Raw genomic sequence first — 51,894 nt, forward strand, 5'->3', positions numbered from 1 at the left:
CCCCCCCACAGCAGCACCTTCCCTCGGCAGAAACGCATTCCCTCGACACTGCAGCCGGCCCTCGCCGCCAGGCCCTCGACACTTCCCGCGACCCCCAACACCGCTCCGGCCCTGGACCCCGGTTCCGTGTCCTCCGAGCGAACCGGATCCCGCCCCAAACGAGCACCGGGGCGGGATCCGTTTTGTCGGGAGTGCGACGACGAAAGCGGTGCGAACGCCCGTTCCGCAGTGCCCGACCTCCACCCGGCTTGCCCGCTCTCCCACGGGTTCGAGAGGCTGATCCCGTATCCGCGCCGCCGCGGGCGGCGCAGAAGGGAACACCGATGTCCGATCCGCGCCCCAACGCCCGCCCCGAACGCGTCTCGCTCGGCACCGCCGAGCCCGAGTACGACCTCTGGCAGCCGCTCGACCCCGACCAGGCCGGCGTCTTCACCGGCCTCTCGGCCGACGAGCAGTCCTACCGCGACCGCGCCCGCGCGTTCGTGCAGGACGAAGTGCGGCCCATCATCGACGACTACTGGAACCGCGCCGACTACCCGGTGCACCTCATTCCCCGGCTCGGCGAGCTCGACCTGCTGCGCGACGGCATCGACGTCCCCGGCTTCCCCGAACAGAGCCTGCTCGCCGCGTGCCTCGTCACCATGGAGCTGAGCCGCGGCGACGGATCCATCGGCACCGTCGGCGGCGTCCAGGGCGGGCTGGCGCTGCGTTCCATCGCGATGCACGGTTCCGAGGAGCAGTGCGCGAAGTACCTCGAGCCGATGGCCCGCGGAACCCTGCCCGGCTCGTTCGCCCTGACCGAGCCTACCCACGGGTCGGACTCCGTCAGCCTCGAGACCCGCGCCGTCTCCGACGGCGACGACTTCGTGATCAGCGGCCACAAGAAGTGGATCGGCAACGGCAGCATCGGTGGCGTCACCATCACGTGGGCGCGCGGCGACGACGGCCAGGTGCAGGGCTTCATCGTGCCGCAGGACACTCCCGGCTACCGCGCCACCACCATCGAGGGCAAGCTGTCGCTGCGCGCGATCTGGCAGGCCCTCATCGAGTACGACGGCGTGCGCGTCGGCCCCGAGCTCAAGCTGCCCGGTGCCCGCTCGTTCCGCGACACCTCGAGCGTGCTGCAGGCCACCCGACTCGGCGTCGCCTGGGCCGGGCTCGGCCACGCGACCGCCGTCTACGAGACCGCCGTCGCCTATGCCAAACAGCGCGTGCAGTTCGGGCGCCCGCTCGCCGCGTCGTCCATCGTGCAGAACCGTCTCGCTGAGATGCTCAGTCAGCTCACCGCGCTGCAGACGCTGCTCGTGCAGCTCACCCGCGTCGAGGCGGCTGGCGAACTCACCGGACCCAGCGCCTCGCTCGGCAAGTACACGTCGACCCGCACAGCGCGTGCCATGGCGGCGAACGCCCGCGACCTGCTCGGCGGCAACGGGATCCTGCTGCAGAACCGCGCCGCGCGGCACTTCGCCGATATCGAGGCGCTGCACACCTACGAGGGCACGGAGACGGTGCAGGCGCTGATCCTCGGCCGCGAGATCACGGGCCTGTCCGCCTTCGCCTAGCCTCGCGAGAACCGGGGTTCCGGGCGGTGCGAGCCTGCGGATCGCGCGCCTGGCCGGGCCTGGCGGGAGCATTCGAGTCCGGACCCCGATGCGCCAGCATCAGGGCCCGGACTCGAATGCGGATGGATCGGCGCGCGAGCGCAGGCTCGCACCGCCCGGAACCCCGGTGCCTACGCGTCCTCGCCGGTGCCCGGGATCTCGACCGCCGCGGTGAGCGGGCGTCCCTCGCGGGTGAGGCGGCGCTTGGTGAGCTGCCACATGCCCGCGAGCACCACGAACCAGATCGGGGTGAAGAGCAGCGGCAGGCGCGTGTCGTCGGCGAGGGCGAGCGTCACGAGGATGAACGCGAAGAACGCGAGCACGACCCACGGCACGACGCGGGCGAGCGGTGTCTTGAACTTCGACGAGGCGTGCCGGTCGGGATGCTTGCGCAGGTAGCAGATGAAGCTGATCGCGATCATGCTCCAGATGAACAGGATGAACGTCGACGCGACCGAGGTGACGAACGTGAACGCTTCGATGACGCTGTCGCCGAGCAGCAGGATCGGCACGGACGAGAAGACGAACACGGCCGAGAAGAACACGGCCCGGCGGGGGACGCCGCGGTTGTCGGTGAGCGCGAACGCACCGGGTGCATGGCCGTCGTGCGCGAGCGCGTGCATCATTCGCGTGCCCGAGTAGAAGCCGGAGTTCGCGCTCGATGCCGCCGAGGTCAGCACGACGAGGTTGATCGCGAACGCCGCGGCGCCGAAGCCGGCGTAAGCGAAGGTCGTGACGAACGGGCTCTTCTCGGGGTCGAGCTTGTCCCACGGGGTGATCGCCATGATCACGGTGAGCGCGCCGATGTAGAAGATGAGCACGCGGACCACGATCGAGTTGATGGCGCGCGGCAGGTTGCGGTGCGGATCCTTCGTCTCGGCGGCCGCGGTGCCGACGAGCTCGACGCCGATGAACGAGAAGATGCCGAGCTGGAAGCCGAGCAGGAAGCCGCTCGCGCCGAACGGGAACATGCCGCCGTGGTCCCAGAGGTGCGCGAGTGACGAACTGGTGCCGGTGTCGGGGTTCTGGAAGCCGGTGACGAGCAGGATCACGCCGGTGACGATGAGCGCGAGGATCGCGACGATCTTGATGATCGAGAACCAGAACTCGAACTCGCCGAAGAAGCGCACGGGCTGCAGGTTGAGGATCGTGAGGACGATGGCGGTGACGAGCGCGGGCACCCAGTTGGGGATGTCGGCGTTGATGTACGCGACGTAGCTCGTGATCGCGATGATGTCGGCGACGCAGATGACGACCCACGTGATCCAGTAAGTCCAGGAGACGAAGTACCCGGCCCAGGGACCGATGAGGTCCTTGGCGATGTCGCCGAAGGTCTTGTAGTTGAGGTTCGAGAGCAGCAGTTCGCCGAGGGCGCGCATGAGGAAGAACATCATGCAGCCGATCACGGCATAGATGAAGAGCACCGACGGGCCGGTGAGGCTGATGACCTTGCCCGAGCCGAGGAACAGGCCGGTGCCGATGGCGCCGCCGATGGCGATGAGCTGCAGGTGGCGGTTGGTGAGACCGCGTTGCAGGTTCTCGTGGCCGGCGCTCGTGGTGGTGGTCTCCGACATTCGGTCACTCCTCCGTGATCGTGGGGACTCGGCCGTGCCCGGGGTGGGGGCCGGCGCCGGATCCGTTGGTACACGGATACCGGAAGTGGGCCCGAGTGTACTCGGGGCCGGGGACATCGCAGCAGCGACGGGCGAGGCGAGTTGAAATCGTTGCGATTCCGCCTCGCCTCGCCCGTCGCTGCTCGGGCCTTGGGCTAGTGCTCCTCGTCGAGCGGGTGCGTCACGGTCGGCACGGATGCGGTGAGCGGCCGTCCCTCGCGCAGCAGTTTCCGCTTGCGCAGCTGCCACAGGACGGCGAGCAGCGCGAACCAGAACGGCATCGCGAGGAACGGCAGGCGCGTGTCCTCGCCGTAGAGGAGCGTGCCGGCGATGAACGCGAAGAAGGCGAGCACCATCCAGGGGGCGATGCGCGACAGCGGCATCTTGAACTTCGAGGCCTCGTGGCGCTCGGGGAAGCGGCGGCGGTAGATGATGTAGCTCACGACGATGGATCCCCAGGTGAAGAGGATGAGGGTCGCGCACATCGACGAGACGTAGGTGAACGCCGCCACGACGCCGTCGCCGGCGAACAGCAGGGGGATCGCTGCGAACAGGAACACGGCGGTGAAGAACACCGAGCGGCGCGGGACGCCGCGCGCGTCGGTGAGCGAGAAGCTCTTCGGCGCGTGCCCGTCCTTCGAGAGCCCGAACAGCATGCGCGTTCCGGAATACAGTCCGGAGTTCGCGCTCGACGCTGCCGAGGTGAGCACGACGAGCTGGATCGCAGCGGCGGCGATGCCGAAGCCCGCGAGCGCGAAGGTCGAGACGAACGGGCTCTTCGCTGGGTCGATCTCGTCCCAGGGGGTGACGCTCATGATGACCGCGAGGGCGCCCACGTAGAAGATGAGGATGCGGACGACGATCGAGTTGATCGCCTTCGGCAGGGTCTTGCGCGGGTTCTGAGTCTCGGCGGCGGCGGTGCCGACGAGCTCGACGCCGATGAACGAGAAGATGCCCATCTGGAAGCCGAGGACGAAGCCGCTGGCGCCCATGGGGAACATGCCGCCGCGATCCCAGAGGTGGGTGAACGACGCCTGGGTGCCCTCGGGCGAGGTGAAGTTCGTGAGCACGAGCACGACGCCGGTACCGATGAGCGCGAGGATCGCGACGATCTTGATGATCGCGAACCAGAACTCGGTCTCGCCGAAGTACTTGACGGGCTGCAGATTGAGCACGAGGAGCGCCGCTGCGGCGATGAGCGCGGGGAGCCAGTTCGGGATCTCGGGGTTGAACCACTGCACGTACGCGGTGATGGCGATGATGTCGGCGACGCACGCGATCACCCAGGAGAACCAGTAGTTCCAGGAGACGAAGAACCCGGCCCAGGGGCCGATGAGGTCCTTCGCGATGTCACCGAACGTCTGGTAGTGCAGGTTCGAGAGCAGCAGCTCGCCGAGGGCGCGCATGATGAAGAACACGAAGAAGCCGATCACCATGTAGACGAAGATGATCGAGGGCCCCGAGACGCTGATCAGCTTGCCAGAGCCGAGGAACAGTCCGGTGCCGATCGCACCCCCGATCGCCATGAGCTGCAGGTGGCGGTTCTTGAGACCGCGCTGCATCTCCTGAGGAGGCGGGTTCGAGGTGGTGGCGGACATGGTGGACACTCCTTTGTGATGGGGTGGGAAGAACGGTCGAATGGTGGACCGTCCCTCCGGAGGTCCACCGGAGGGGTCAGTGAGCCACGACGCGGAAGGTGTCGAGCGCGGGGTCGTTCGCGCCGCGCACATAGCCGGTCGGCGTGGCAGCGGTGCCGCGCAGGAACGCTACCGCATCCGCGCTGAGCACCTCGCCCGGGAGCACGTTCGGCACGCCGGGCGGGTAGGCCGCGAGCGAGTCGGCGGAGACGCGTCCGACGGCCCCGGCGGCGTCGACGATCTCGACGTCGGCGAAGAACGCCTCGTCGAGGCCCATGGCCCGCTCGCAGCTCGGCGGCAGCGAGATGGGGCGCTCCGGCTCGATCTCGGCCTCGGGCAGCGCCTGCAGTGCGGTCCAGAAGCGATCGACGTCGAGGGGCGAGGTCGCGCCGACGAGCAGCAGCAGTGCCGACGGGGTCGAGAGTTCGCAGTAGATCCGGTGGTCGCGGAGCAACTGGAAGTGGGCGTCGCCGCCCGTGATACCGGCGCCGCGCGTGTCGATGGCGACCTTGAACGGGTCGTTCGCGATCGCATCCGGGCTCGCGAGGATGTCGGGCGTGGCGTCGCGGAAACGGCGATCCGCCTTCACCAGCGCGCGCACGGCCTCGGCCGATGCGATGGCCTCGGCGACCCGCTCGGGGTGGGTGACGATGTGTCGGCGCGCCTCGTCGAGCGAGGCGAGCAGCAGCGCGCTCGTGCTGGTCGACTGGTAGGAGCGCACGACGCGGTCGACGAGCGATTCGAGGGCCTCGGCGTAGGGGCCGTGGCCGAGCTGGATCATGGCCGACTGGGTGAGCGAGCCGACGGCCTTGTGCGTGCTCGAGACGACGAGGTCGGCGCCGAGGCGCGCGGCGTTCGTCGGCAGGCCGGGGTGCAGGCCGAAGTGGGAGCCCCAGGCCTCGTCGACGACGAGCGGGACGCCGCGGCGGTGGGCGACGTCGGCGATCGCCGCGATGTCGGCGACGGCGCCGAAGTAGCTGGGGGAGACGATGTAGACGGCGGCGCTCGCGGGGTTGGCGGCCAGCGCCTCCTCGACCTGCTGCGCGGTGACGCCGTGGTTGCAGCCGAGGCCGGCGTCGACGGCTCCGTGCACGAAGTGGGGGGTGAGCCCGACGTGGGTGATCCCGTCGATCACGCTGGAGTGGACGCTGCGCTGCACGACGAGCTCGGTGCCGAGGCCGCGTACGACGGTCGTGGCGACGTGGTTGCCGCCGGAGGCCCCGGTCGTGATGAACCAGGTGCGCGAGGCGCCCCAGGCTTCGGCGGCGAGCTCCTGCGCCTCCATGATGGGGGTGCGGCGGCCGGGGGTGACGAGCTGCCAGGTCTGCTGGTCGACGCCGCTGAACAGCATGGGGAAGTCCATGCGGAGCGCCTGCTCGCCCACGATGGACGCGACGCCGGGGGCGTTCTCGGCCCGCGCCTGGTGGCCGGGCACGTGGATCCGCTGCCAGTCGATCTCGGAGAGGCTGCGGAGCGCATCGACGTAGGGGGCTCGCGACTGCCGTTCGGCGAACGACGGATCGACCGATGCCTCTGCGGGGGCGGGGACGGTCGTGTCTGCGCCGGCATCGGCGGGGGAGGTCGTGAGCATGATCTCGACCGTAGCCTCGCCGGCATCTGCGATGGAATATCAAGTATTCGCCCGCAGTGTCATATTCTGTATGACATGCTGAGCCTGCAACAGATCCGGGTGCTGCTCGCGATCCGCGAGCACGGCAGCCTGACCCGCGCAGCCGAGGCGCTGCACTACGGCGTGCCGACCGTTGCGCACCACCTCGACGCGCTCGAGGCGCACCTCGGGCTCCGCGTGGTCGAACGGCGGCGCGCCGGCACGGTGCTCACGCCGCTGGGGGTCGAGTTCGCCGAGGAGGTCGAGCGCGCGGTCGTCCACCTCGATCGCGCCGAACGGATGGTCGCCGACCGGCGCGAATCGGGCGTCTCGATCCTGCGGGTCGGCACGTTCGCCTCGGTCGGATCCCGCCTGCTGCCTGCCGCGATCGCGCGCATGCAGCAGCGGCACTCGGTGCGGGTGGAAGCGGTCGAAGCCGAGCCGACCGACGTCGTACGCATGCTGCGCAGCGGCGAGGTGCACGCGGGGCTCATCTACGACTTCTCGGACGAGCCGGCGTTCATCTCGCCCGACCTGCGGCTCGAGCCGCTGCTGAGCGAGCCCTATCGCGTCATGGTCGGCCGGTCGAGCCCGTGGGCCGAACGCGCGGTGCTCGACTTCGCGGAGCTCGCACAGGTGCCGTGGGTGTGCAGCCGCAGCAACGATGAGGCGCCCGACCGCGTGCTGCGCCGCACCTGCCGCGCGGTGGGGCACGACGTGCGGGAGCTCATGCGCACGGACGATCTCTACATGATCCACGGGCTCGTGGCCGAGGGACTGGGCCTGGCGCTCGCCACCGCGGCCGCCGTTGACGCGGACTTCGACGTGGTGCTGCGCCCTTCGGTGCAGGATCTCGGCGAGCGCCGCGTCTCGTACGTGACCCGCAGCGAGCACCCGCCGGCGGCGACCGACTGGCTGGGGGTCGAGCTCAAGCGCGTCGCGGCGCGCCGCGAGCACCCGGCCGGTCGGATCGCGTAGCGCTCCTCCGACGGCCGCCGGCTCAGTCCGCGCGGATGCCGACCCGGGCGGCCGCGTCGCGCATGGCGTCCTGCGCCTGCGCGGCGGTGATCTGGCCGGTGAGCCAGCGCCCCGAGAGCCCCTCGACGAGCGCGGTGAGCAGCAGCGCGATGGGTTCCGGGTCGGCGCCCTGGGGCCCGAGCGATTCGCGCACCAGCTCGACGACACGCTGTTGCCAGTCGGCGGTGGATCGCGCTACGGCGCGGGCCTGCCCGGCGTCGAAGACGGCGCTCGCGCGCAGTTCGTTCCAGGCCACCGAGCCGTCGCGGATCCCCTCGTCGTCGCCGAACTCGGAGGTGAGCAGGGCGATCAGCCGCGCGGGGGCGGGCTGTTCGCCGGGGGCCTCGGCGCGGATCGCCGCGCTCTCGTTGACGTGGTCGAGCGCGGCTTCGAGCAGTCCGTCGCGGTCGCCGAAGTGGTAGGCGAGCAGGCCGATCGAGACGCCGGCCTCGCGGGCGACCTCCTGCATGCGGAAGCCGCGGAGCCCTGAGCGCGCGATGACCCGCTCGCAGGCGGAGAGGATCCGTTCGCGGGTGTCCTCGGCCATGATGCGCTCCCTCCGGTGCCCGGGACTTGACACGTTAGCAGCAGGAACTGAAAATGAATTCAGGACGCCCGGTGCGATGCGCGGTGCGATCCGTCCGCACGTTCCTCCGCGGTGCCACCGCGGGAACCGACCGCAGAAACGAGGAAGTCATGCCGGCACCGTCGGACACGTTCGCCCTGCTCGAGGCCAGTATCGAGCAGGTGCTCGAAGCGCTCGCATCCGGGCGGATCACGAGCGTCGAGCTCACCGCCCGCTACCTGAACCGCATCGGCGCCTTCGACCGCGACGGCGCGCGGCTGAACGCCGTCCCGCTGCTGAACCCCGAGGTGTTCGCGCAGGCGGCCGAGTCCGACCGCCGACGCCGCGACGGTGAGGCGCGCCCGCTCGAGGGCGTCCCTTTCACCGTCAAGGACTCCTACATGGTCAAGGGCCTCACGGTCGCCTCGGGATCCCCGGCGTTCAAGGACCTCGTCGCCCAGTGGGACGCGTTCTCGGTCGCCAAGCTGCGGGAAGCGGGCGCCGTGCTGATCGGCAAGACGAACATGCCCCCGATGGCCGACGGCGGCATGCAGCGCGGCGTGTACGGCCGCGCCGAGAGCCCCTACAACCCGGACTTCCTCGCGGCCGCCTACGCCTCCGGGTCGTCCAACGGCTCGGGCGTCTCGACCGCCGCCAACATGGCCGTGTTCGGCATGGGCGAGGAGACCGTCTCGTCGGGTCGCAGCCCCGCCTCCAACAACGGCCTGTGCGCCTACACCCCGTCGTGGGGCGTGCTGTCGATCCGCGGCAACTGGCCGCTGTTCCCGGCGCGCGACGTCGTCGTGCCGCACACCCGATCCATGCCCGACATGCTGCGCCTGCTCGACGTGCTCGTGCAGGACGACGACGTGACCCGCGGCGACTTCTGGCGCAACCAGCAGGTCGTCGAGCTGCCGAAGCCCAGTGCGCACCGACCGGCGTCCTACCTCGACGTGCAGGATCCCGACGCGCTGCGCGGCAAGCGCTTCGCGGTGCCCCGCATGTACCTGGGCGAGGATCCGAACTTCCCGATCGAGGTCCGCGCATCGGTGCTCGAGCGCTTCGCGGTCGCACGCCGGCGCCTCGAGGAGCTCGGCGCGATCGTCGAGACCACCGATTTCCCGCTCATCGAGCGCTACGAGGGCGACCGCCCCGGCCAGGAGAACGTCGGCGAGCTCGGCGCGCTGCCCGAGGGCTGGATGGACACCGAGTTCAACCACTTCCTCGCCTTCGGCTGGGACGACTTCCTGCGCGCTAACGGGGATCCCGCGATCCCGTCGCTCGCGACGGTCGATCCCGACCGGATCTTCCCGCAGCCGGCCGGATCGATGCCCGACCGGTACGAGGAGGTCGAGGACTACGAGAACCGCTACCGCGTGACCGTCGGGCTCGCGAAGGAGGGCATCTCGGATCCGCGCGAGCGGGCCGACTTCGCTGACGGACTGCGCGCCCTGGTGCGGCTGCGCGAGGACCTGTTCGAGAACTGGCTGACCGAGCGCGGTTTCGACGCCGTGATCTTCCCGGCGAACGCCGACGTCGCCGCGTGGAACGCCGACATCGACCAGGACGCGGCCGACCGCGCCTGGGCGAACGGCGTGTTCTTCTCGAACGGCAACTACGCGCTGCGCCACCTCGGCATCCCCTCGGTCACGGTGCCGATGGGGCAGATGAGCGACATCGGCATGCCCATCGGCCTGACCTTCGCGGGACGCGCGTACAGCGACCCCGTGCTGCTCGGCTACGCCGCCGCGTTCGAGGCGGCCGGGTCGATGCGCCCGGTGCCGGCGTTCGCGCCGGAGCTGCCCGCGGATCGGATCCCTGCGCGCGACGGCCTCGACGCCGGCGCCTCGGCGCCCGAAGTGACGGTCGAGCTCGCGCTCGATCCCGAGCTCTACCACGAGGGTGCGCAACTGCTGCTGGTCTCGGGCGAGGTGCAGGGCGCGACATCGATCGAGGCGACCGTCAACGGCCAGCCCGTGACCGTCGAGGTCTCGGGGGAGCGCTGGGCCGCCACCGCCGTGCTCCCGGCTGTCGTGCCGGTTCCCGAGATCGGAGGCAACCCGCGGGCCTCGCGCGCGCTGGTCGTCGCCGTCGCGCACGGTTCCGCGGGCGACGCGGCGGCATACGCGGAGGTGTAGTCCTCTCGGCGCAGAGGGTACAAAAAACGGCACCGCCTTCGGGCGGTGCCGTTTTTGCTGCACCCGAATGCGGCGGGAGGAGTCGAGCGCGAGAAATTCGCCAACATCGGATGTTTATTAGGTGAGCCTTATCTAGATATGATGAATCGCTCGCCACCGTCGGCCGAGCGAATCTGATCTCGAAGGAACCGGACGAATGGTGAAGCTCCCAGGTGGACGAGCGCGGCTGGAACGCCGCGAAGAACGGCGCGATCGGCGCGGAGCGGTGCGGATCGCTCAGGGCCTCGTCTGCGCGCTGATCGCGTCGCTGATCGTGACGGTCGCGGTCCCTGTCGCGGCGAACGCCGCAGTTCGGCAGAGCGTCGCCTCGATCAGCCCGACGGTGGGGTCGGATCGCGTCGTCGCGTTCACGATCACCTGCGGCGCCTCATCGACCTGCTCGGGCACCGCGACGGCGAAGCTCAGCACCGGAGGGTCGAAACAGCTCTCGTACCGCATCGCGAAGAAGTCGTCGAAGACGCTCACCTGGACCCTCGGAGCCGCGGACCATCGGAAGTTCGCGGCCAAGGGGCGGGCGACGCTCACCGTTACCGGACGCGCGGCGAAACCGGCGAAGGAGACCTTCTCGAAGAGCGCGACGGTGACGCCGGCGACCGCGCAGCTGAAGCTACTCAAGTCCTCTTACGACATAGCCGACGATCGCGAGGTGCCTCTCGCGCTGAACTGCGCAGCGGCGACCGGTTGCACGGCCTCGGCCCGGCTCCTCCTCGGGAGCACGGAGGTCGCGCAGCAGACGATCCGGGCCAAGCGCGGTGCGGTCACGGTGAAGCTGCGCCTCCCGGCGACGAACTACGAGCAGCTCGCCGCCGACGGCGGACGGTACTCGATCCGAATCCTCGAGTCGGCGCCGAAACGGGTCGAGACGACTCGCGCGCTGTCGCTCCGCGTCGCTGAGAAGCCCGCGCCCCAGCGCGGACTCTCCAAGGCCTACGTCGAACGGAACTGGACCCCGACCGCCTACGACACCTGCCCGGCGAAGCTCCACGCCTCCTACCGGGTGGTCGGGCCCGATGGGAAGTACTACCCGAGCTGGCACCCTGCTCAGGTGATCGACCCGGCGACGGGGCGGACCTGCACGTTCGGTCACGAGCACGGCGCCGATCCGGCATCGTCGGAGATCTTCGACTGGGTCTCGTCCTTCACCGCGCCGAAGGACGTCGTCCCGACCGAGCCGACCGGCCTGCCGTTTGGCTACACGAGCGAGGAGCTCGACAACTACGTGCAGCACGACCACGGCGACATGTCGATGCGCCACGAGGACAATGGCGGGCACAAGGTGTTCGTCGCGAACAATGTGAAGATGCTCGACGCGGATCGCAACTGGCTCCGTCTGGGCGACGGCACGCAGCTCACCTGCGACTTCCTCATCAAGCAGCACCAGGGGAGCTGGTCGCCCGACGCCATCTCGAACAACGCGCACGAGATCCTCTTCGCCGCGCGCTGCGACGACGGAACCGAGCTCATCACCTCGATGCTGTCGCGCTTCGGGAACGCGAACGAGATGTTCTCGACCTGCGCCCCCGACTCGCCGGTCCCGACCGTCGGCAGCACCCTTCCCGCCGGAGACGGCGGCAAGCGGATCATCCCGACGACCGAGTGCGTGAAGCGCAATCCCACGGACTGGTCGCTGTACGAACTCTGGGAGGGCGAGAATTCGCTCGTGACCGCTGACGGAGCGGTCCTCGCACGGTTCGATCCCTGGTTCGGGGTGCGGAACCCGAGCCGGCTCTCCGATTCCCGGGTGAGCACGGCGACCTCCAACGGGATCAGCAGGCCGGTCGACCTCGCGTGGCTCACCGAGGGGGCGGTGACGGACTACCTCTGGGCTGGTCTCGCCGAGCAGGAGCGCTTCGACTACAGCGACCCGCGGTCGCCGTTCAACGGTGCGCGCCGAGATTTCTATCTCGGCGACCTGCAGGTCTCGGACCCCGGTACGAAGAACGGGATCGTGTTCACCGACCCCTACGGCGGATCGGCCGGTCCGGAGCGGCGGGTCGGGTCGATCGCTCAGCTGATCAAGCCGGGATCCGTGCTCGGAACCGTGAAGCTGTCACGGCAGAAGTTCGACGCGAAGGCCGATTTCGGCAAGGACAACGGCGTTCACGCCCCCAACTGAACCGCGCAGCGCGCGGCCGGAGGGCCGCGGCGCGCCATACCCCCAGTACTACGAGAGGACCACTGTGGACAGAACACTGACGAAGGCGGGCGCGTGTCTCAGCGCCGCCGCGCTGATCATCGGATCGGCGCTCGTCGCGACCCCCGCTTCGGCAACGGAACCCGCGTCGAAGGCGCCGGCCGTATCCGAACTGCGCTGGACCGGAGAGGCCGGTGGCGACTTCGGTGCGGCCGTCGGCCGGACGTCGTGCGACGTCAACGGGGACGGCATCGCCGATGCCCTGGTCGGCGACTGGTGGTGGAAGCGGGGGACGACCGCGAACGCCGGCGCCGCATACGTGCTGCTCGGCGGCGCCGCCCCCGTTGCCGGTCCTGTCGGCACCGGCGAGGCCGTCGGCGCGATCCGGATCGACGGCCCGAACACCAGTAACGCCTTCGCCGGAATGAGCGTCTCCTGCGCGAACGATGTGAACGGGGACGGGATCGACGACGTGCTGGTCGGATCCAACCGCACCCAACGTGTCTGGGTCGTGCTCGGCGCCCACGACTTCGAGCCCGTCGACGTCGACGCCCTCGGAACACGAGGTTTCGAGGTCACCAATTCGGACGCCGTCGCTGAGAACCGCGCACCGGGAGGGAGCGCCAACTTCGGCTACGCCGTCACCGGCCTCGGCGACGTGAACGGTGACGGCCTCGCCGACTTCGCGATCGTCGACAACCTCTACGACCGCCCCGCGGACCCGGCGACCGGTGCGCCTGCGCTCAGCAACATCGGACGGGTCTGGGTGATCGCCGGCTCGCGGAACGTGAACACGATCGACGTCGCCGGTGAAGCGGCGGCCGGACGGGTTCTGCAGACGATCGACGGCAGCGGGGGACAGCTCATCTCGGCCGACGACGTCGGCGATGTGAACGGCGACGGCCTCGCCGATCTCGTGATCGGCAGTTATGGCGCGACCCCGTGGGGAGCTGCCGCGCCCGTGGCCGGTGCTGCGTACGCGATCTTCGGCTCCAAGGAACGACAGCACATCGACGTCGGGGCTCTCGGAGGCCACGGATTCGCGGTCTTCGGCGGGCAGCGGGGCCGCGACCGGCTCGGCACGTCCGTCTCGAAGCTCGGCGACCTGAACGGCGACGGCCTCGCCGACTTCATCGTCGGCGGCGACGGCGTTCCCAACGCCTCCACCGGGCCGCGCGCAGGCGGTGCCGCAGTCGTCTACGGTTCCGCGTCCACCCAGACGGTGTTCACAGCGCCGGGCGCCGCTGAGGGGGCTGTGTACAGCTGCTCAGACAGCGCCCCGAACACCACTGGGGCCTGCGCTGCCGACCGGGTCGCGCGCGGGTACTGGATCGACGGCGCGGCCGACGGCGACAAGTTCGGCTGGTCGGTCGCCGGTATCGGGGATGTCTCGGGTGACGGCGTCCCCGAAGCGATCATCGGCGCCTGGGGGCATGACTCGGGCGGATCCAACGCCGGGGCGATCTACGCCGTGTACGGCGCCCCCGCGTTCAACGGCACCCTGCGAGCGGGCTCGCTCGCATCGGCTGAGGGATTCCGCATCGACGGCGCGGTCGCCAGCGCCCAGCTCGGCCGGGCGGTCGGCAGCACGGCGGACTTCGACGGGAACGGCGTCCCGGACATCGTCGGCGGAGCCAACGGAACCGACTACGCCTCGGTGTTCCTGATCGGCGAGGCCGTCACCAAGCTCTCGCTCGAGGTCGGAGAGGCATCGGTCGCGTCCGGAGGGACGTTGACCGCGCGAGTCACCGCCCGGGCCGGCGCGGCCACGGTCGCCGGAAACGTGGCATTCACGCTCGACGGGACGGTGATCCCCGGGTGCGGTGCCGTTCCGGTGTCGGGCGGAACCGCGATCTGCGCGGCCGAGTCCTTCGCCGTGGGCGGATCCCGTGCGTTCGGCGCGAAGTTCGCGGATCCGGACGGCGCGTTCCATTCCTCGTCCGCGGAACGTACCGTCGACATCGCGAAGCTCGCGGCGAAGACGACGCTCGGCGGAGATACGACGGGCGCGGTGCGCGACGAACTCGAGTTCACCGCGTCGGTGACCTCGGGAGCGACCGGGGAGGTGGCGTTCTTCGCGGGGAGCACCCGGATCGGCACCGCCGCCATCGAGGACGGCACGGCCACGCTCGACTACGTGCCGGAACAGACGGCGAGCTTCCTGCTGACCGCGAAGTACCTGGGCGACGATCGCTTCGCGCCGGCGGCCTCGAAGGCCAAGCGCGTCACGGTCTCGCCGGTTCCCGTGTACCTCGGTGCGGTGCGGCCGAGCCATTCACGAATCGTGTACGGGGTGCGATCCACGGTGACGGTGCAGGTCTCCGGCGCGACCGAGGGGACCGTGCTCTTCACCGCCGGGAGCCGTGAGCTCGGCACGGCCAAGGTGCAGCGGAACGGCGCGGCAACGCTCGTGCTGCCTCGGCTGAACGTCGGAGGCTATCGCGTCTCGGCGCAGTTCCTCGGGGACGACGTCTTCGCGGATTCCGCCAAGCGGACCGCAAGCCAGCCGATCGCCGTCGTGAAGGCATCGGTCTCGAAGATGACGGTCGCGACCAAGACCGCGAAGAAGAAGTCGCGGCCTTCCGCCGTGATCACGATCGGCAAGCTGAACAACGGAACCTTCCCCTCGGGCAAGGTCGTCGTCGCGTTCGGCGCATCGAAGCGGACCGTCTCCATCGCCGCCGCCAACCGGGGCGTCATCTCGGTGCAGGCTCCGAAAGCGCTGACGGGGAACACGAAGGTGACCGCGACGTTCCTCGGGAATGCGAATGTGAACGCGAAGTCGGCATCGACCACTCAGCGGGTCAAGTAGGCCGAGGGACGCGGGGCCGGTGCTCGGGAGTTCCCGGCACCGGCCCTGTCGTCATCCGCTGCGGGACCGGCTGTCTCCGGCGGGCCTGCTGTTCGTGGCTCCGTCAGACCGCGTCGCGCGCCGGATTCGCCTCGCCGCCCGCCGCGATCGGCCCGAACCGGTCGACGCTGAGCGCGAGCCGGCGCAGCAGCGTCGCGAGCCGATCCCGCTCCGCGCGCGGCACGCCGCCGAGCAGCTGCTCCTCGGCATCGCTCAGCCGGGTCATCGCCGCGTCGACCAGGGTCTGGCCCTGCGCGGTCATCTCGACAAGCACGCCGCGTCCGTCGTTCGGGTCGGTGAGCCGGCGCACCAGGCCGCGCTCCTCGAGCCGGTCGATGCGGTTCGTCATGGTGCCGCTCGACACCATCGTGTGCTGCACGAGCAGCTTCGGGCTCTGCCGGTAGGGCGCGCCGCTGCGCCGCAGCACGGCGAGCACGTCGAACTCCCAGGAGGCGAGCCCGGACCGCTCGAAGGCGTGCGCGCGGGCGCGATCCAGGTGCTTGGTGATGCGCGTCATCCGCGAGAAGACGGCCAGCGGGGCGAGATCCAGATCGGGGCGCGCCGACTGCCACTCGCCGAGGATGCGGTCGACCTCGTCCTGTTGCTTCATGGATCCATTATCCCGGTACGGCGTCCGCGCGCCGGGCCGTCCGCGGGGCGTCGCCGCATCTGACAGAATCGAGGGGTGCCGCAGGGCACGTTCCGCCTTGGTGTAATGGCAGCACGACAGCCTTTGGAGCTGTGAGGTCAAGGTTCGAATCCTTGGGGCGGAGCGGTGATTCGATCAGGAGGCCACCCATCTCATGACTAACCAACTCGCAGTCGTCATCCTCGCAGCGGGGCAGGGCACTCGCATGAAGTCCGCGACGCCGAAGGTGCTGCACCCGATCGGCGGACGCTCCCTCATCGCCCACGTGCTCGACACCGCGGCCGGGCTCGACCCGCAGACGGTGGTCGCAGTGGTGCGGCACGAGCGCGAGCGCGTCGCCGCGGCGATCCTGGATCACGCACCGCACACGCGCATCGTCGACCAGGACGCGATCCCCGGCACGGGTCGCGCGGTCGAGCAGGCGGTGGAGGCTCTGCCGGCCGACTTCGACGGCTCGATCGTGGTGCTGTCGGGCGACGTCCCGCTGATCGACGTTCCCACCCTGCAGCGACTGGTCGACGGCCACGTCGGCGGCGGCCGCTCGATGACCCTGCTCTCGGCCATCTACGAGAACCCCACCGGGCTCGGCCGGATCCTGCGCGGCGCCGACGGTCTCGTGACCGGCATCGTCGAGGAGAAGGACGCCGACGACGCGCAGCGCCGCATCACCGAGATCAACGGTGGCATCTACGTGTTCGCGCGCCCTGCGCTCGAGCGGGCGCTCGCCGGCATCGACACGAACAATGCGCAGGGCGAGAAGTACCTCACCGACGCGGCCGCCGCGATCCTGGCCGAGGGCGGAGCCGTCGAGGCCGTCGCGACCGACGATCCCTGGCTCATCGCGGGCGTCAACGATCGAGCCCAGCTGTCCGATGCCGGTGTCGAGATGAACCGTCGCATCGTGCGCGCCCACCAGCGCGCCGGCGTCACGATCCAGGATCCGGCCACCACCTGGATCGATGCGGACGTCTCGATCGAGCCCGATGTGGAGATCCTGCCGGGCACCTTCCTGCGCGGGGCCACCTCGATCGCGACGGGCGCGATCGTCGGTCCCGACACGACCCTGGTCGACTGCGAGGTGGGCGAAGGCGCCCGGATCCGCCGCAGCGAGGCCACGCTGGCCGTCTTCGGCGCGGGCGTCGAGGTCGGCCCCTACTCCTTCGTCCGCCCCGGCACCGAACTCGGTGCGAAGGGCAAGATCGGAGCGTTCGTCGAGACGAAGAACGCGAAGATCGGCGAGGCGAGCAAGGTGCCTCACCTGAGCTACGTGGGCGACGCGACCATCGGGCGCGAGACCAACGTGGGCGCGGGCACCATCGTGGCGAACTACGACGGGGTCAACAAGCACCAGACCGTCGTGGGCGACGCGGTGCGCATCGGATCGAAGAACGTCCTCATCGCTCCGGTTACGATTGAGGACGGCGTCTACACGGCGGCCGGCGCTCTGATCCGCAAGAACGTGCCCTCGGGCTCGCTTGCCATGACCGTGGCGCCGCAACGCAACATCGAAGGCTGGGTGGCGGAGCATCGCCCAGGCACCAACACCGCGGCAGCGGCTGAAAAGAACGGGGAACAGCAGGCATGAGCGCGATCGAGATGGCGGGGCAGAAGAAGCTCGTCCTCGTCTCCGGGCGGGCGCACCCGGAACTCGCCGAAGCGGTCGCCGCGGAGCTCGGGGCGAGTCTCGTCCCGACTGACGCGCGCACCTTCGCCAACGGCGAGCTCTACGCGCGATTCGACGAGAGCGTCCGCGGTTGCGACGCCTTCGTCATCCAGTCGCACACCAACCCCATCAACGAGTGGCTCATGGAGCAGCTCATCATGGTCGACGCGCTCAAGCGCGCCTCGGCGAAGCGGATCACCGTCGTCGCCCCGTTCTACCCCTACTCGCGCCAGGACAAGAAGGGCCGCGGTCGTGAGCCGATCTCGGCCCGCCTCGTCGCCGACCTGTTCAAGGCGGCCGGCGCGAACCGCATCATGACCATCGACCTGCACGCCCCGCAGATCCAGGGCTTCTTCGACGGCCCCGTCGATCACCTGTTCGCGATGCCGGTCCTGCTCGAGCACTTCCGCAAGACGATCAACCGGGACGACCTCACCGTCGTCTCGCCCGACATGGGCCGCGTGCGCGTCGCCGACGTGTGGAGCGACAAGCTCGACGCGCCGCTCGCGATCATCCACAAGCGCCGCGACCCGCTGGTGCCGAACCAGGTCTCGGTGCACGAGATCGTCGGTGACGTGAAGGACCGCTGGTGCGTCGTGGTCGACGACATGATCGACACCGGCGGGACCATCGCCAAGGCCGCCGAGGCGCTCAAGAAGAACGGCGCGCGTGGCGTGACCATCGCCTGCACGCACCCGATCTTCTCGGGCAAGGCTGCCGAGTACCTGTCGCAGGACTTCATCGACCAGGTCGTCGTGACCGACACGCTCCCCATCCCCGAGGAGAAGCGCTTCGAGAAGCTCACCGTCGTGTCGATCGCCCCGCTGCTCGCGCAGGCGATCCACGAGGTGTTCGAGGACGGCTCGGTGACGAGCATGTTCGAGGGCGCCGCCTAAGCTGCTCGCTCCAGAACGGGCCGGGATCCATTGGATCCCGGCCCGTTCTGTGCGCGGCGGGGGTCTTGGGGTGGTCGGAGCGCACGCCGTGGTTTCTGTTCGATCCGCCGGATTTCTACGCTCCGCCGGACGATTCACCGCTGTTCATCCGGCTGAGCCTGGAAATCCGGCGGAACGAACGCGGCCTGATCGAGCGTTCGAGACCGATGCAGCGTGTCCGCGCGTCTGCGCATGTAGCGATTTGACAGCTCAGAGCACACGCCTGACAGGCTGGCTGCGTACCCGCCGAACCGAGGAGGAACGCATGACCGAACCCCAGCTCTGGACCCTCGCTGCCGGACTGCTGACGGCACTGACGGCGATCCTCGGCTTCAGCGCGCAGACGATGCGCGCGATGTCGAAGATCGTCACGGTGCAGATGGCATCCGTGCGCGAACTGATGGCCGAGCGCTTCTCGAACGTCGATCGGCAGTTCGATCAGGTCGACCGGCGATTCGATCAGGTCGACCGTCGGTTGGAGCAGCTCGACCAGCGCGTAGGCAGGGTCGAGACGCGTGTCGACGACATCGACCGCGATGTTCAGACCATCGCGAAGCGGATCCTCCCGAAGGACTGACGAGCGCCGGCCGATCCGGCGGAGCGAACTCTCGTGCCCCGCCTGATCCGCGGTTCACTCTCCGGTCTGCGTCTCGCTGCGGTCGCCCGACCACTCGGTGTGGAACACGCCGGGGCCGTCGATGCGGCGGTAGGTGTGCGCGCCGAAGAAATCGCGCTGCGCCTGGATCAGCGACGCGGGGAGGCGCGGAGCGCGGAGGGCGTCGTAGTAGGCGAGCGACGACGAGAAGCCCGGTGCCGGAACCCCGGCGAGTGCTGCCGTCGACACGACGCGTCGCCAGGCCTGCTGGGCGCGCCCGGCGGCCTCCGAGAAGAAGGGAGCCGTGACGAGCGAGACGAGCGCGGGATCGGCCTGGTAGGCCTCCGCGATGCGGCCGAGGAATCGGGCGCGGATGATGCAGCCGGCACGCCAGATCTTGGCGACCGCGCCGCTGTCGATGTGCCAGCCGTACTGGCTGGCGGCGGTGCGGATCACGTCGAAGCCCTGCGAGTAGGCGACGATCTTCGAAGCGTAGAGCGCCTGGCGCACGTCCTCGACGAACGCGTCGCGATCTTCGAGCTCGATGGGGGTGGCGGGGCCCTCGAGGTGCGCGCCCGCGAGGCGCTGTTCGGGGTGCGACGACAGGCCGCGGGCGAAGACGGCCTCCGCGATCCCGCTGATCGGGGTGCCGAGCGAGAGCGCGGCCTGCACGGTCCAGGTGCCGGTGCCCTTCTGGCCGGCCTGGTCGAGCACGACGTCGACGAAGGGGCGCCCGGTGCGGGCGTCGACCTGACGCAGCACCTCCGCGGTGATCTCGATGAGGTAGCTCTCGAGCTCGCCCGTGTTCCACTCGGCGAAGATCTCGGCGATCTCTGCGGGCTCGAAGCCGGCGCCGCGGCGCAGCAGGTCGAAGGCCTCGGCGATGAGCTGCATGTCGGCGTACTCGATGCCGTTGTGCACCATCTTCACGAAGTGCCCGGCGCCGTCGGTGCCCACGTGCGTGACGCAGGGCTCGCCGTCCTCCTCGGCCCGCGCCGCGATGGATCGGAAGATCGGGCCGACGGTCTCGTAGGACTCGGCGGATCCGCCCGGCATGATGCTCGGCCCGTTGAGCGCGCCCTCCTCGCCGCCCGAGATGCCTGCGCCGACGAAGTGCAGGCCGCGCTGGCGGAGCTCGAGTTCGCGGCGGATCGTGTCGGTGTACTGCGCGTTGCCGCCGTCGATGATGATGTCGCCGGGCTCGAACGCGTCAGCCAGCTCGGAGATGACGGCGTCGGTCGCGGATCCCGCCTGCACCATGATGATGGCGGTGCGGGGCCGGGTCAGCGCGGCGGCGAAGTCGGCGACGCTCTCGGTCGCGACGAACCCGGCCTCCGGATGCGCGGAGACGAGGGTGCGGGTGCGCTCGGGGGAGCGGTTGTAGACCGCGACGCGGTTGCCCTCGCGACTGGCGAGGTTGCGCGCGAGGTTGGCTCCCATGACCGCGAGGCCCACCACTCCGACGTTTGCCGATGGGGTGCTGGTCATCTTCTGGATCTCCATTCCGCCGCGCGTTCCCGACGCGCCGCGTTCGTCGCTCTACCGCCCATCCGGTCCGCGCCCGGGAGCGCGGAGCCGCGGAACCGATGGTCCGTGGGCGCACTCCAGACTACAAGGCGCCCCGCGCGACGCCCCGCGGCGCGAGCGAATTCCGTGTAAACTGTGGAGCTGTACTTCGGCGAGGGATGCGCGAGCATCCGTGATCGACGCGGGACGGACTGCCTTGCGGGCCTTTCTGACGCGCCATTCGGCGAGACATGACCATTCCGGCGGCCCAGCCCGCCTCGAACGGGCGCGAGCCCGCAAAGGAGAATCACGATGACCGAGGCGAACGCCCTCGTCGGCACCCCCCGCGACAACTTCGGCAAGGGCGCGGCTCGCAAGCTGCGCGCCGCAGGCCAGACCCCCGCCGTGATCTACGGCCACGGCACCGAGCCGGTGCACCTCTCGGTCGAGACCCACCCGCTGAGCCTGATCATCCGTCAGGCCAACGCGCTGATCAACCTCGAGCTCGAGGGCAAGAAGACCCTCGTGCTCGTCAAGGACGTGCAGAAGGATCCGGTGCGCCAGATCATCGAGCACGTCGACCTGGTCATCGTGAAGAAGGGTGAGACCGTCGAGGTCGAGGTCCCCGTGCACGTCACCGGCGAGCCCTTCTCGGGCACCAACGCGCTGCAGGAGCTGAACACCCTCCGCCTGAGCGTTCCCGCGACCTCCATCCCCGAGAACGTCGAGGTCTCGGTCGAGGGCCTCGAGGCCGGCACCCAGATCCTCGCCGGTGCGATCGAGCTCCCCAAGGGCGCCAGCCTGCTCGACGCTGCCGAGCAGCTCGTCGTGCACATCGTCGCTCCTCGCGGCCCGAAGGGCGACGAGGAAGAGGTCGAGGCGGCCGCCGAGTAATCTCGGCGCCGATCGAGCATTGCGAGCCCGTCCGGGCCGTCCGCGCACGCGCGGCGGCTCTGGCGGGCTCGCGCCGTTCTCCGCGCAGCGCGGAGGCACGAACCACACCCAAGACAGCTAAGGAGCAGCAACGGTGGCGCAGGACAACTGGCTGGTCGTCGGTCTCGGCAACCCCGGGGCGAAGTACGAGGCGACGCGGCACAACGTCGGTCAGATGGCGCTCGACGTGCTCGCCTCCCGCCTCGGTGCGAGCTTCGGCTCGCACCGCAGCAATGCGCGCGTCGCCGAGGGCTGGCTCCGGCCGGGCGGCCCGAAGCTGATCCTCGCGAAGCCGAACAGCTACATGAACACCTCGGGCGGGCCCGTCTCCTCGCTCGTCTCCTACTTCGGGGTCGATCCCGACCACCTCATCGTGCTGCATGACGAACTCGACATCCCCTTCGACACCATCAAGCTCAAGCAGGGCGGCGGCCACGGCGGCCACAACGGCCTGCGCGACATCGCGAAGGCACTCGGCACCCCCGAGTTCCTCCGGGTGCGCATCGGGGTCGGTCGCCCGCCCGGGCGGCAGGATCCCGCCGACTACGTGCTGAAGCCGTTCGCCTCGACCGAGCGCGACGCGCTCGCCGTACTGCTTGAGGACGCCGCCGATGCCGCTGAGCAGCTCGCCGACGACGGCCTGCTCGCCGCCCAGCAGCGCTTCCACGGAAGGGACGCGAAGTGACCCTGCATGGGATCGACCGGCTGCTCGAATCGTCGCCGTCGTTCACCGCCGCACTCGACGCTGCGAGCGGCGACGCCGAGTTCTCGGTGGTCGAGGGTCTGCGCGCGCCGCTGATCGCCGGACTGCTGCGCCGGCGCCGGGCCGCGGGCGACCGCGGCGCGCTGCTCGTCATCGCGGCGACGAGTCGCGAGGCGGATGCGCTGCGCACCGCGCTGCAGTCGATCGTCCCCGATGCGGTCACCGCGGAGTTCCCGGCCTGGGAGACCCTGCCGCACGAGCGGTTGAGCCCGAGCGTCGAGACGGTGGGTCGCCGCGCGCTCGCACTCCGCCTCCTGCGCGAGCACGACGATTCGCGCCCCCTGATCCTGGTCGCCTCGGTCCGCGCCGCGTTGCAGCCGGTCTCGCCGCACGCGGCGTTCGCCGAGCCCATCGTGCTGCGAGCCGGCGCGGAGCCCGAGGTCGCCGGTGCGCGGGGGCTCGAGGCCATCGCCCGCGAACTCGTCGCTCGCGCCTACACCCGGGTCGACATGGTCACTCGCCGCGGTGAGTTCGCCGTGCGCGGCGGGATCCTCGACGTCTTCCCCCCGACCGCCGAGCAGGCGGTCCGCGTCGACTTCTTCGGTGACGAGGTGGATCAGATCCGCCGCTTCGCCGTGTCGGATCAGCGCAGTGCGGGCGACCCGTTGCCCGAGATCGAGCTCTGGCACGCGCGCGAGCTGCTGCTCACCGAGGCGGTGCGCGAGCGGGCAGCCGAGCTGCTGGCGAAGTTCCCGGCGCTCGGTTCGCTGCTCGAGAAGATGAGCCAGGGGATCGCGGTCGAGGGCATGGAGAGCCTGCTGCCGCAGCTGGTCGACGGGCTGCGCCCGCTGACGGCACTGCTGCCCGAAGGCGGATCCGTGCTGATCGCCTCGCCCGAGCGGGTCGCCGGGCGCGCGGTCAGCCTCGCCGACACCAACCGTGAGTTCCTCGAGGCGGCGTGGTCGGCGGCAACCGCGGGCGCCGAGGCCCCGGTCCCGGTCGACGATAGCGGCATGCTCTCGGTCGCCGAGCTGCGGGCCGCGGCCGGGCGCCGCCCCTGGTGGACGGTCTCGAGCTTCGTGCAGGGGCCCGAGGATCCGGAGGAGGGCGGGGCGGTCGAGGCCGGTGGCGCCGATCCGTCCGTCATCGCCGTGCACGGTTCGCCGTTCCCGCGCCCCGCGTCGTCGGCGGATCCGACCGGCGCCGCGATCCGCCTGTTCGCCGAGCGCCTCCAGGCCGGGTGGACCGTCGTCGTGACCGCGCAGGGCGTCGGCCTCGTCGAGCGTGCCCGCGACATGCTCTCGGACGCCGGTGCGGCCGCTCGCATGCTCGACGAGCTGCCCGAGCGCCCTGAACCGGGAGTGATCCACCTCGTCCCGGGCACCGCCTGGACCGGGTTCGAGAGCGCCGAGGCGAAGCTGCTGCTCGCGACCGAGGCCGAGTTCTTCGGTCGGGCCGTATCGAGCCAGGCCGCGAGCGGGCAGAAGCTCGCGAAGCGGCGCGGCAAGAACGTCGTCGACCCGCTGAAGCTGGTCGCCGGCGACTACGTGGTGCACGAGACGCACGGCATCGGCCGGTTCGTCGAGCTGACGCAGCGGATGGTGCCGACCGGCATCGGCCGCGACGCGGTGAAGGCGCTGCGCGAGTATCTCGTGCTCGAGTACGCCTCCACCAAGCGCGGCATGCCGAAGGACAAGCTCTACGTGCCCACCGACCAGCTCGACCAGCTGTCGCGCTACGTCGGCGGCGAAGCGCCCCCGCTGTCGAAGATGGGCGGCAGCGACTGGGCGAACGCGAAGAAGAAGGCTCGCAAGGCGGTGCGAGACATCGCCGTGGAGCTCGTGAAGCTCTACTCGGCACGCGTCGCGTCGAAGGGCCACGCCTTCTCGGCCGACACCCCCTGGCAGCACGAGCTCGAAGAGGCGTTCCCCTACGCCGAGACCCTCGACCAGCTGACCACCATCGACGAGGTGAAGCGCGACATGGAGCGCGAGATCCCGATGGATCGCCTGGTCGCGGGCGATGTGGGCTTCGGCAAGACCGAGGTCGCGGTGCGCGCCGCGTTCAAGGCCGTGCAGGACGGCAAGCAGGTCGCCATGCTCGTGCCGACGACGCTGCTTGTGAGCCAGCACCTCGAGACCTTCCAGAACCGCTTCGCCGGATTCCCGGTGCGGATCCGCCCGCTCAGCCGGTTCCAGAGCGAGAAGGAATCGAAGGACACGATCGAAGGCCTCGCGGCCGGCACGGTCGACGTCGTGATCGGCACGCATCGGCTGCTCGCCGAGAGCGTGGTCTACAAGGACATCGGTCTCGTCATCATCGACGAGGAGCAGCGGTTCGGCGTCGAGCACAAGGACGCGCTGAAGAAGCTCAAGACCAACGTCGACATCCTCGCGATGAGCGCGACGCCGATCCCGCGCACGCTCGAGATGGCCGTGACCGGGATCCGCGAGATGTCGACGCTCGCGACCGCGCCCGAGGATCGGCACCCGATCCTCACCTTCGTCGGGCCCCGCAGCGACAAGCAGATCACCGCGGCGATCCGGCGCGAGCTGCTGCGCGAGGGGCAGGTGTTCTTCGTGCACAATCGCGTACAGTCGATCACCCGGATCGCGGCGCAGATCTCGGAGCTCGTGCCCGAGGCCCGGGTCGCGGTCGCGCACGGCAAGCTGAGCGAGCACCAGCTCGAGCAGGTCGTGCAGGACTTCTGGGAGCGCAAGTTCGACGTGCTCGTCTCGACGACGATCATCGAGACCGGCCTCGACATCGCGAACGCGAACACGATCATCATCGATGCCGCCGACAAGTACGGTCTGAGCCAGCTGCACCAGCTCCGCGGCCGCGTCGGGCGCAGCCGCGAACGCGCGTACGCCTATTTCCTCTACGACCCCGACAAACCGCTCACCGAGCACGCGCACGAGCGGCTCGACACGCTCGCGACGAACAACGAGCTCGGTTCGGGCATGCAGGTCGCGCTGAAGGACCTCGAGCTGCGCGGTGCGGGAAACCTGCTCGGCGGCGAGCAGTCGGGCCACATCGCGGGAGTCGGCTTCGACCTCTACCTGCGCATGATCGGCGAGGCCGTGAACACGTTCAAGGGCGAGGAATCGACGGGGCCGAGCGAGCTGGTGCTCGAGCTGCCGGTCGATGCGCACATCCCCGAGGAGTACGTCGAGAGCGAGCGCCTGCGTCTCGAGGCGTACCAGAAGTTCGCGGCGTCGGCCCACCCGCAAGCGCCCGAGGACCACGTGGCGCTCGTGCTGGAGGAGCTGACCGACCGCTACGGCGCCCCGCCCGAGGAGGTGCAGCGCCTCGCCTCGGTGTCGGCGCTGCGTCGCCGGGCCGCGAAGCTGGGCCTCTCGAAGGTCGTCGCTGCCGGTCCGAACCTGCGGATCGAACCGGTCGAGCTCCTCGACTCGCGCCGCATGCGCATGAACCGCATGTACCCGGGTTCGCGCTACACCGAATCGACCAAGACGCTGCAGATCCCGCTGCCCGGCGGGACCGCCTCCTCGCGCAGCCCCCTCGCGGGCGTGGGGCAGAAGCGCATGGGCGACGAGGGCGACATCGTCGCCTGGACCGGCCGCGTGCTCGGCACGCTGCTCGAAGCGGATCCGCCGGCCGCCGGCTGAACGGGCAGGCTCGGTTCGCCGGTTGAGCGAGTTCGCTCGGTCCGCCGGCTGAGCGGGCCCGTTCGGTCCGCCGGCTGAGCGGGGTCGCTCGGTCCGCCGGTTGAGCGAGCCTGCGAGTCGAAACCCGACCGTGCTTCCGCCGGAAACGCGGAACGGGTGCCGCCGGGAGGAATCCCGTGCGGCACCCGTTCTGCGAGGCCGGGCCTCGCGGTGCGATCCGATCAGCCGGCGTTGCAGACTTCCTGGATCTTCTTGCCCTGGTCGACCAGCTTGGTCGAAGCGGCCTGAGCGTTCTTCGAGATCTCCTGGGCCTTCTCCGAGGCCTGCTGGAGCTTCTCCATCGCTGCGGGATCGCTGGCGTCGATGTTCTTCATGTCGGGCATCTCGAAGCCGTCGAACGACTTGGTGAAGTTCTTGTACTCGGTCGCGAACGCGTCGAGCGGCTTCTTGACCTTCTCGTTGGTGACCTTGGAGGTCGCCTTGTCGAGGCCCTCGGTGACCGGCTTGAAGATCTCGGCGAAGTCGACCTTCTCGCCCTGGGTCGCCTTCTGCATCGCGGCGCTGACGTCGCTGTTGATGCTGGAAGTCGCCTTGGTCATCTCGTCGTTGGCGATCTTGCAGGCGTCGGCGACGCTCTGGCCGCCGGCGCACGCCGCCATGCTCGCGGTGAGGGCGATCGCTGCGGCGATGCCGCCGATGCGGGGGAGGATGCTCTTCTTCATCAGGGGGCTCCTGTCTGGAATGTCTGCGGGGGACGAGCGCGAGATCGCCTCGGCCCGGACCGTTTCCGGCCTCTGCGAGCCTAAATGATGTGAAATCCCTGGATGCGAGATATCGCTGCTCAGGTCAGGGAATTGTGATCGCAATGAAATATTTGTTTTCACATAAAGCGTCAATTGAACGTTCAATCGGTTGCGGCTTTTCCTGATCAGTGCGAAGAACCCGAGCGTCTGCGGCGAGGGTGGCGCGTCGCGATAGGGTTCGAGCATGAACGAGAGCGGAGCCGGGGCCTTCGATGCGGATGCGACCGAGGCGCCAGGGGTGCGGGCCTCGGCGGAGGTCCCGGATCCGGTTTCCGCGGTGCGGGAGACGGTTCGTCGGCTCGTCGCCGACGGCGGGTGCGCCTGGCACGGAGTGCAGACGCACGCTTCGCTCGTCCCGTTCCTCATCGAGGAGAGCGCCGAGGTCGTCGACGCGATCGAGCGGGAACTGCCGTCCGACGAGGTCCGCGGGGAGCTGGGCGACGTGCTGTATCAGGTGCTGTTCCACGCGGCGTTGGCGGAGCGTGACGGCGAGGGGTACGACCTTGACGCGATCGCGAGCGGGCTGAACGAGAAGCTCATCGCCCGGCACCCGCACGTTTTCGGAGATCGCGGATACCTGAGCGTGGAGGAGCTGCACGCCGAGTGGGAGCGGCTCAAGGAGGACGCCGCGGGGGAGCGGCGCGGCTCGCGCGGAGTGCTCGAAGGGATTCCCGCCGGGATGCCCGCGCTGGCGCGGGCGGCGAAGGTCGTGGAGCGGCTGAAGCGCGCCGGAGCGCTGGATCCTGCGGCGACGTACCCGGACGTCCGAGCGCGGGCGGATGCGGAGGAGGGCGGTGCCGAGGCCGAGGCGGAACTCGGCGATGCGCTGATCGACCTGGTGGTGCGCGCGAACGCGCTCGGCGTGGACCCTGATCGGGCCCTGCGCCGCGCGGTGGACCGGCTCGCCGCGCGGACCCTGCCGGAGGAGTGATGCGCGGACGCGTCCCCTCCCCGCCCCACTGAGCTCCATTGCGCGCCGACCGGACCCAATTTGTCCTTTCCTCGCGGGGGAAAGGACAAATTGGGTCCGGTCGATAGGCGCGGTGCGCGCATCGGGCCGGGCTCCTGTCAGACCTCGGCGTGTTCGGCGTAGGCCCCCTCGGGCTCGGCCCAGAGGGCGCGCAGCACCGCGACCGCTCGCAACACGCCGCGACGCGGAAGCCCGCGCCGAGATGGAAGAATGGTCCGCATGGCCTCACAGGTGAACCCGCCCCGCGGCATGCGCGACTTCCTCCCGGCAGACAAGGCGAAGCGCGAGCACGCCTTCAGCGTGATCAAGCGCGTCTACCGCGATCACGGCTTCGACGAGATCGAGACCCCCGTCGTCGAGGATCACGCGCGCCTGCACGCGGGCCTGGGCGGCGACAACGAGAAGCTCAGCTTCTCGATCCTCAAGCGCGGCCTCGGCGCCGAGGCGCTCGCCGCCGCGGCCGAGGGGGGCGACGCCGAGCAGCTCGCCGATCTGGGCCTCCGCTTCGACCTGACCGTGCCGCTGTCGCGTTTCTACGCGAGCCACCGCGCCGAGCTGCCGCCCGTGTTCCGCTCGATCCAGATGGGTCCCGTCTGGCGCGCCGAGCGACCGCAGAAGGGGCGCTACCGCCAGTTCGTGCAGGTCGACATCGACGTGATCGGCGAGGCCGGCCTGCTGGCCGAGGTCGAGCTGCTCTCGGCGACCTCGCGGGTGTTCGCCGAGCTCGGCCTCACCGGCTGCGTGTTCCGCGTGAACGACCGCCGGATCCTCTTCGGTCTGCTCGACCACTGCGGCTTCGCGCCCGAGACCCACGACCGCGCGCTGATCATCGTCGACAAGCTCGACAAGATCGGCGCCGAGGGCGTCGTCGGCGAGCTCCGCGAGCTCGATCCCGAGGCCGCCGAACGTCTCGGTGCCGTACTCACCGAGGTCGAGCCGCGCCTCGCTGGCGACGGGATCCCGCTCACCGCGGAGGCGATCTCCGCGATCCTGCCCGAGGGGGCCGCGGCCGAGGGCGTCGCGAACCTCGCCGAGATCGGTGCGGCGCTCGAAGGCTCGCTGCCCGAGGGCGTCGAGCTGCGCTTCGACCCGACGCTCGTGCGCGGCATGGGCTACTACACCGGCACCATCTTCGAGGTGGCGCATCCGGGCTCCGGCAGCTCGGTCGGCGGCGGCGGACGCTACGACGGCATGATCGGCCGTTTCCTCGGACAGGATGTGCCGGCCGTCGGCTCGTCGATCGGCTTCGAGCGGATCGTGGACCTCATCGAGCTGCCCGCGTCGACCGGCCCCGAGGCCGTCGCGCTCGTGCACGACGCCGACGCGGCTCCCGCCGACCTCGCCGCGCTCAAGACCGCGCTCGTCGCGCGCGGGCACCGCGTACGGCTCGAGCGACGTCAGAAGAACATGAAGACGCTGCTGGCGCGCGTGGCCGAGCAGGGCTTCACCCGCTTCGCGAACGTCCGGGCGGGGGAGCGCGACGTCGACGCGCTCGAACTGCGCGAACTCTCCGCGTAGCCACAGCATCTCCGGCGCGTCCCGACGGGGCTCGCCGGTAGACTCGATCCCGGTGCCGGCTCCCGGTACCGTTCAACCCCCACGGCGAATGCAAGGAGTGCATGGTGGCATTTATCGATGCGGTGATCGCACGCGAGATTCTCGACTCGCGAGGCAACCCGACCGTCGAGGTCGAGGTCGGCCTGACCGACAGCTCCGTGGGGCGCGCCGCCGTCCCGTCGGGCGCATCGACCGGGGCCTTCGAGGCCTACGAACTCCGCGACGGCGACGCCGATCGCTACCAGGGCAAGGGCGTGCTGAAGGCCGTCGACGCGGTCTTCGACCGCCTCGGCCCGGCCATCGACGACTTCGCCGCCGACGACCAGCGCCTCATCGACATGGCGCTCATCGAAGCGGACGGCACCGACAACAAGCGCGAGCTCGGCGCGAACGCGATCCTCGGCGTCAGCCTCGCAGTGGCGCACGCCGCCGCCGAGTCGGCCGGCCTGCCGCTCTACCGCTACCTGGGCGGCCCGAACGCGAGCACGCTCCCCGTACCGCTCATGAACATCATCAACGGCGGCGCGCACGCCGACACCGGCGTCGACATCCAGGAGTTCATGGCGGTGCCGCTCGGCGCCGAGACCTTCTCGGAGGGGCTCCGCTGGGGCGTCGAGGTCTACCACGCGCTCAAGTCGCTGCTCAACGAGAAGGGCCTCTCGACCGGCCTGGGCGACGAGGGCGGCTTCGCTCCCGACCTGCCCACCAACGCCGAAGCGCTCGACCTGATCGTCGAGGCCATCGAGCGCGCCGGCTACGTGCCGGGCCGCGACGTGGCCGTCGCGCTCGACGTCGCGTCGTCGGAGTTCTACGAGAACGGCGTCTACAAGTTCGAGGGCCAGGATCGCACCGCGGCCGAGATGAGCGCCTACTACGCCGACCTGCTCGACCGCTACCCGCTCGTCTCGATCGAGGATCCGCTCGACGAGAGCGACTGGGACGGCTGGAAGTACCTCACCGACGAGATCGGCGCGCGCGTCCAGCTCGTCGGCGACGACCTGTTCGTCACGAACCCGGCGCGTCTCGCCGAGGGCATCGCGAAGGGCACCGCCAACTCGATCCTCGTCAAGGTCAACCAGATCGGCACGCTCACCGAGACCCTCGACGCCGTGCAGCTCGCGCAGCGCTCGGGCTACACGGCCGTGATGTCGCACCGTTCTGGCGAGACGGAGGACGTCACCATCGCCGACCTCGCCGTCGCGACCGACTGCGGCCAGATCAAGACGGGCGCGCCCGCGCGCTCGGATCGCGTGGCCAAGTACAACCAGCTGCTCCGCATCGAGGAGGAGCTCGGCAACGCTGCGCGCTACGCCGGCCGCGCCGCGTTCCCCCGCTTCGCGGCGGACGCGAACTAAGCACCCGGACCGGATCCTTCCATGGCGAAGCGCGAAGCCCAGGGGGCCGGGGACTGGTCCTCGAGCCTCCGCTTCAGCGCCTTCACCGTCATCAACATCGCGCTCGTCGTCATCGGCGCGTTCGCGATCAGCCCCATCCTGTCGACCTTCGTGCAGCAGCAGCGCCAGATCTCGGAACTCCGGGAGAGCGTGAAGCAGCACCGCGAAGCGGTGAACGAGATCGACGCGGAGCGGGCGAAGTGGAAGGATCCGGTCTACGTGCGCTCCCAGGCGCGCGGCCGACTGTTCTACGTGATGCCGGGGGAGACCCAGCTGAGCGTGATCAGCGACGTCGTGCTCCCGCCCGAGCGCACCGACGGCACCAGCTCGAAGCTCACCCGGATCGACCGGAACTGGGCGAATTCGCTGGTGTCGTCGACCCTCGGGGCCGGAACCACCGCCGCGACACCCGAGCAGCTGAGCCCCGACGCGAGGGAGCAGCAGAAGTCGGGCACCGGCTCGAAGCAGACCGCTCCGAGCCCGACCGCCAAGACCACCGAGACCCCCAAGACCCAGGAGAAGCAGGCACCGTGAGCAGGCCCCCGTACCCCGCACCGACCGAGGCCGACATCGCCGCGGTGAGCGAGCAGTTGGGCCGAGAGGCCCGAGGCGTCGTCGGCATCGCCGCGCGCGCGGCCGACGGCAGTCCCGCGGTCGTGGCCACCTCGCCGCGGCTGCCCGACGGCTCGCCGTTCCCCACCTTCTACTACCTGTGCCATCCCGAGGCGGTCGCCGCGGCCTCGCGTCTCGAGGCGACCGGCGTCATGGTCGAGTACAACGAGCTCCTCGCCGAGGACGAGGCGGTGCTCGCCGCCTACGGCGAGGCGCACCGCGCCTACATCGAGGATCGCGATCAGCTGGGCGAGGTGCCCGAGCTCGCAGGCGTCAGCGCCGGCGGCATGCCCAACCGGGTCAAGTGCCTGCACGCGCTCGTCGGCCACGCGCTGGCCGCGGGCAAGGGCGTCAACCCCATCGGCGACCTCGCGCTCGAGCGCGCGGGACTCGCGCACTGGCAGAACGGCTGAACCTTCTGCGGCGCAAACGCTGATTCGCACCCGCTTCTGTGCGTTCCGCGCACGAAAACGGCAGAAAGCGCACCACCCACACGTTTCCCGGGAGTAGACTGACAGCATCGGGCGAACGTCGCCCGGTTTTTCTGTGCCCGTTTCGACGCGGGTGCTCATCAGCTATGCGTCCCAAGGAGACTGCTTCGTGGCGAAGAAGATTCTGATCGTCGGCGGCGGCTACGCCGGGTTCTACACGGCATGGAAGCTCGAGAAGATGCTCCGTGCCGGTGAGGCCGAGGTCACCATCGTTGACCCGCTGCCCTACATGGCCTACCTGCCCTTCCTCCCCGAGGTGGCTTCGGGCTCGATCGAACCGCGTCACGCGGTCGTGGCGCGCCGTCGCCACCTGAACCGCACCGCGAACATCGCGGGCAAGGTCACGGGCATCTCGCACGCCACGAAGACCGCGACGGTCACGCCGACCGAGGGCGAGCCCTTCGAGTTCGCGTACGACCACATCGTGGTCACCACCGGCTCGGTCTCGCGCACCTTCCCGATCGCCGGCATCGCCGACAACGCGATCGGCATGAAGACCATCGAAGAGGCCGTCGCCGTGCGCGACCGCATGGTCGGCAACTTCGAGCGCGCCGCGTCGCTGCCCGCCGGCAGCCCGGAGCGCGCGAAGCTCCTCACCGTCACCGTCGTGGGCGGCGGCTTCGCCGGCATCGAGTCGATCTCCGAGCTGCGCTCGTTCGCGACCTCGCTGCTGCGCCGCTACCCCGAGATCACCTTCGACGAGACGAAGTTCCACCTCATCGAGGCGATGGGCCGCATCATGCCCGAGGTCTCGCAGGAGACCGCGAACTGGGTGGTCAAGGATCAGACCCGTCGCGGCGTCGAGATCCACCTCGACACCCAGCTCAGCTCGGCCGTCGACGGCAAGATCGAGCTCTCGACCGGCGAGAACTACGAGTCCGACCTCATCGTCTGGACCGCGGGCGTCATGCCCCGCCCGTTCCTGCGCGGCACCGACCTGCCGATCGGCCCCCGCGGCCACGTGATCGCGAGCCCGAACCTGCGCATCACGTCGGAGGACGGTTCGGAGCTCGACGGTGCATGGACCGCCGGCGACACCTCTCAGGTCCCCGACATCTCGGCGACCCCCGGCCCCGGCGGCTTCTGCGTGCCCAACGCGCAGCACGCCGTGCGCCAGGGCAAGCTGCTTGCCAAGAACATCGCCGCCGACCTGCGCGGTGAGGGCGTGCGCGAGTACAACCACAAGAACGCCGGCGCGGTCGCGGGCCTCGGCCTGAACACGGGCGTGTTCCAGTCGGGCAAGTTCGCGATGAAGGGCTACTTCGCGTGGCTCGCGCACCGCTTCTACCACGGCCTCGCGATCCCCACGTGGGAGCGCAAGTGGCGCGTGTTCGGCGGCTGGGTCGGGCACTTCTTCCTGGGTCGCGATGTCGTGAACATCGAGGCCGTCCAGGAACCGAAGGCGATCTTCCAGGAGTTCGCGAGCCGTCCGAAGCCCGCAGCCGAGTAATCCTCAGCTTCACCGCTGCGCCCCGCCGAGCTATTCGCTCGGCGGGGCGCAGCCGTGTCCGGGGGACACTGCACGGACTCCCTAGACTGAAATCATGAACCAGACGGCCGGGGCACTGCTGGGCTCCGGCCGGTGGGTGCGCGAGAGCCCCGTCTCGCGCACGATCGGCCGCGCGTACTTCGGGCTGCAGGCGGTCGCGGGCGCGGTCTGGTGGATCGCGGTGTTCACCGTTCCCGCGGTGCGCCGGGCGACGCTGGGCGATATCGACCCGGTGCTCATGGCTGCCGCCGACGTGCCGCTGTTCGTGCTCGCCTCCGCGCTCGCCGCGCTTGGTGTCCGTCGGGCGGCCTGGATCGCGGTTCCGTGGACGCTGTTCGTCTCGGCGGCGATGGTCATTCTCGCGACGGCGACGGGAACCGCCGGGTGGGGTGCGCTGCTCATGAGCGCCGCCGCGATCGGGAGTGTCCTCGCCTGGCTGCTGCTGCGTTTCGGCAGGATTCCCGCCGATGCCGCGCTCGTGGGCCCGCTCGGCTTCGGCACTGCGCGGCGCGGGATTCCGCCGCTCCGGCAGCTCGGGCGAACCCTGCTGCAGATGTCGGTGTTCTGGATCCTGTTCCTCGGGGTGATTCCGTTCGGGGTCGCGCTGCTGGAGTGGCGGTGGGGGCTGCGGTCGGAGTTCCCCGTCGCCGTGCGCGTGCTCGGGGCCGCGATCCTGCTGCTGGCGAGCGCCCTCGGCGTCTGGGCGGCGTTCGCGATGGCCCTGCGCGGTGACGGTACGCCGCTGCCCTCGGCTGCCGCGAACCGGCTCGTGCTCGCCGGCCCCTACCGCCTCGTGCGGAACCCGATGGCGCTCGCCGGGATCGTGCAGGCGTTCGGGGTCGGGCTGTGCGGCAGCTCCTGGCTCGTCGCCGTCTACGCGCTCTGCGGGATCCTCTACTGGAACGAGCTCGTTCGCCCGTTCGAGGAGGACGACCTCGCGCGCCGCTTCGGCGCTGAGTTCGAGGCGTACCGGGCACGGGTGCGGTGCTGGGTGCCGCGGCTGCGCCCCGCCGGGTGAGCGAGGTCGCGCTCAGCCCTCGTCGGAGTGGCGCGACAGGAACTCGTACATCTCGGTGTCGTCGACGCCGGGGAACGATCCGGTGGGGAGCGGGGAGAGCACGTGCGCGTGCATGCGCGCGCTCGGCCAGGCCTTCCCTTCCCAGCGTTCGAGCAGCCCGCCCTCCGCGGTTCGGCAGCACGACGGATCCGGGCAGGTGGACGAGGTCCGAGTGGTGGTCTCCCGGCCGCGGAACCACTTCGCGTCGTCGAACGGCACCCCGAAGGTGATCGAGAACGGGCCCTGCTCGGCATCGCCGGTCTGCGCGCTCGCCCAGAACGTGCCTGCCGGGGTGTCGGTGTACTGATAGAACTCGCTCGTGCGGTTGGTCCGGTTGAACGCCGTGCGGCCCGCCCACTTGCGGCACAGCGGCTGCCCCTCGACCGAACCGGACTCGTCGGCGGGGAACGGCAGGCCGTCGTTCTCGTAGCCGCGCTGCAGCGTGCCCGCGCCGTCGGCCCGGTAGAAGTGGACGCGCAGGCCGAGGTGCTCGGTCGCGAGGTTCGTGAAGCGGTGCGCTGCGGCCTCGTGCGTGACGCCGAAGGCGTCGCGCAGATCCTCGATCGCGAGGTTCCGTTCGCGCTTGGCCTGCTGCAGGAACTCGGCGGCGCGGGCCTCGGGGATCAGGCAGGCCGCGGCGAAGTAGTTGATCTGCAGCCGCTGCTCGAGGAACTCGGCGTAGCTCGCCGGCGGACGGTGTCCGAGTACCCGGTGGCCCATCGCCTGAAGTGCGAGGGAGCGCAGGCCGTGGCCACCGGGGATCGAGGCCGGCGGCAGGTAGATGCGGCCGCCCTCGAGGTCGGTGATGCTGCGCGTGTTCGGCGGCAGGTCGTCGGCGAAGATCAGGGTGAAGCCGAGGGACTCGGCGAGCACGGCCACTTCGCGGTGACGCAGTGCACCGTAGCGGGGGCCGAGGCGGCTCATCAGCTCGTCCGCGGCGCGCTCCAGCTCGGGCAGGTAGTTGTCGCGCTCGCGCATCTGCATGCGGATGCGCGTGTTGGCCCGGCGCGCCTCCTCGGGGGTCGCGGCCGCGGCGCGCGAACGGCGCAGCAGCTCGCGGTGCAGGCCCACGAGCGATTCGAGGGCGTCGTCGCTGAGCGACTTCGGCATGCGGACCCGGGGGAGCTGCAACTGCGCGTAGAGGGGGAGGGACTGCGCGCGGTCGAGCTCGATCTCGAGCGCGCTGCGGCGATCCGGAGCCTCGGCCTTGAGCAGCTCGGCCGTGTCGACGTCGAGAGCCTGCGCGATGCCCTGCAACAGGGACAGCCGCGGCTCCCTCCGGCCGTTCTCGATGTGGGAGAGCTGGCTCGCCACGACCCCGACGCGTTCGCCGAGCTGGTCCAGCGTGAGCCCCGCCGAGGTGCGGAAGTGCTTGATGCGTTTTCCGAGCAGGAGGCGCTGGCTCGCGCCGTCGTCGCCGAGGGAATCCGAGTGAGGGGCCATTCCTTGACTATACGGCAAGAAGTGCGATTCTTTACATGCGAAAGTGACGATTCGGTGTCCGGAGGGCGGCCGAGAATGGGTTTACCACCGTTTCTTACCCGAGGAGTACGACGTCATGGGCAGCGCCACGACTCTCGCACCGGAAGCCACGATCGCCGAGCTGGTCCGCAGCAACGCGACCACCGACGTGGCCGAGGTGCTCACCTGGGTGACCGAGGTCGCCGAACTCACCCGTCCCGAGGCCGTCGTCTGGTGCGACGGATCCCAGGAGGAGTGGGCGCAGCTCACCTCCGAGATGGTCGAGGCGGGCACCCTGCTCCCGCTCAACAAGGATCTGCGTCCCGGCAGCTTCCTCGCTCGCTCGCACCCCGGTGACGTGGCACGCGTCGAGGACCGCACCTTCATCTGCTCCGAGAACGAGGCCGACGCCGGCCCGACGAACAACTGGCGCGCGCCGGCCGAGATGAAGGCGGAGCTGCAGCCGTTCTTCGCGGGCTCGATGCGGGGCCGCACCATGTACGTGGTGCCCTTCTCGATGGGCCCGGTCGGCGGAGCGATCTCGCAGCTGGGCATCCAGCTCACCGACTCGCCCTACGCCGTGCTCAACATGCGCATCATGACCCGCATGGGCCAGGACGCGCTCGACGGCATCACCGCCGGCAGCGAGTGGGTCCGCACCGTGCACTCGGTCGGCGCTCCGCTCGAACCGGGCCAGGACGACGTCGAGTGGCCCTGCAACGACACGAAGTACATCACGCACTTCCCCGACACGCTCGAGGTCTGGTCGTTCGGCTCGGGCTACGGCGGGAACGCGCTGCTCTCGAAGAAGTGCTTCGCGCTCCGCATCGCCTCGGTCATGGGTCGCAACGAGGGCTGGCTCGCCGAGCACATGCTGCTGCTCAAGCTGACCGACACCGAGACCGGCAAGGACTACCACCTGTCCGCCGCGTTCCCCTCGGCATGCGGCAAGACCAACCTCGCGATGCTTCAGCCGACGATCCCCGGCTGGAAGGTCGAGACCATCGGCGACGACATCGCCTGGCTCCGCCCCGGCAAGGACGGTCGCCTGTACGCGATCAACCCCGAGGCCGGCTTCTTCGGCGTCGCACCGGGCACCGGCGCGTCGACCAACCCGGTCGCGATGGAGACCCTCTGGGGCAACACCATCTTCACCAACGTCGCGCTCACCGATCAGGGCGACGTGTGGTGGGAGGGCATGACCGATGAGGTCCCCGATCACCTGATCGACTGGCAGGGCAACGACTGGACCCCCGAGTCCGGCCGACCGGCGGCGCACCCGAACTCGCGCTTCACCGTGCCGATCCAGCAGACCCCGACCCTCGCCGACGACTGGTACGAGCAGGACGGCGTCCCGCTCGACGTGATCCTCTTCGGCGGCCGCCGCGCGACCAACGTGCCCCTCGTGGCGCAGTCGCTCAGCTGGGAGCACGGCGTGTTCGTCGGCGCGACCATGGGCTCCGAGAAGACCGCTGCTCAGGAGGGTTCGGTCGGCGAGCTGCGCCGCGACCCCTTCGCGATGCTGCCCTTCTGCGGCTACAACATGGCCGACTACTGGGGCCACTGGCTCGAGATGGGCGAGAAGCTCGGCGAGAAGGCTCCGAAGATCTTCCAGGTGAACTGGTTCCGCAAGGGCGCCGACGGCCGCTTCCTGTGGCCCGGATTCGGCGACAACTCGCGCGTGATCGACTGGGTGATCCGGCGTATCGCGGGCGAGGTCGAGGGTCGCGAGACCGCGGTCGGCACCGTGCCCGCCGAGGGCGAGCTGAAGCTCGACGGCCTGGATCTGCCGGCCGCCGACCTCGACGAGCTGTTCTCGATCGACCCGGCCTCGTGGCTGGCCGAGGCGGAGCTGACCGAGGAGTTCTTCGCCCAGTTCGGCGACCGGGTGCCGGCTCGCCTGCACCAGGAGCTCGAGACGCTGCGAGGGCGCCTCTCCGCTTGATGATTTCGGTCGGCCTCCGGTCGACCGCCACAGCTGTGGGGTTCGGGTTCTGCCCAGCTCGAACCTCACGACCTACCGTGAGCCCCGAGTTCTGCCCAGCTCGGGGCTCACTCTTTTGCGCGGGTGGGCCCAGGGCGGGCACGGGTGACGGTGCGCCGAGCCCTCGGATGTGCTGTGGCACGATGGAGGTCCGCCCCCGATAGCCCAACTGGCAGAGGCGACCGACTTAAAATCGGTTCAGTCAGGGTTCGAATCCCTGTCGGGGGACTCGCTCACTCCGCGAGGCCGCGCACGTACGCCGCGATTCGGGCAGTGCTGCGGTCCGCGTCGGCGGCGAGCCGATCGAGCAGCGGCGCCGTGACCGCGAGCGGGAGTTCGGCGAGCGCCTGGGCGATCCGAGCGCGTTCCCCCGGCACCGAGCCGAACGCGTCCACGCGCGCGGCGAATGCGTGCACGATCCGCTCGGCGATCCCCGGTGCCTCCAGGGCCTCGGGTGCTTCGAGTGCCTCGATCGCCGCCGTCGACGCCGCAATCGCGCCGAGGGCCTCGGCGGCCTCGACGTCGCGGGACCCGTCGACCACCAGCGTGATGAGCACCGGGATCGCTCGGATCCCCGCCGCGCCGCAGTGCCGCCCCAGCGCGAGCGCCGCGAGGCCGCGCACGGAGCGCACCGGATCCTCGAGCGCGCGCAGGAGCAGCGCCTCGGAACGGTCGGGATCCAGCGAAGCGAGCGCGCGGACGGCGCGTTCGCGCACTGCGGGATCCGGGTGGGCGAGCACGGGATCGAGCGCGGCGACCGCTCCGGCCGGCCCGTCGGCATCGGATCCGGCGTCGGCGCGCGCCAGCGCCCAGCGCAGCGCGCCGGCGGCGTTCGTCTCGTCCTCGCCGAGCAGCGCCTCCGCGATCGGGGCGGCGGGCGGCGCGGATCCGGAGGCGGCGTCGAGCGCCGCGCGGTACCGGGCCTCCGGGCGCGCGGATCCCAGCTGTTTGAGCAGCTGGACGGTATCGAGCGCCTCGCTCCAATCGCCCGGGCCGGAGGCCGCGAGCTGCTCCAGCCGGTCGAGCAGCTCGCGGTGCTGCCGCATCTGCTCCCGGGTGCGCGCGACGAGCTCGCCGAGCAGCGCCGACGGCATCAGCTCGTGCGCGTCGGGGGACGCGTCGATCACGCGCTGCACCTCCTGCAGGCTGAGGCCGAGCGAGCGGAGCCCCTCCACGCGGAGCAGGCGCCAGACGTCCTGTTCCGCGTACTCGCGATAGCCGGAGGTGGTGCGCCCCGAGGGGCGCACCACTCCGAGCCGGTCGTAGTAGCGCAGCATGCGCGCGCTGACGCCCGACCGGCTCGCGACCTCGCTAATGCGCACCGCGGCTCCCGGAGAACGCCGTGGCCATGCGGCCCGCGTCGGCTGGATCGAGGGCGAAGGACGCGTCGGGGTCCTCGAGGAGGCGGGCGGTCGCGAGCGCGTGGATCCGGACGGTCGGGCCCGCGTCGCGGCTCGCGTCCCGCACGGGGGCGATCGCGGCATCGCCGAGCGCAGCCAGCGCTCGGCTGAGGCTGCGCATGGTCTCGGCATCGCCCCGTCCGAGCTCGGAAGCCAGTTCCCGCGCGAGGTCCGCGTGCGCAGCCTCCGGGGCGACGGCGACTGCGGCTCGCCAGGCGGTGCGTGCGATGTCGGGATCTGCGTCGTGCAGGAACTCGCTGCGGATCGCGGGCCAGGTCGCGGGATCGCCGAACTTCGACAGCGTGTGCAGGGCCTGGCTGCGGGCGAGCACGGCGGGGGAGTTGAGCTCGGCGAGCACGGCGGGAAGCGCGAGTTCGCGCGGCATCCGGGTGAGCGCCCAGGTGAGCATGTCGCGCACCGAGAAGTCGGGCTCGACCCCGCAGCGGGCGACCAGGGGCTCGACGAAGTCGGGCTCGGGCGTCGTGCCCGCGGTGAGCGCGGCCTGCAGGCGCGCGGATGCATCGCCGGAGCGCAGCGCGAGCGCCAGCCGGTCGGCGCGGGTCGTGGTCTTCGGGATCTGGGTGTTCATGGGATCTCCTTCCACGAGTAGTCCACACCTTGACACTGTGTCAAGGTCAAGCGTGCGGAGTCGGAAGCCGCGAACGGTACGCTCGGAGCGTGATCCTCGCCAAGGTCCTCCTCGTCGTCTCACTGCTCACAGCGGCGGCCCTCGGCATCTTCATGCGCGTGCGCGGCTGGTGGCGTCGTCGCACGGGATCGGGCGATCCCCGCTGAGGCGTGCCCCGTGCCTCATGGTCCGCCCACTACACTGCGGACATGGCATTCGATCTGGGGGCCGCGACGTTGCGCGCCCGAGCCGCTGAACAGACCTGGCGCACGGACCCCGAGCGCTATTGGACGAGCCTGTCCGGCGCGACCCGGGAGCTCCCCGCGCCCGTCGTGGCGCTGAGCGCCGAGGCGCTGAGCTGGAACTCGCACGATCTGCTGCGCCGCGCGGGCGGACTCCCGATCCGGGTCGCCAGCAAGTCGATCCGGGTGCGGAGCGTCCTCGAATCGGTGCTCGCGCTGCCCGGGTACCGAGGCATCCTGGCCTACACGCTGGACGAGGCGGTCTGGCTTGCCGAGAGCGGGGTCTCCGACGACGTGGTCGTCGCGTACCCCACCGCGAACCGGGCGGCGATCCGCTCGCTCGCGTCGAGCGAGCGGGCATTGGCCGCGGTGAGCATGATGGTCGACAGCGCGGAGCAGCTCGACCTGATCGACGCGGCCGTTCCGCCCGCCGAGCGCGCGGCGCCGATCCGCGTCTGCCTGGACTTCGACGCGTCCTGGCGCACCCGGGCGCTCGGACACATCGGCGTGCTGCGCTCGCCCGTGCACGAGCCTGCCGAGCTGCGGGCCCTCGCCGAGCTGGTGCTGCGTCGCGACGGTTTCGCGTTGGTCGGGGTCATGTCCTACGAGGCGCAGATCGCCGGCGTCACCGACGATCCTCCCGGCCGGCCGCTGAACGGCGCCCTGATGCGGGCGGTGCAGCGTGCGAGCGGCGCCGAGCTGGTGGAGCGCCGGGCGCGGGCCATCGCCGCGGTGCGCGCGGTGACGGACCTCGAGTTCGTGAACGGGGGAGGCACCGGTTCGATCGAGCGGACCGTCTCGGAGGGCGCGGTGACCGAGGTCGCGGCGGGCAGCGGGCTCTTCGGGCCGCGCCTGTTCGACGGGTACCGGTCGTTCACCCCGGCGCCCGCCGCAGCGTTCGCGCTCGACGTGGTGCGCAAGCCGAGCGCCGAGACGGCGACCCTGCTCGGGGGCGGCTGGATCGCCTCGGGTGTGGCGGGCGCCGACCGCTCGCCGACGCTGTCGTGGCCGGAGGGCTTGAGATTCGCGCCGCGCGAGGGCGCGGGCGAGGTGCAAACCCCGCTGCTCGGACGAGCGGCTGCGGCGCTGCGGGTCGGGGATCGGGTCTGGCTGCGCCACACCAAGTCCGGCGAGATCATGGAGCACGCGAACGCCGCGGTGCTGGTGCAGGAGGGCGCGGTCGTGGACGAGCTGCCGACCTATCGAGGAGAGGGACGGTGCTTCTTGTGAGCGCACGCTGGCAGAACTGGGCGCGCACGGAGTCGTCGCAGCCCGCGACCGTGATCGCGCCGGAGTCGATCGACCACGTGGTGCGCGCCGTCGAGCGCGCTCGTGAGACCGGGCACACCGTGAAGCCGATCGGCGCTTCGCACAGCTTCACCGCGATCGGCGCCACCGATGGGATCCGGATCGAGCTCGACCGCATGCAGGGCATGGTCTCGGCGGATCTGACGCGCGGGCGGGTGACGCTCTGGGGCGGGACCCGGCTCTGGCAGCTGCCCGACATCCTGGACCCGCTGGGGCTCGCGCTCGAGAACATGGGCGATATCGATCGGCAGACGATCACCGGGGCGACCCAGACCGGCACGCACGGCACGGGACTCGGATTCGGCGGCCTCGCCAGCCGGGTGGTCGGCGCGACCCTCGTCACGGGGACCGGCGAGGTGCTGACCGTCAGCGAGACCGAGAACGCCGAACTGCTGCCCGCGGTCGCGCTCGGGCTCGGGGCGCTCGGCGTGCTCGTCACCGTCACGATCCAGTGCGTGCCGAGCTACCTGCTGCACGCGGTCGAGGCGCCGGCGCCGTTCGAGGAGGTCCTCGAGAGCTACGAGCAGCGCTGCCGCGATTCCGACCACTTCGAGTTCTACTGGTTCCCGCACACCGAGGGGACCCGCACCAAGACCAACACCCGGATGCCGGTCGCGGCGGGCCCCGAGCCGCTCGGCAGCGTCTCGCGCTTCGTCGACGAGGAGCTCGTCAACAACGCCGCGCTCGCGGGCCTCGTCTCGTTCGAGCGCTGGGTCCCGGCGAGCACGCCGGCGCTCAACCGCATGATCGAGCAGGTTTCGAGCCGCCGCAGCTATCGCGACCTCTCGCACCGCGTCTTCGTGACCCGGCGCCGGGTGAAGTTCCGCGAGATGGAGTACAGCGTGCCCCTCGAGGCCGTGCCGACGGCGCTGCGCGAGCTGCGCGCGCTGATCGAGCGTCGCGACTACCGGATCTCGTTCCCGATCGAGGTGCGTGCCGCGGCCGCTGACGACCGGCCGCTGTCGACGGCGAGCGGACGCGAGTCCGGCTATATCGCCGTGCACCGCTACTTCCGCGATCCCGACCGCGAGTACTTCCGCGAGGCGGAGGCGATCCTCGCCGCGCACGAGGGGCGTCCGCACTGGGGCAAGATGCACACGCAGGACGCCGGGTCCCTGAGCAGGCGGTACCCCGGTTTCGACCGCTTCGTCGAGGCGCGCGAGCGGCTCGACCCGGATCGGGTGTTCGCGAACCCGTACCTGCGCCGCGTGCTGGGGGCGTAGGCCGGATTCCTCCGGGGGAGAACGATTCCCGTTTCCCTGCCGATTGTCGGTGCGCGCCGATAGACTGTGCGGCATGAACGCAACCCTCATCGCCGTCATCGTCGTGGTCGCGCTGATCGCCGTCCTCGGCATCTACGTCTGGGCCACGTACAACTCCCTCGTCACGCTCCGCGTGCGGGTCGATGAGGCGTGGAGCGACATCACGGTGCAGTTGAAGCGCCGAGCCGACCTCATCCCGGCGCTGGTCGAGACCGTCAAGGGCTACGCCGCGCACGAGAAGGGCGTGTTCGATTCGGTCACGCAGGCGCGTGCCGAGACCATCTCGGCCCAGGGCCCCGCAGAGGCGTCCCTGGCCGAGGGGCACATGCAGTCCGCGCTCAAGAGCATCTTCGCGGTCGCCGAGGCCTACCCGCAGCTGCAGGCCAGCCAGAACTTCCTCCAGCTCCAGAGCGAGCTGGTCGACACCGAGAACAAGATCCAGGCGGCTCGCCGCTTCTACAACGGCGGGGTCCGCGAGTACAACACGAAGATCCAGCTGTTCCCCAACTCGCTGTTCGCGAAGGGCATGGGGTTCACCCAGCGCGAGTTCTTCGAGGTCGAAGACGTGGCTGCGATCTCCGAGCCGCCGCGCATCCAGTTCTAGCGAGGTTCCGTGTATCGCGCGATCCGTCGCAACAAGGTCAACAGCGTCCTCATCATCCTGCTGTTCCTCGCGATCGTCGGCGGGCTCGGGTGGCTCGCCTCGTACATCTACCGTTCACCGACCATCGTCATCTGGGTGGTGGTCATGGCGGTCGGCTACGCCGTCTTCCAGTACTTCATGGCCGGGCGTCAGGCCATCTCGATGGCGGGCGCCCGACAGATCACGGCCGCCGAAGAGCCACGGCTCTACCGCATCGTCGAGAACCTGTCGATCACCACGGGCACGCCCATGCCCGAGGTCTACATCGTCGAGGATCCCGCGCCGAACGCCTTCGCCACCGGCCGGGATCCCGAGCACGCGATCGTCGCGGCCACCACGGGCCTGCTCGAGATGATGACGGACTCCGAGCTCGAGGGGGTCATGGCGCACGAGCTTGGGCACGTGCGCAACTACGACATCCGCGTCTCGATGATCGTCTACGGGCTCGTGGTCGCGGTCGGCATGATCGCCGACATGCTCATGCGCATGGCGTTCTTCGGGCGCAATAACAACAACAGCAACCCGATCATGCTCGTGCTCGGCCTCGTCGCGATGCTCGTGGCCCCGCTCGTCGCGACCCTCGTGCAGCTCGCGGTCTCCCGTCAGCGCGAGTACCTCGCCGACGCGACCGGCGCCATGACCACCCGGCACCCGGAGGCGCTCGCCAGCGCGCTGCACAAGCTGTCCGAGTACGGGCGTCCCATGCAGAAGCAGAATTCGAGCATGGCGCACCTCTGGATCGCCGACCCGCTCAAGCCGGGCCTCGCGCAGCGCCTGTTCGCCACGCACCCGCCGATCCCCGACCGCATCCGCCGTCTGCTCGACATGGGCGGCAAGTTCTAGCGATCCGCTTGCGGGGGCTGCGCGCCGCTCGCCCCGCCCGGGGTGACGCGCCGACGGTGCCTGCCGAATCGGCATCCCCGCGGTGAATGTCGGTGGACAGGCGTAGGGTGGAAAGACGCTCTCGAGGAGGTCACCCGTTCCGTGTCAGGCATGTTCCGTTCGCTCTCGGTGCGCAACTACCGCATCTGGTTCGGCGGCGCGCTCGTCTCGAACATCGGCGCATGGATGCAGGCCACGGCCCAGAACTGGGTGGTGCTCACCGAGCTGACGCACACCGATGCGGTAGCGGTCGGCATCACCATGGCCCTGCAGTTCGGGCCCCAGATCCTGCTGGTGCCCGTCAGCGGCGCGGTCGCCGACCGCTTCGATCGTCGGCGGGTGCTCATGGTCACCCAGTCGCTCCTCATGCTGCTCGCCCTCGGGCTCGGGCTCCTGCTCATCTCGGGCGCGGCCGAACTCTGGATGGTCTACGGCTTCGCGCTCGCGCTCGGCACGGTCAACGCCTTCGATACGCCCGCCCGGCAGTCCTTCGTATCCGACCTCGTGGGGCCGGCGCAGCTCTCGAACGCGGTCGCGCTCAACTCGGCCTCCTTCAACTCCGCCCGGCTCATCGGGCCGGCGGTCGCGGGCCTGCTGATCGCCGTCGTCGGATCCGGGTGGGTATTCATCATCAACTCGGTCTCGTTCCTGGCAGTGCTCGGCGCGCTCTGGGCGATCCGGCTGCCGAAGCACGACCGGCTCGGCGCGGGGTCCGGCTCCTACGGCAGCCAGCTCGCCGCGGGCTTCCGGTACGTGTGGCGCAGGCATGACCTGCTCGTGATCTTCGCCATGGTGTTCGTGATCGGCACATTCGGCATGAACTTCCCAGTCGTATCGTCGACCATGGCGGTCGAGTTCCATCGCGGCGCGGGGGAGTACGGGGTGCTCTCCTCGATCCTCGCGATCGGCTCGTTGACCGGTGCACTGCTGGCGGCGCGCAGACCCGCGGCCCGCCTCCGCGTCGTCGTCCTCTCTGCGGGCGGCTTCGGCGCGGCGAGCCTGATCGCCGCGCTGATGCCGAGCTTCTGGACCTTCGCCGCCACGCTCGTGCTGCTCGGCTTCTCCACCGCGACGCTGCTGACCACCGCCAACGGCTTCGTGCAGACCACCTCGGACCCGGCGGTGCGCGGGCGCGTGCTGTCGCTCTACTTCGCGATCCTGATGGGCGGCACGCCAATCGGCGCACCGATCGTCGGTGCCATCGCCGACGCGTTCGGGGCGCGCTGGACGCTGGGCGTCGCCGCCATCGCGGGCGCCATCTCCTTCGGCATCGGGGTCGTGTGGCTCCTCACCGAACGGCGCCTGCGCGTGCACTACGACCGGGACCACCGCTTCCGGGTCACCCACGCCGGGCGACCCGGCCTGGGCGACGATCCCGGAGCGCAGAGCGAGACGCTGACGGCACCCATCGAGGTCCTGCGACGCGGCCGCGACGACAGCGGAGACGCCCCGCACGGAGTAGGCTGAGTGCTGTCGTGCGTCGGCGGCCGCCGCGCGCTCAGCATCATTCGTGGAGCCTGATACATCGTGAGTGACTTCCTGTCCAGCCAGACCCGCACCGAGACTGATTCTCTCGGCAGCATGGAGATCCCGGCCTCGGCCTATTGGGGGGTGCACACCGCGCGAGCGCACGTGAACTTCCCGATCTCGCGCCGACCGATCTCGGTCTACCCCGACTTCGTGCGCGCGTTCGCGTGCGTGAAGCAGGCGGCGGCGCGCGCCAACCTCGAGATCGGCGCGCTCGACGAGCAGCGCGCGACCCTCATCGACCGCGCTTGCGAAGAGGTCAAGACGGGCATGCTGCTCGACCAGTTCGTGGTGGGCGTGGTGCAGGGCGGTGCCGGCACCTCGACCAACATGAACGCGAACGAGGTCATCACCAACCGGGCGCTCGAGCTCGCGGGTCATCAGAAGGGCGACTACTCGTTCATCAACCCGAACGACCACACCAACCGCTCGCAGTCGACCAACGACACCTACCCGACCGCGATCAAGATCGCGCTCGCGTTCTCGCTGCAGAGCCTGCTCGAGGAGCTCTCGCTGCTCGCCGAGTCGTTCGCCGCCAAGGGCCGCGAGTTCTCGCACATCATCAAGGTCGGCCGCACGCAGCTGCAGGACGCCGTCCCCATGACCCTCGGCCAGGAGTTCAACGCCTTCGCCGTCACCCTTCGCGAAGACATCGAGCGCCTCCGCGAGGCCGTCTCGCTGCTCGGCGAGGTCAACATGGGTGCCACCGCCATCGGTACGGGCATCAACGCGCCGCGCGGCTACAAGGAGTCGGTCATCCGGCACCTGCGCGAGATCACCGGTCTCGACCTCGTCACCGCGGGCGACCTCGTCGAGTCCACCAGCGACACCGGCGTGTTCATCACCTTCTCGGGTGCGCTCAAGCGCAGCGCCCTCAAGCTCTCCAAGATCTCCAACGACCTGCGCCTGCTCTCGTCGGGCCCGCAGGCGGGCCTCGGCGAGATCAACCTGCCGGCCCGCCAGGCCGGTTCCTCGATCATGCCGGGCAAGGTCAACCCCGTGATCCCCGAGGCCGTCTCGCAGGTGGCCTACTCGGTCGCCGGCGCCGACGTCACCGTCTCGATGGCGGTCGAGGCGGGCCAGCTGCAGCTGAACGCCTTCGAGCCGATCATCGCGCACTCGCTGTTCCAGTCGATCACCTGGCTCGAGCGCGCCTGCCAGACGCTGCGCGTCAACTGCGTCGACGGCATCACCGCGAACGAGGAGCGTCTGGCAGACACCGTCGCACGTTCGGTGACCGTCATCACCGCGCTCGCTCCCGTCATCGGCTACGCCGAGGCCGCGAAGCTCGCGAAGCAGGCGCTCGCCACCAACGAGAAGGTCTCCGATCTCGTCATCACGGCCGGCCTGCTCGACCAGGCGCAGCTCGACGAGATCCTGCAGCCGGCGAAGCTCGCCGGCCTGGCGCCCGACACCGGGGTCATCGACATCCCCAAGCAGGTGCTGCCGGACGCCGCGGGCGAGGCTCCCGAGACCGTCGAAGCCGGCGCGCAGACCGCTGCGCCGAAGGGCAGCGACTGACCGTCGGTTCCACCGATTCAACGGGGCGGGCGGCAGGATCCTCGGATCCTGCCGCCCGCCCCGTTCGCATCCGAGCGCTGCGCCGCGTCGCCGGGATACGGAACGCCCGTTCGCATCCGAGGATGCGAACGGGCGTTGCGGTGGCGGTTGCGCGGCTTACTCGGGGAGGACGCAGTGCGAGGTGAGCGCGCCGATGCCCTCGATGGTCACGGTCACGTCGGTGCCGGGCCGCAGGTACAGCGGGGGCTTGCGCGAGCGGCCGGCGCCACCGGGGGAGCCGGTCGAGATGAGCGTGCCGGGCAGCAGGGTCAGCTCCTGCGACAGCGTCGAGATGAGCTGTGCGACGGTGCGGATCATGAAGCCGGTGGTCGAGTCCTGCACGCGCAGGCCGTCGACGTCGGTGGTGATGTGCAGCGCCTGCGGGTCGGGGATCTCGTCGGCGGTGACGACGACGGGACCGACGGGGGTGAAGCCGTCGAACGACTTGCAGCGCGACCACTGGGGCTCGCGGAACTGGATGTCGCGGGCCGTGATGTCGTTGATGACGGTGTAGCCGAACACCGAGTCGAGCGCCTCCTCGACGGACGCGTTCTTGGTGGTCTTGCCGATGATCACACCGAGCTCGCCCTCGTAGTCGACCTCGTCGCTGATGGCGGGGGGCAGCGGGACCTGACCCTCGTGCGCACCCAGCGAGTTCGGGAACAGCGAGAACAGCACGGGGCCGGAGTCGTTGTCGAGGCTCAGTTCGCTCGCGTGCTCGTCGTAGTTGAGTCCGACGGCCAGCACGATGGGGGGCGCGATGACGGCGGGCGCATAGCTCGCGGAGTCGATCGCGTAGCCCGCATCGGCGCTCAGCGCCTCGGCTGCGGCGCGCACCCGCTCCAGCGCCTCGGGACCTTCCGCGATGAGATCGCCGAGGCTCGTCGCACTGCTGCCGAGCTCGCGCACCGGAACCCCGCGGTCCTCGCGTACGAGCACCAGCTCGGGGTCGGAACCGGCGGGGGACTCAGCGGGGATGAGATGTGCGAACTTCACCCCTCCAGGCTAGGGCATAGCGGCCCGATCCATGTCTCCGCGCGCACGACTCGGTCATTCGATGGTGGGTATCCTCGCGCGTCGGGCCCCCGGTTTCGTCGGCACCCCTCAGTTGCACGGATCCGGGAGACGAGACCACGATGGACCCATGAGCGGAACGAATGCGCGATCGGGCCTCGACGCGGAGCTGAGCGGCTTGCTCGGCGAGCACTGGATCACCGACCCCGATGCCCTCGAGGCGCTGCGCGGGGACCGGAGCGGCCTGATCGCGGAGGGCCGGGGGATCGGGCTCGCGGAGCCCGCGGACACGGAGCAGGTCGCGGCGGTGCTGCGGATCGCGGCTGCGCACGGGGTCCCGGTCGTGCCGCGGGGTGCGGGCACCGGTCTCGCCGGCGGCGGGGTCGTCGGTGCGGGACGCATCGCCCTGTCGACGGCGCGCATGACCGCGATCCGCGAGATCAACCCGGTCGACCAGGTCGCCGTCGTCGGCGCCGGCGTGATCAACGCCGAACTGGACCGAGCGGCGCGCGAGCACGGCTTGCGGTACGCGCCGGATCCCGCGAGCCGCGCGATCTCGACGATCGGCGGCAACATCGCGACGAACGCCGGCGGCCTGCTCTGCGCGAAGTACGGGGTGACCCGCGAGGCCGTGCTCGGCCTGACCGCGGTGCTGGCCGACGGCAGGATCCTGCGTACCGGACGCCGGAGCGTGAAGGGGGTCACCGGCTACGACCTGACCGCGCTGCTCGTCGGGTCGGAGGGCACCCTCGGCGTCATCACGGAGGCGACGGTGCGCCTGATCCCGCGGCCGGACGTGGAGCCGGTCACCGTCGGAGCGGTCCTGCCGGATCTCGCAGGAGCGCTCGAGCTGTGCCAGGAGCTGCAGGCGGCCGGGCAGCGGCCGGCGCTGCTCGAGATCATGGACGTCCGCTCGCTCGCGGCGGTGACCGCGTACCTGCCGGAGGCCGATCGGCCCGGCCCGTTCGCCGGGCCGATCGGCGCCGGGTCGGCTGCCGTCATCGTCCAGTGGGACGCGGAGGGCGCAGGGGAGGCGGCGGCGCGCGCGGTGCGGCTCGTCGAGGTGGCGGGTGGGCGGGCGATCCGCTGCGACGAAGAGGCGGGCGGAGAGCAGGTGCTCGGTGTCCGGCGCGCGATGAACCCGGCGCTGCCGAACGGCACCGACGTGCTGATCGAGGACGTCTGCGTGCCGCGTTCGAAGCTCGCCGAGATGTACGCGGCGATCGCCCGGATCGAGGCCGAGACGGGGATCGAGATCCCGACGGCGGGGCACGCGGCCGACGGCAACCTGCATCCGCACCTGTCCGTGCGCTCCGAGGATCGCACCCCGGGCGGCGAGATCCCCGAGCGGGTCTGGGACGCGGCCGCGCGCGTGTTCCGGGCTGCGCTCGACCTGGGCGGCACCCTCACCGGCGAGCACGGCATCGGCGTGCTGAAGGCGCGCTGGCTGCGCGACGAGCTCGGGGACGAGTCGTTCGCGCTGCAGCAGGGGATCCGGCAGCTGTTCGATCCGCGGGGGCAGTTGAACCCGGACGCGGTGTTCGTCGAAGGCGGTTCCGGTGCGAACGCGAATGGTGACACGGTTCCCTGAGAGCGAACGCGGTGCCGAGCGAGCCTCGGACCCGCAACAATGGAGTCATGACTGAATCATCGCTGTCGAAGCCCGAGATCGAGTTCCCCGAGGGCCCCGCTCCCACCGAGCTGCAGATCGTCGACGTCGTCGAGGGATCCGGCGAGGAAGCGCTCGCGAGCTCGACCGTCAACGTCCACTACCTCGGCGTCGAGTTCGAGTCCGGCGAGGAGTTCGACTCCTCGTGGGGCCGCGGCGAGTCCATCAACTTCCCCCTGCGCTCCCTGATCCAGGGCTGGCAGGTCGGAATCCCCGGTATGAAGGTCGGCGGCCGTCGCAAGCTCATCGTGCCCCCGGCGCAGGCCTACGGCGCAGCCGGTGCGCACCCCCTCGCGGGCAAGACCCTCATCTTCGTGATCGACCTGCTCGGCGTCAGCTGACCCCGGCGCGCTCGCGCATCGAACATTCGAAGCCCCCGATTCCCACAGGAATCGGGGGCTTCCTCGGTTGCCTGGTAACGTCGTTCCCTGGAGATTCGCAGCTTTCACTGCACGAAGGGACGCATGGTGGCAGCAGAGCAGACGACCGAGGCACGGAGCTGGGTCGATCGGTACTTCGAGATCAGTGAGCGCGGCTCGACCATCGGGCGCGAGGTGCGCGGCGGGCTCGTGACGTTCGTCACGATGGCCTACATCGTGATCCTCAACCCGATCATCCTGTCGGGCAGCGCCGACATCGCCGGCGACAAGCTTCCGTTCGCGTCCGTGAGCGCCGTCACAGCGCTCACCGCTGGCGTCATGACGATCCTCTTCGGCATCGTCTCGCGTATGCCCTTCGGCTTCGCCGCGGGCCTCGGCATCAACGCCTTCCTCGCCTTCTCGGTCGTGGGTCAGGTCACCTGGCCCGAGGCGATGGCGCTCGTCATCATCAACGGCGTGCTCATCGTGCTGCTGGCCGCGACCGGCCTGCGTCGCATGATCTTCGACGCAGTCCCCGTGCAGCTCAAGCTCGCGATCACCGTCGGCATCGGTCTCTTCATCGCCTTCATCGGCTTCGTCAACGCGGGCTTCGTGACGGCCACCGGTGCGGCTTCGCCGCCCGTCGGTCTCGGCGTCGGCGGATCGGTCGGCACGATCCCGACCGTCATCTTCGTCTTCACGCTCGTGCTCACGGGCATCCTCGTTGCGCGCAAGGTCAAGGGCGGCCTCCTCATCGGCCTCGTCAGCGGCACGGTCGTCGCCGTGATCGTCGAGGCGATCTGGCACCTCGGCTCCGCGCAGGAGAACAAGGGCGGCTGGGGACTCACCGTGCCCGCGCTCTCGGGCGCACCGTTCAGCGTGCCCGACCTGAGCCTGTTCGGTGCGGTCAGCTTCGACTTCGGCAAGGTCAGCATGGTCACCGTGGTCATGCTCGTCTTCACGCTGCTGTTCACCAACTTCTTCGATGCGATGGGCACCATGACGGGCCTGTCCCGCGAGGCTGGCCTGGCCGACGAGAAGGGCAACTTCCCGCGCCTCAAGTCCGCGCTGGTGGTCGAAGGCGTCGGCGCGATCGCCGGCGGCTTCACCTCGTCCTCCTCGAACACCGTGTTCATCGAGTCGGGCGCCGGCATCGGCGAGGGCGCGCGCACGGGCTTCGCGAACATCGTCACCGGTGGCGTGTTCCTGCTTGCCATGTTCTTCACGCCCCTGACGCAGATCGTGCCGACCGAGGTCGCCGCGGCCGCGCTCGTCATCGTGGGCGCGCTGATGATGGCGCAGATCGCGCACATCGACCTCACCGACTTCCGCGTGCTGCTGCCGGTGTTCCTCACGGCGGCGGTCATGCCGCTGACCTACTCGATCGCGAACGGCATCGGCGCGGGCTTCGTCTCGTGGGTGCTCGTCCACGCGTTCTCGGGTAAGGCCAAGCAGGTGCACTGGCTGCTCTGGATCGTCGCCGCCGGCTTCATGGTGTTCTTCGCCCGCGGCCCCATCGAGGCGCTGCTCGGGGCGTAGCCCCTCCTGCGGCTCCGCGCGAGTCGCGCCAGCCGCGCGCTGCGCCAGTCGTGCCAGCCGCGCGCTGCGCCAGCCGCAAAACACCGCGTCCCCTGCGAAACACCCGGTTGCAACCGGGAGTCTCGCAGGGGACGCGGTGTTTCGCCTGTCTCTCACACCCATCTGACGCTGCCGCCGGCACAACCGGTGTCGCCTCAGGTGG

General features: G+C 70.1%; 39 protein-coding genes and 2 tRNA genes. 30 read left to right on the top strand and 11 right to left on the bottom strand.

The features are described 5' to 3' along the window. Positions 1 to 323: 323 nt before the first annotated feature. On the top strand, positions 324 to 1,562 hold the full coding sequence (locus tag BMH31_RS14540; protein WP_099722485.1) for an acyl-CoA dehydrogenase family protein: 1,239 nt from the start codon (positions 324 to 326) through the stop codon (positions 1,560 to 1,562). A 170-nt stretch (positions 1,563 to 1,732) separates the two neighbouring features. Here BMH31_RS14540 and BMH31_RS14545 read toward each other — a convergent pair whose 3' ends face one another. The 3 genes from BMH31_RS14545 to BMH31_RS14555 all read right to left on the bottom strand — a co-directional run bounded on the left by BMH31_RS14545 (position 1,733) and on the right by BMH31_RS14555 (position 6,442). Continuing rightward, the gene (locus tag BMH31_RS14545) at positions 1,733 to 3,175 is read right to left on the bottom strand and encodes an amino acid permease (protein WP_099722484.1); all 1,443 of its coding nucleotides are present in this window, start codon (positions 3,173 to 3,175) and stop codon (positions 1,733 to 1,735) included. Positions 3,176 to 3,369: 194 nt separating this feature from the next. After that, complete coding sequence (locus BMH31_RS14550) at positions 3,370 to 4,812, bottom strand: amino acid permease (protein WP_099722483.1); 1,443 nt, start codon at positions 4,810 to 4,812, stop codon at positions 3,370 to 3,372. Positions 4,813 to 4,888: 76 nt separating this feature from the next. Beyond that, positions 4,889 to 6,442, bottom strand: coding sequence for an aminotransferase class I/II-fold pyridoxal phosphate-dependent enzyme (locus BMH31_RS14555; protein WP_099722482.1), 1,554 nt, complete (start codon positions 6,440 to 6,442; stop codon positions 4,889 to 4,891). A gap of 75 nt (positions 6,443 to 6,517) precedes the next feature. Between BMH31_RS14555 and BMH31_RS14560 the strand changes: the two genes are divergently transcribed. Beyond that, positions 6,518 to 7,438, top strand: coding sequence for a LysR family transcriptional regulator (locus tag BMH31_RS14560; RefSeq protein WP_099722481.1), 921 nt, complete (start codon positions 6,518 to 6,520; stop codon positions 7,436 to 7,438). Between the two features lie 22 nt (positions 7,439 to 7,460). Here BMH31_RS14560 and BMH31_RS14565 read toward each other — a convergent pair whose 3' ends face one another. After that, positions 7,461 to 8,024 carry a TetR/AcrR family transcriptional regulator gene (locus BMH31_RS14565; RefSeq protein WP_099722480.1) on the bottom strand — a complete coding sequence of 188 codons (564 nt, stop codon included), beginning with the start codon at positions 8,022 to 8,024 and terminating at the stop codon, positions 7,461 to 7,463. Between the two features lie 149 nt (positions 8,025 to 8,173). On the opposite strand from BMH31_RS14565, the gene BMH31_RS14570 reads away from it, so the two are divergent. The 3 genes from BMH31_RS14570 to BMH31_RS14580 all read left to right on the top strand — a co-directional run bounded on the left by BMH31_RS14570 (position 8,174) and on the right by BMH31_RS14580 (position 15,186). Next, a complete protein-coding gene (locus tag BMH31_RS14570; protein WP_099722487.1) occupies positions 8,174 to 10,180 on the top strand; it encodes an amidase in 2,007 nt (668 codons plus the stop codon). A gap of 196 nt (positions 10,181 to 10,376) precedes the next feature. Beyond that, a complete protein-coding gene (locus BMH31_RS14575) occupies positions 10,377 to 12,356 on the top strand; it encodes a hypothetical protein (RefSeq protein ID WP_099722479.1) in 1,980 nt (659 codons plus the stop codon). A gap of 64 nt (positions 12,357 to 12,420) precedes the next feature. Continuing rightward, a complete protein-coding gene (locus BMH31_RS14580; RefSeq protein ID WP_099722478.1) occupies positions 12,421 to 15,186 on the top strand; it encodes an Ig-like domain repeat protein in 2,766 nt (921 codons plus the stop codon). Positions 15,187 to 15,289: 103 nt separating this feature from the next. Here BMH31_RS14580 and BMH31_RS14585 read toward each other — a convergent pair whose 3' ends face one another. Then, positions 15,290 to 15,835 carry a MarR family transcriptional regulator gene (locus tag BMH31_RS14585; RefSeq protein WP_099722477.1) on the bottom strand — a complete coding sequence of 182 codons (546 nt, stop codon included), beginning with the start codon at positions 15,833 to 15,835 and terminating at the stop codon, positions 15,290 to 15,292. Positions 15,836 to 15,926: 91 nt separating this feature from the next. Here BMH31_RS14585 and BMH31_RS14590 point away from each other — a divergent pair. The 4 genes from BMH31_RS14590 to BMH31_RS14605 all read left to right on the top strand — a co-directional run bounded on the left by BMH31_RS14590 (position 15,927) and on the right by BMH31_RS14605 (position 19,049). Continuing rightward, positions 15,927 to 15,998 (top strand) — tRNA-Gln (locus tag BMH31_RS14590). A gap of 30 nt (positions 15,999 to 16,028) precedes the next feature. Continuing rightward, positions 16,029 to 17,459: a bifunctional UDP-N-acetylglucosamine diphosphorylase/glucosamine-1-phosphate N-acetyltransferase GlmU gene (glmU, locus tag BMH31_RS14595; protein ID WP_099722476.1), complete on the top strand. Its 1,431-nt coding sequence runs from the start codon at positions 16,029 to 16,031 to the stop codon at positions 17,457 to 17,459. Further along, positions 17,456 to 18,433, top strand: a complete 978-nt coding sequence (locus BMH31_RS14600; protein ID WP_099722475.1) for a ribose-phosphate diphosphokinase — start codon at positions 17,456 to 17,458, stop codon at positions 18,431 to 18,433. The genes glmU and BMH31_RS14600 overlap by 4 nt, the downstream gene beginning before the upstream one ends. Before the next feature lie 304 nt (positions 18,434 to 18,737). Continuing rightward, on the top strand, positions 18,738 to 19,049 hold the full coding sequence (locus BMH31_RS14605) for a hypothetical protein (RefSeq protein WP_099722474.1): 312 nt from the start codon (positions 18,738 to 18,740) through the stop codon (positions 19,047 to 19,049). Positions 19,050 to 19,103: 54 nt separating this feature from the next. Here the strand turns inward: BMH31_RS14605 and gndA are convergent, their stop codons facing one another. Next, positions 19,104 to 20,555 carry an NADP-dependent phosphogluconate dehydrogenase gene (gndA, locus tag BMH31_RS14610; protein WP_099722486.1) on the bottom strand — a complete coding sequence of 484 codons (1,452 nt, stop codon included), beginning with the start codon at positions 20,553 to 20,555 and terminating at the stop codon, positions 19,104 to 19,106. A gap of 330 nt (positions 20,556 to 20,885) precedes the next feature. On the opposite strand from gndA, the gene BMH31_RS14615 reads away from it, so the two are divergent. The 3 genes from BMH31_RS14615 to mfd all read left to right on the top strand — a co-directional run bounded on the left by BMH31_RS14615 (position 20,886) and on the right by mfd (position 25,841). After that, positions 20,886 to 21,467: a 50S ribosomal protein L25/general stress protein Ctc gene (locus BMH31_RS14615; protein ID WP_099722473.1), complete on the top strand. Its 582-nt coding sequence runs from the start codon at positions 20,886 to 20,888 to the stop codon at positions 21,465 to 21,467. A 133-nt stretch (positions 21,468 to 21,600) separates the two neighbouring features. Continuing rightward, the gene (gene pth / locus BMH31_RS14620) at positions 21,601 to 22,191 is read left to right on the top strand and encodes an aminoacyl-tRNA hydrolase (RefSeq protein WP_099722472.1); all 591 of its coding nucleotides are present in this window, start codon (positions 21,601 to 21,603) and stop codon (positions 22,189 to 22,191) included. After that, a complete protein-coding gene (gene mfd, locus BMH31_RS14625) occupies positions 22,188 to 25,841 on the top strand; it encodes a transcription-repair coupling factor (RefSeq protein ID WP_099722471.1) in 3,654 nt (1,217 codons plus the stop codon). Before pth ends, mfd begins: the two co-directional genes overlap by 4 nt. A gap of 221 nt (positions 25,842 to 26,062) precedes the next feature. Here the strand turns inward: mfd and BMH31_RS14630 are convergent, their stop codons facing one another. Continuing rightward, positions 26,063 to 26,563 (bottom strand): hypothetical protein, encoded by a 501-nt coding sequence (locus BMH31_RS14630; protein ID WP_099722470.1) that lies wholly within the window; start codon positions 26,561 to 26,563, stop codon positions 26,063 to 26,065. A gap of 265 nt (positions 26,564 to 26,828) precedes the next feature. Here BMH31_RS14630 and BMH31_RS14635 point away from each other — a divergent pair, with 265 nt between their 5' ends. The 7 genes from BMH31_RS14635 to BMH31_RS14665 all read left to right on the top strand — a co-directional run bounded on the left by BMH31_RS14635 (position 26,829) and on the right by BMH31_RS14665 (position 34,175). After that, positions 26,829 to 27,575: a MazG nucleotide pyrophosphohydrolase domain-containing protein gene (locus BMH31_RS14635; RefSeq protein ID WP_099722469.1), complete on the top strand. Its 747-nt coding sequence runs from the start codon at positions 26,829 to 26,831 to the stop codon at positions 27,573 to 27,575. A gap of 258 nt (positions 27,576 to 27,833) precedes the next feature. Beyond that, entirely contained in the window at positions 27,834 to 29,132 is a 1,299-nt protein-coding gene (gene hisS, locus BMH31_RS14640; RefSeq protein WP_099722468.1) for a histidine--tRNA ligase, read from the top strand. A 104-nt stretch (positions 29,133 to 29,236) separates the two neighbouring features. Beyond that, a complete protein-coding gene (gene eno, locus BMH31_RS14645; protein ID WP_199068075.1) occupies positions 29,237 to 30,526 on the top strand; it encodes a phosphopyruvate hydratase in 1,290 nt (429 codons plus the stop codon). A gap of 21 nt (positions 30,527 to 30,547) precedes the next feature. Further along, a complete protein-coding gene (locus BMH31_RS14650; RefSeq protein ID WP_099722466.1) occupies positions 30,548 to 31,099 on the top strand; it encodes a septum formation initiator family protein in 552 nt (183 codons plus the stop codon). Further along, on the top strand, positions 31,096 to 31,590 hold the full coding sequence (locus BMH31_RS14655) for a DUF501 domain-containing protein (RefSeq protein WP_099722465.1): 495 nt from the start codon (positions 31,096 to 31,098) through the stop codon (positions 31,588 to 31,590). Before BMH31_RS14650 ends, BMH31_RS14655 begins: the two co-directional genes overlap by 4 nt. A 187-nt stretch (positions 31,591 to 31,777) precedes the next feature. Beyond that, on the top strand, positions 31,778 to 33,118 hold the full coding sequence (locus BMH31_RS14660) for an FAD-dependent oxidoreductase (RefSeq protein WP_099722464.1): 1,341 nt from the start codon (positions 31,778 to 31,780) through the stop codon (positions 33,116 to 33,118). Between the two features lie 94 nt (positions 33,119 to 33,212). Beyond that, positions 33,213 to 34,175: an isoprenylcysteine carboxylmethyltransferase family protein gene (locus BMH31_RS14665; RefSeq protein ID WP_099722463.1), complete on the top strand. Its 963-nt coding sequence runs from the start codon at positions 33,213 to 33,215 to the stop codon at positions 34,173 to 34,175. A 12-nt stretch (positions 34,176 to 34,187) separates the two neighbouring features. Here BMH31_RS14665 and BMH31_RS14670 read toward each other — a convergent pair whose 3' ends face one another. Further along, positions 34,188 to 35,657 (bottom strand): helix-turn-helix domain-containing protein, encoded by a 1,470-nt coding sequence (locus tag BMH31_RS14670; protein WP_099722462.1) that lies wholly within the window; start codon positions 35,655 to 35,657, stop codon positions 34,188 to 34,190. Between the two features lie 115 nt (positions 35,658 to 35,772). Between BMH31_RS14670 and BMH31_RS14675 the strand changes: the two genes are divergently transcribed. Both BMH31_RS14675 and BMH31_RS14680 read left to right on the top strand, forming a co-directional pair. Beyond that, a complete protein-coding gene (locus tag BMH31_RS14675) occupies positions 35,773 to 37,620 on the top strand; it encodes a phosphoenolpyruvate carboxykinase (GTP) (protein ID WP_099722461.1) in 1,848 nt (615 codons plus the stop codon). A gap of 193 nt (positions 37,621 to 37,813) precedes the next feature. Continuing rightward, positions 37,814 to 37,887: transfer RNA gene (locus tag BMH31_RS14680), tRNA-Leu, on the top strand. A gap of 5 nt (positions 37,888 to 37,892) precedes the next feature. Here the strand turns inward: BMH31_RS14680 and BMH31_RS14685 are convergent. Both BMH31_RS14685 and BMH31_RS14690 read right to left on the bottom strand, forming a co-directional pair. After that, positions 37,893 to 38,981 carry a MerR family transcriptional regulator gene (locus BMH31_RS14685; RefSeq protein ID WP_099722460.1) on the bottom strand — a complete coding sequence of 363 codons (1,089 nt, stop codon included), beginning with the start codon at positions 38,979 to 38,981 and terminating at the stop codon, positions 37,893 to 37,895. Continuing rightward, entirely contained in the window at positions 38,971 to 39,648 is a 678-nt protein-coding gene (locus BMH31_RS14690) for a HEAT repeat domain-containing protein (RefSeq protein WP_099722459.1), read from the bottom strand. Before BMH31_RS14690 ends, BMH31_RS14685 begins: the two co-directional genes overlap by 11 nt. Before the next feature lie 248 nt (positions 39,649 to 39,896). Here BMH31_RS14690 and BMH31_RS14695 point away from each other — a divergent pair, with 248 nt between their 5' ends. From BMH31_RS14695 to BMH31_RS14720, 6 genes are all read left to right on the top strand, one after another. Then, on the top strand, positions 39,897 to 41,159 hold the full coding sequence (locus tag BMH31_RS14695) for an alanine racemase (RefSeq protein ID WP_099722458.1): 1,263 nt from the start codon (positions 39,897 to 39,899) through the stop codon (positions 41,157 to 41,159). Then, complete coding sequence (locus BMH31_RS14700) at positions 41,147 to 42,460, top strand: D-arabinono-1,4-lactone oxidase (RefSeq protein WP_099722457.1); 1,314 nt, start codon at positions 41,147 to 41,149, stop codon at positions 42,458 to 42,460. The genes BMH31_RS14695 and BMH31_RS14700 overlap by 13 nt, the downstream gene beginning before the upstream one ends. Before the next feature lie 73 nt (positions 42,461 to 42,533). Continuing rightward, complete coding sequence (locus tag BMH31_RS14705; RefSeq protein WP_099722456.1) at positions 42,534 to 43,103, top strand: LemA family protein; 570 nt, start codon at positions 42,534 to 42,536, stop codon at positions 43,101 to 43,103. Between the two features lie 9 nt (positions 43,104 to 43,112). After that, complete coding sequence (locus BMH31_RS14710; RefSeq protein WP_099722455.1) at positions 43,113 to 43,985, top strand: M48 family metalloprotease; 873 nt, start codon at positions 43,113 to 43,115, stop codon at positions 43,983 to 43,985. 150 nt (positions 43,986 to 44,135) lie between these two features. Next, complete coding sequence (locus BMH31_RS14715) at positions 44,136 to 45,491, top strand: MFS transporter (RefSeq protein ID WP_099722454.1); 1,356 nt, start codon at positions 44,136 to 44,138, stop codon at positions 45,489 to 45,491. A gap of 60 nt (positions 45,492 to 45,551) precedes the next feature. Continuing rightward, positions 45,552 to 47,072, top strand: coding sequence for an aspartate ammonia-lyase (locus BMH31_RS14720; RefSeq protein ID WP_099722453.1), 1,521 nt, complete (start codon positions 45,552 to 45,554; stop codon positions 47,070 to 47,072). A gap of 156 nt (positions 47,073 to 47,228) precedes the next feature. Here the strand turns inward: BMH31_RS14720 and BMH31_RS14725 are convergent, their stop codons facing one another. Then, the gene (locus tag BMH31_RS14725) at positions 47,229 to 48,107 is read right to left on the bottom strand and encodes a fumarylacetoacetate hydrolase family protein (RefSeq protein WP_099722452.1); all 879 of its coding nucleotides are present in this window, start codon (positions 48,105 to 48,107) and stop codon (positions 47,229 to 47,231) included. A gap of 148 nt (positions 48,108 to 48,255) precedes the next feature. Here BMH31_RS14725 and BMH31_RS14730 point away from each other — a divergent pair, with 148 nt between their 5' ends. The 3 genes from BMH31_RS14730 to BMH31_RS14740 all read left to right on the top strand — a co-directional run bounded on the left by BMH31_RS14730 (position 48,256) and on the right by BMH31_RS14740 (position 51,692). Then, positions 48,256 to 49,716, top strand: coding sequence for an FAD-linked oxidase C-terminal domain-containing protein (locus BMH31_RS14730; RefSeq protein ID WP_099747336.1), 1,461 nt, complete (start codon positions 48,256 to 48,258; stop codon positions 49,714 to 49,716). A gap of 47 nt (positions 49,717 to 49,763) precedes the next feature. Further along, entirely contained in the window at positions 49,764 to 50,135 is a 372-nt protein-coding gene (locus tag BMH31_RS14735; protein ID WP_046454295.1) for an FKBP-type peptidyl-prolyl cis-trans isomerase, read from the top strand. Positions 50,136 to 50,258: 123 nt separating this feature from the next. After that, the gene (locus tag BMH31_RS14740; RefSeq protein ID WP_099722909.1) at positions 50,259 to 51,692 is read left to right on the top strand and encodes an NCS2 family permease; all 1,434 of its coding nucleotides are present in this window, start codon (positions 50,259 to 50,261) and stop codon (positions 51,690 to 51,692) included. The last annotated feature ends 202 nt before the right edge of the window (positions 51,693 to 51,894 follow it).

Origin of the sequence: Leucobacter sp. OLIS6, from assembly GCF_002752355.1 — a bacterium.
Taxonomy (GTDB): domain Bacteria; phylum Actinomycetota; class Actinomycetes; order Actinomycetales; family Microbacteriaceae; genus Leucobacter.

What these genes read in the sequence shown, in the direction of transcription:
- BMH31_RS14540 (WP_099722485.1), top strand. Translation starts at nt 324, where the DNA reads ATGTCCGATCCGCGCCCCAACGCCCGCCCCGAACGCGTCTCGCTCGGC.
- BMH31_RS14545 (WP_099722484.1), bottom strand. Translation starts at nt 3,175, where the DNA reads ATGTCGGAGACCACCACCACGAGCGCCGGCCACGAGAACCTGCAACGC.
- BMH31_RS14550 (WP_099722483.1), bottom strand. Translation starts at nt 4,812, where the DNA reads ATGTCCGCCACCACCTCGAACCCGCCTCCTCAGGAGATGCAGCGCGGT.
- BMH31_RS14555 (WP_099722482.1), bottom strand. Translation starts at nt 6,442, where the DNA reads ATGCTCACGACCTCCCCCGCCGATGCCGGCGCAGACACGACCGTCCCC.
- BMH31_RS14560 (WP_099722481.1), top strand. Translation starts at nt 6,518, where the DNA reads ATGCTGAGCCTGCAACAGATCCGGGTGCTGCTCGCGATCCGCGAGCAC.
- BMH31_RS14565 (WP_099722480.1), bottom strand. Translation starts at nt 8,024, where the DNA reads ATGGCCGAGGACACCCGCGAACGGATCCTCTCCGCCTGCGAGCGGGTC.
- BMH31_RS14570 (WP_099722487.1), top strand. Translation starts at nt 8,174, where the DNA reads ATGCCGGCACCGTCGGACACGTTCGCCCTGCTCGAGGCCAGTATCGAG.
- BMH31_RS14575 (WP_099722479.1), top strand. Translation starts at nt 10,377, where the DNA reads ATGGTGAAGCTCCCAGGTGGACGAGCGCGGCTGGAACGCCGCGAAGAA.
- BMH31_RS14585 (WP_099722477.1), bottom strand. Translation starts at nt 15,835, where the DNA reads ATGAAGCAACAGGACGAGGTCGACCGCATCCTCGGCGAGTGGCAGTCG.
- glmU (WP_099722476.1), top strand. Translation starts at nt 16,029, where the DNA reads ATGACTAACCAACTCGCAGTCGTCATCCTCGCAGCGGGGCAGGGCACT.
- BMH31_RS14600 (WP_099722475.1), top strand. Translation starts at nt 17,456, where the DNA reads ATGAGCGCGATCGAGATGGCGGGGCAGAAGAAGCTCGTCCTCGTCTCC.
- BMH31_RS14605 (WP_099722474.1), top strand. Translation starts at nt 18,738, where the DNA reads ATGACCGAACCCCAGCTCTGGACCCTCGCTGCCGGACTGCTGACGGCA.
- gndA (WP_099722486.1), bottom strand. Translation starts at nt 20,555, where the DNA reads ATGACCAGCACCCCATCGGCAAACGTCGGAGTGGTGGGCCTCGCGGTC.
- BMH31_RS14615 (WP_099722473.1), top strand. Translation starts at nt 20,886, where the DNA reads ATGACCGAGGCGAACGCCCTCGTCGGCACCCCCCGCGACAACTTCGGC.
- BMH31_RS14630 (WP_099722470.1), bottom strand. Translation starts at nt 26,563, where the DNA reads ATGAAGAAGAGCATCCTCCCCCGCATCGGCGGCATCGCCGCAGCGATC.
- BMH31_RS14635 (WP_099722469.1), top strand. Translation starts at nt 26,829, where the DNA reads ATGAACGAGAGCGGAGCCGGGGCCTTCGATGCGGATGCGACCGAGGCG.
- hisS (WP_099722468.1), top strand. Translation starts at nt 27,834, where the DNA reads ATGGCCTCACAGGTGAACCCGCCCCGCGGCATGCGCGACTTCCTCCCG.
- BMH31_RS14650 (WP_099722466.1), top strand. Translation starts at nt 30,548, where the DNA reads ATGGCGAAGCGCGAAGCCCAGGGGGCCGGGGACTGGTCCTCGAGCCTC.
- BMH31_RS14665 (WP_099722463.1), top strand. Translation starts at nt 33,213, where the DNA reads ATGAACCAGACGGCCGGGGCACTGCTGGGCTCCGGCCGGTGGGTGCGC.
- BMH31_RS14670 (WP_099722462.1), bottom strand. Translation starts at nt 35,657, where the DNA reads ATGGCCCCTCACTCGGATTCCCTCGGCGACGACGGCGCGAGCCAGCGC.
- BMH31_RS14675 (WP_099722461.1), top strand. Translation starts at nt 35,773, where the DNA reads ATGGGCAGCGCCACGACTCTCGCACCGGAAGCCACGATCGCCGAGCTG.
- BMH31_RS14690 (WP_099722459.1), bottom strand. Translation starts at nt 39,648, where the DNA reads ATGAACACCCAGATCCCGAAGACCACGACCCGCGCCGACCGGCTGGCG.
- BMH31_RS14695 (WP_099722458.1), top strand. Translation starts at nt 39,897, where the DNA reads ATGGCATTCGATCTGGGGGCCGCGACGTTGCGCGCCCGAGCCGCTGAA.
- BMH31_RS14705 (WP_099722456.1), top strand. Translation starts at nt 42,534, where the DNA reads ATGAACGCAACCCTCATCGCCGTCATCGTCGTGGTCGCGCTGATCGCC.
- BMH31_RS14715 (WP_099722454.1), top strand. Translation starts at nt 44,136, where the DNA reads ATGTTCCGTTCGCTCTCGGTGCGCAACTACCGCATCTGGTTCGGCGGC.
- BMH31_RS14730 (WP_099747336.1), top strand. Translation starts at nt 48,256, where the DNA reads ATGAGCGGAACGAATGCGCGATCGGGCCTCGACGCGGAGCTGAGCGGC.
- BMH31_RS14735 (WP_046454295.1), top strand. Translation starts at nt 49,764, where the DNA reads ATGACTGAATCATCGCTGTCGAAGCCCGAGATCGAGTTCCCCGAGGGC.
- BMH31_RS14740 (WP_099722909.1), top strand. Translation starts at nt 50,259, where the DNA reads ATGGTGGCAGCAGAGCAGACGACCGAGGCACGGAGCTGGGTCGATCGG.